The organism is Corallococcus sp. AB030, from assembly GCF_003668965.1.
Taxonomy (GTDB): domain Bacteria; phylum Myxococcota; class Myxococcia; order Myxococcales; family Myxococcaceae; genus Corallococcus; species Corallococcus exiguus.
The window spans coordinates 1-57,671 of sequence record NZ_RAWQ01000015.1 but is presented as its reverse complement, the minus strand read 5'-3'; the positions used below and the strand labels follow the sequence as shown (position 1 = coordinate 57,671).

Below are 57,671 nucleotides of genomic sequence, written 5' to 3'. Positions count from 1 at the left end.
CGGGCTCCCTCGCACGCCTGCACCGTCGGTGAAGCCCTCCCCTTCACGCACGACGGCCCGGGCCGCGCACACTCGCGGACCCGGGCCGTCATTCACCGCCTTGGACCTCCGCGGGGACTACAGCAGCGGGCAGAGCAGCCCGTTGCCGGTGCCCGCCGGGCAACCCTCGCCCTGGCAGTAGTTGGGCCCCAGGCCCACGGAGAGGATGCCCAGGGGGCTGGGCACCTTCACCTTGCAGGTGCCGATGGTCGCGTTGCCGGACGCGTCCGCCACCGAGTACACCATCGTGTAGACGCGGCCGTTGCCCAGCAGGCTGGACTCCGCGCGCAGCTGCGCGGACTTGCGGTCCGCGCTCAGCTTGATGTCCTGGCACTTGAAGAGGGCCAGGCTGAACAGCGCGTCCTCGGACTCATCCGACTCCACGCGGATGATGGAGGCCGACTGCTGCAGGTCCAGCGTCCCGCCGCAGGTGTCCGCCGCCGGCTGCGCGCAGTCCGCCAGCGTCACCGTCTTGTAGTCCGCGCCCGGGGTGCGGGCCAGCACCAGGTTCTTGCTCGCCCCGGCCACCGGCGCCGTCGCGTCCACCACCGTCACCGTCGCGCTGCACGTGGCCGAGTCCATCCCGTCCGACACCGTGAGCGTCACCGGCGTCGTCCCCACCGGGTACTGGCCCGCCGGGCTGGCCGTGATGCTCAGCGGCTGCGGGAAGCCATCCGGATCATACGAGCCATTGTCGATGGACGCCGCCGCCGAGCACGACGCGTTGGCCGACACCGTCACGTTCTTGCAGAGCGCCACCGGCGCCTGGTTCACCAGACAGCCGCCGCCCGCCGCCAGCGTCAGCGTCGCCGTGTTGTTCTCCTCGCTGTCCTCCGGGAAGAAGTTGAACGCGTCCGCGACCACGAACAGCTTCTGTGCGCCCTCCGGGATCTGCACCGCCGTCTCGAACGCGTAGCGCTCCTTGCCCACCAGCCAGGGCACGTTCACCGTCGCCAGCAGCGTGCCGCCCTCGGCCGGGTCCCCCGCGTAGATGCCCGCCACCGACGGGTCGATGCCCGTCGGAGCCTCGTTGACGATGAAGCCCGTCACCGTCGCCACCTGGCCGTCGTCACACGTCACCCCCAGCCCGGACACCGCCAGGTCGATGCCCGTGTGCAGCGCGGCCTTGGACTGGCCCGGTGCCACGCCCTCCTCCAGGGTTTCGGTACCACAGCCACTCAGCATCAGCAGGGAGGCGAAGAACGACAGAGGACGGCGCAAGGACATGACTCTCTCCAATGAGAAGGGCGGTGCCGGGATGGGGGGAGCGGGCCTGATGCCAGACAATGACAGCCAGGCCCGCGCCCTATTCTCTGCCATAAACGGAATTTTCTAGCAATACGGGCAATCTTGTACCCGGGTCCAGGTATACATAGACACCACGTTGAAGCCCCAATGACCCCGCTGTCTGTCTTTGCGAGGAGTCGAGAAACGGCGCACTCCGTGTCTGGGTTTGGACGACCTGACGGGTTGCCGGTCCCTCGGGGCACAGGAGGGCAGGCGGCCGTCGCAGTGGACAGCGCCCGCCCTGATGGGGTTGGTTGGGCCCCCCCCCGCTGTTGAGGGGAACCAAGCCCATGGCCTCCATCACTCCGCGTTACGCCCACCCGTTCCTCCCCGTCACCCGCGCCGACATGCAGGCCCGGGGGTGGGAGCAGTGCGACATCATCATCGTGAGCGGCGACGCCTACGTGGACCACCCGGCCTTCGGGCCGGTGCTCATCGCGCGCTTCCTGGAGGGGCGGGGGTTCAAGGTGGGCATCATCCCCCAGCCGGACTGGCACTCGGCGGAGCCCTTCAAGGCGCTGGGGGCGCCCCGGCTCTTCTTCGGGGTGGCGGCGGGCAACCTGGACTCGATGCTCAACCGGCTGACGGCCCAGAAGAAGAACCGCTCGGAGGACCAGTACAGCCCGGGCGGGCGCACCAACTGCCGGCCGGACCGGGCCTCCATCGTCTACGCGCAGCGCTGCCGGGAGGCCTTCCCGGACGTGCCCGTCGTGCTGGGCGGCATCGAGGCCAGCCTGCGGCGCATCGCGCACTTCGACTACTGGAGCGAGAAGGTGCGCCGCTCCATCCTCTTCGACGCCAAGGCGGACCTGCTGGTGTTCGGCATGGGCGAGCGGCCCATCTGGGAGATCGCCGACCGGCTCAACCGGGGCGAGCGCATCGAGGACCTGAAGGACATCCGGGGCACCGCGCACCTCATCAACGACGCGGCGATGAAGGCCCTGGAGGCGGACCCGGCGAAGCGCGCGGCGGACCACGACAAGGTGGTGGTGCTGCCCTCGTACGAAGAGGTGGTGGCGGACACGCGCGCCTTCGCGGTGATGAGCCGGGACTTCCAGATGGAGACCAACCCCGGCAACGCGCGCGCCATCGCGCAGCGCCACGGCAACCGCGCCATCTACATGAACCCGCCCGCCCGGCCGCTGGAGGACGGCGCCGGACAGAAGCCCGGGGACACGGCCACGGTGGCCATGGACGAGCTGTATGACCTGAAGCTCAACCGCGTGCCGCACCCCATGTACAAGGAGCCCATCCCCGCCTACGAGACGGTGAAGCACTCGGTGGTGCTGATGCGCGGGTGCTTTGGCGGCTGCACCTTCTGCTCCATCACGGAGCACGAGGGGCGCGTCATCCAGAGCCGCTCCGCGCAGAGCGTGCTGCGCGAGGTGCGCGAGGTGCGGCGCATGGGGGACTTCCGGGGGACGATTACCGACCTGGGTGGGCCCACGGCGAACATGTACAAGCTCAAGTGCAAGAGCGAGGACATCGAGAGCCGCTGCCGCAAGCTGTCCTGCGTGCACCCGGGCGTGTGCGAGAACCTCCAGACGGACCACGGGCCGCTCATCTCGCTGATGAAGCAGGTGCGCGAGGAGCCGGGAATCAAGCACGTCTTCATCGCGAGCGGCGTGCGGTACGACCTGGCGGAGCGCTCGCCGGAGTACGTGAAGGAGCTGGCGGCGCACCACGTGGGCGGCCAGCTGTCCGTGGCGCCGGAGCACGTGTCGCCGCGCGTGCTGGAGAAGATGAAGAAGCCCGGCATCGAGAGCTTCGAGCGCTTCCAGAACATGTTCGCGTGCGCCAGCGAGGACGCGGGCAAGGAGCAGTACGACATCGCCTACTTCATCAGCGGCCACCCCGGCTCCACGCTGGAGGACATGGTGATGCTGGCGCAGTGGCTGAAGGAGAAGGGCAAGCGGCCCCGCCAGGTGCAGGACTTCATCCCCACGCCCATGTCGGTGGCCACGGCCATGTATTACACGGGCCTGGACCCGCTGAAGATGGAGCCCGTGTACACGGCCAAGGGCCTGCGCGAGAAGCGGCTGCAGAAGGCGCTCTTGCTCTACTGGAACCCGGAGCACTGGCCGCTGGCGCGCGAGGCGCTGAAGCTGGCCGGGCGCGAGGACCTGATTGGACGGGGCCCCAAGGCGCTGGTGCCGCCGGAGTCCGCCGCGGAGGCCTCGCGCCTGCGGCGTGCCTCGGAGAACGCGGAAGCCGGGGAGGGCCTGGCGACGAACGCGTGGCCCCGGCCGGCGCAGCCACGTCCGTCCGGGCCTCGGGGTGGGGGCCGCACGCCGCGTCCGGGCCCACGCGGGCGGTAGCGGGCCCCCTGACTTTCGTTCCGGGGGGAGGCTCGGGTATAGGTGCGCCGCCTTTTACGAGCGGCCACACCGCCGGAGCCCGACACCATGCCCAGGACTTCCCAGGAGCAGTCGCAGGAGCGTCACGCGTTCCTGCTCGACCTCTTCCGCAACCAGCCCGACCTGAGCCGCCAGGACGCCCTGGAGAGCTTCAAGGACCGCTTCGGCGCGACCATCAACCTGCGCACCTTCAACGAGCTGCGCGAACAGGCGAAGAAGGAGCTGTCCTCGCAGCCCGCCGCTCCGGTCGCCGCCCCCAAGGAGGAGCAGGACGTGGAAGTGCAGGACGAGCGGGCCGAGGTGACGGCGGAGGACGCGGGGACGCTGCTGAAGGCCGCGGCGACGCCGGAGCTGCACGCGGGTGCGGTGCCGGCGAAGAAGCCGAAGGCGAAGGGCCCGGGCGCGCGCAACGTGTTCGTGGACGCGTCCGCGGAGCAGCTCCAGTTCCTGGAGCGCATCGTGCAGCAGCTCCAGGAGGCCGGTGCCGCCAACCTGCGCATCGACCACGCCACCGACCGGTGGATGGTGCTGGTGGTGGATTCCAAGTAGTGGGTTGCACCTAGACGAACAGTCAAAGCCAGACATAGGGCCCGCCTCTCCTCCACGGAGAGTGCGGGCCCTGCTGCTTCAGGGGCGGCACAAAGATATACCCAAAACAGTAATTCATGACTAGTTTGACATAGCCCTGAAAGCCAATTATCCCTTTTGTCTGTGGATGCGCTCCCGCATTCACAGACTCAAGGGAAACCGATGACCCGTTCGATTCCTGCGCTGGCCTTGATGGTGAGTGGGTTGCTGTTCGGCTGTGGTGGGATGCCCGAGGAGGGCGATTCGCAGGCTCCTTCGGAGGGCAATGTCTCCCAGAGCACGGTGACGACCATCACCGGCACTGGCGTGAGAGTGGTGTACAACTCCGTCAGCGACTCCTTCACGGTCTATGACACCCTGGCGGATGGCCACTCTGCAGTGGCGCGCATCTACAACGGCAATACCGGGTCCACGACGTACTGCTGGAATTCCAATGGTGCGGGGACCTCCGCGGTCTGCAACCGAGATTACCCGAACAATCCTCTGCTCAGGATCTCGGCATGTACGGGCGAAGCTGGGCCCGGCACGCTCGTCGCGTGCACCAGCGCCGTACCGGTCGACGCGTTCGCGCCCGAAAAGAAGTAACTGCGCGTTCAGGCCCGCGGGCCGTCCAGGGGCAGTGACACCGTGAAGGTGGCGCCGCCCCCTGGCGTCTCGGACAGTCCGACGCTGCCGCCGTGGGCCTCCACCACCTGGCGGGCGATCCACAAGCCCAGGCCCAGGCCTCCGAAGTTGCGCACGGACACCGCGCGCTCGAAGCGCTGCCAGATGCGCTCCCGGTCCTCGGGGCACACGCCCATGCCGTGGTCCACCACCGTCAGGCGCGCGGACGGGCCCACCTGCTCCAGGTGCACTTCCACCGGCTTGCCCGGTCCGTACTTCAACGCGTTGGACAGCAGGCCCTGTACCACCTGCTCCAGACGCGCCCGGTCGAACCGGCCTCGCACCGGGCCCGCGATTCGCAAGGTCACTTCGCAGCCCTCGCGGCACAGTTCCTCCCGCGCCAGGGCCACCTCTTCCTTCACGAGCGCGGCGAGGTCCATGTCTTCCACCTTCAGGTGCACCGGCCCCGAGGACAGCAAAGACATATCGAGCAGCGTCTCCACCACCGTCGCCAGACGATGCACCTGCCGCCGCGTGAACAGGAGCCGCTCGCCCAACCGGGCGTGCGCGTCCGGCCCCAGGCCCCGCTCGATGAGATCCAACTGGAGCCGGAAGCCCGCCAGCGGCGTCTTCAATTCGTGGCTCACCACCGACAGGAATTCGTCCCGCGCGCGGACCGCGTCCTGCAACACCGCCTCGCGCGACGACAGCTCCGCCACCTCCCTGCGCACCCGAGCCATCTCCAGCTGGGTGCGCACCCGCGCCGCCAGCTCGCGCGCGGAGAAGGGCTTCACCAGGTAGTCATCCGCGCCCGCCTCCAGGCCCTCCACCGAGGCCTCCTCGCCCGCGCGCGCCGACAAGAGGACGAACGGAATGGCCCGCAGCCGGGGATCCGCGCGCAGCTCGCGCAGCAGGCCGAAGCCGCCCAGGCGCGGCATCATCACGTCGCTCAACACCAGGTCGGGCGGGCGCGCGCGGATGGCCTGGAGCGCGGCGTAGCCGTCCTCCGCTGTCTCCACCGTCACCGACGCGTCCAAAAGCCCCGTGATGTATTTGCGCAGGTCCGCGTTGTCGTCCACCACCAGCACCCTCGCGGACATGGGTGGCAGCAGCGGAGTGGCCCTCACTCCTTCCGAAGTTCGCGCCCCATCCTCCGGGCCCGTCGGCGCCAGCCATCCGCGGATCTCCTCGACGTAGGCGGACGCGCTCCGCTCGACGGAGTGCGCGGGACCTCTTCCCTCGGGGACGAGCTGCTCGCGCGGCAGGTGACTGTTACCCAGGGGCACCGCGACACAGAAGGTCGTGCCCTGCCCCAGTGTGCTCGTCACGTCCACGGTGCCTCCGTGCAGCTTCGTCAGCTCCTGCACCAGGCTCAGGCCAATGCCGCTGCCCTCGTGGCTGCGCGAACGGGCGTTCTCCACGCGGTGGAAGCGCTCGAAGATGTGCGGCAGCTCCGCCTCCGGGATGCCGCTGCCGGTGTCCCGGACCGTCAGCCGCGCCTGGCCGTCCTCCATGTGCAGCCGGACGTGGACGCCTCCCTCGAACGTGAACTTCATCGCGTTGGAGAGCAGGTTGAAGACAATCTTCTCCCACATCTCGCGGTCCACCCAGACGGGCTCTGTCAGCGGCGGCAGGTCGAGCGTGAGGGTGAGCTGGGCTCGCTTCGCGATGGACTCGAACTGGCTCACCAGCTCCGCGGTGAAGGCGGACAGGTCCGTGGGCTGGAAGGCCGCGCGCACGCGTCCGGCCTCCGCTCGGGTGAAGTCGAGCAGCGTGTTGACCAGCTTGAGCAGCCGGGTGGCATTGCGCTGCACCATGGACAGCCGCTCCGCCAGACGCGGGGCCAGCGGCTCCGTCGGATCCGACAGCGCGTCCTCCACGGGCCCGAGCATCAGCGTCAGGGGCGTGCGGAACTCGTGGCTCACGTTGCTGAAGAAGGCCGTCTTGGCCCGGTCCAGCGCCGCGAGCCGCTCCATCCGCTCCACGGCCTCCTGCCGCGAACGCGCGCTGGAGGCGGCCGTGGCCAGCGACCCCGCCACCAGCTCGAGGAAGCCCCGGTACTCCCCCTCGGGGTTCAGGAAGGGGCTCAGGCCCACCACCAGGAAGCCCAGGTCCCGGTCCCCTTCCGCGTGCGGCAGCGGCAGCACCAGGGCGGGCCGGGGCGGCTCCGCGACCTCCGACGGCAGCGGTGCGCCAAGCCACCCATTCACGTCGCCCACCCGCCAGGCCTGGCGCGTGCCCGCCACCGGAGCCAGGAGCCCGCCCGCGGGCCCTCCAGCCTCCGGCGCGCGCAGGTCGAAGTGCGCGGGCACCGCCGCGCTCCGGGCACCCATGCCGGTGGAGCCCACGAGCGAGGCCCGTGCCCCGTCCGCGTCCGTGACGTAGAGCCACGTGAAGGGCAGGTCGGCGGGGTTCTCCCCCAGGGCGTCCAGGCCGGCCCGGCACGCCTCCTCCACGGAGCTCGCGCCGCCTGTGCGCTGGGTGAGGAGGTGCAGCGTGCGCAAACGCCGCTGCCCCAGGACCTGCCCCGTCGTCTCCAGGGCCGGCGTGTAGAAGCCCACCACCTTGCCGTCGTCATCCAGCACAGGGGTGTAGGACCAGGTGAAGTAGGCCTCCTCGGCGAAACCACCCCGTTGGATGGGCAGCGACTGGCTCTCAGCCCAGTTCGCCTGCCGGGTGCGCTCCAGCTCGTCGAACATGCTGCCAAGCGGGTGCCACAGCTCCGGGAAGACCTCGCGCAGCGGCCCCAGTGCATGGTCCGGATGCTTGGCGCCCATGATGGGAATGCCCGCGTCGTTGTAGAGCTGCACGCGCTCCGGCCCCCAGTAGATGAACATGGGGAAGCGCGTCGTCAGGCACATGCTCACCAGGGTGCGCAGCGTCGGCGGCCATGACGCGATGGGCCCCAGCGGCGTCCCGGACCAGTCCCGCTCCAGGATGAGCTGGCCCATCACGCTGCCGCCGCGCAACGACTCCAGCCATCCTTCGGGACGCGGCGCGGCCCCTGCGGCTCCGGCCGTCTGCGGCGCGCTCTGTTCGTTCGTCGGACGGCTCAGGGGAGGCTCGAGGAGTGCGGGACGCGTGGACGAGGGGACCTGATGTGGACGTAGCCAGCCGGTCTCCCCACTTCAACGCCGGAGTCCGCCAGACGGCCCTTTCCGTCGCCTACCAGGCAGGGCCTCTCAGCCGAGGGGCCTCGAACCTGCCCACCCCTTCTCCATGGGGGCAGGCGGGCCGCCGCCGGTGGGCTCCCCGGACGCAGTGTCCGGGAGCAGGGGCCCCGCCGTTTTCAGACGGGCAATCCCCGCGCGGTCTGGGTGAGATGGCGGGATGACGCGAATTCCCTTCGGCCTCGTCCTCGCGCTGTCCCTGGGTTGCGCCAGCAGGCAGCAGCCGTCCCCTCCTCCCGCGCGGGAGTGGGCCACGACGCTGTACCGGGACCACCCGCTGGTGGGACGCATCTGGGACGTGGCGGGAGGCCGCTTCGTGGACGAGAGCGCCCTGCGCGCGGCCGTGGTGCCCGCGCGCTTCGTGCTCCTGGGAGAACGGCATGACCACCCGGATCATCACCGGCTCCAGGCGGAGCTGGTGCGCGCGAGGACGGACTCTGGTCAGCGTCCCGCGCTCGCCTTCGAGATGCTGGACGTCACGCAGCAGCCCGCCGTGGACGCGGCGCTGAAGGCCTGGCCGGAGGACGTGGAGGGACTGGCGAAGGCGGTGGGCTGGGAGCGCAGCGGCTGGCCCGCCTTCAGCCTCTACGCGCCGGTGTTCGCAGTGGGCCTCCAGGCGCACCTGCCCATCGTCGCCGCCAACCTGCCCCGCGCACAGGTGCGGGAGCTGGTGATGAAGGGGCCAGAGGCGCTTCCGTCCGACCTGCGCTCGCGCCTGGGGCTGGAGGCGCCCGTGCCCGAAGCGGAGGCGAAGGCAGTGCGTGAGGAGTTGGACCGCTCGCACTGCGGACAGCTTCCCCAGGAGATGCTGGAGCCCATGGCGCTGGCACAGCGGGCGCGCGACGCGATGATGGCGGACCGGCTGCTGGAGACCGTGCCCGCGGACGGCGCGGTCCTCATCACCGGCAACGGCCACGTCCGGAACGACCGGGGCGTCCCCGCTCACCTGAAGCGCCGCGTGAAGGACGTCACCGTGCTGAGCGTGGCGCTGCTGGAGGTGTCACCGGAGGCGCTGAACCCCCAGGACTACGCGGCTGTCGTTGGCGCCACCACCCTGCCCTACGACTACGTGTGGTTCACGCCAGCCATGCCGGAGGACGACCCGTGCAAGGCGTTGCGGGAGCGCAACAAGAAGCCCTAGCACCGCGAGTGTCAGACCCCGATGGTACGTGAAATGGCGGCACCCGATGCCGCCACTGCAATTGATTCGTTTCACATTCGTACCCATCGAGACCGGAGACACTCCAGGAGTGAAACTCCTGAAGGGTGATTCCATCCCATACGCAACGGATTTCACGACAACAACAGTCGCGCCGCAATGTCGAATTAAACTGTCAATTCAAGACACCCTCACGTAATCAATAGCGCATCCGGGTTCCCCGGATCGGCTGTCTCCCCCCCTGACAGCCTGAACCACCATCCAAGAGAATGACAATGACGACTCGAAGCCTCGGGTTTCGTGCGTGGCGTTGGAGCGCGGTGCTTTCTTTGGCGCTGACGGGCTGTGCCGTGGAGCCTCAGCCGCAGGAGCAAGCCCCCGCCCAGGAAGAGCAGGCGAAGGTCCTGGAAGCGCAGGCGCATGAGCTCACCCCACCCGCGGGGTGTAGCGAGATCACCATGGGCGCGCTGTCGAACGGCGTCCAGCTGACGCCGGTGATGTACGGCGGACAGCCGACCTATCAGGGCACGTTCAACGGCCTGGGAGACCCGGCGCTGAAGGACACGGCGTTCGTCCGGCTGGACGTGAACACGGCGACGGGCGTGCATGACCTGGCGGCCGGCGGCGCCAACACCTTCACCTGCGAGCAGTGCGTCTGGGGCTACCAGGACGCGGGCACGACGGGCCAGAAGCTGTTCGTGGCGGACACCGGCGCCCTGCTGCTGGCGCTCAAGGTGTCGCCGCAGCAGTCGGTGGGCGTGCTCTACAACGTGACACTGCGCGAGTCGGTGAACGCGGCGCCGCTCAGCGCGCCCTACAAGGGCAGCGCGGTGGTCCCGGGTGGCGAGTGCAAGTGGATCCGCTTCGCGACCTGGAACACCCTGCGTCCCATGGGCTGCGACCCGCGCGAGGGCTCGTGGACGGCGAACGTGCCGGGTCACACCTGCGTGGCGGACAACTACTTCGCGGATGACGGCACGCTGGAGAAGTCGCAGGGCACGGGCACGCAGGGCGCGGCCTGCACCCGCACGCCCGCGGCGGACGCCAACCACCCGGCGACGACGGACTGCGCGCAGGGCTTCGCGTGCTCCGACCTGTTCACGGATGACCGGCAGTGCCTGAAGACGTGCGACCCGATGGCGGCGGTCCCCGGCTGCCCCACGGGGACGGTCTGCGGCGTCTACGGCACGTGCATCGAGCAGTCGGTCCTGGAGCCCCTCGGCTTCGACTTCGACCCCGCCCTGATTGGTGAGACGTGCACCAAGACCTATGCCGAGTTCTGCGGCACGGAAGGGGCGCGCGGCGCGTGCGTCAGCCTGAACGGCCAGACGAAGTGCCAGCCCTACACCCGCGCCCGGTCGGAGTGCGGTCCGGGCGAGGAGCTGGGCTTCATCAACTACCCGCTGTCCGGTGGCGGCTACGACCGCACCACCGGCTGGTGCTACCACGACGGTCTGTAGTCCCGGCGTGGGGGGAGCCCGGCCGTGGAGGCCATGGCCGGGCTCCCTGAAGTGACAGTGTCTCCAGGGACGGCACTCCGGGTGGAGGCGGTCCGGTATGCTGACGCACATGCTCTGTCTTGCCTGTACGGAACCGCGTGCGCCGGACTCCGGGCCTCTGTGCCCGGAGTGCGGTGCCGCCCTCGTGCCCGCCGCCGGGCGGCACCTGGATGACTTCGTGCTGGCGCGGATGCGACGGCGCATCGAGCACTGGCGCTTCGACGGGTTGGTGGATCCAGCCACGGCGGACCGGCTGGAGGCCTCGCTCGCGGCGACTGTTGAAGCGGTCGCGAGTGTTCCGGAGGTGCCCGCGCTCGAGGCCGTGGTGGTTCCGGTTCCGGTGGAACCGGCGCTCGACTCCGCGGCGCGCGTGGAGGCCTGGGCGGATGACGTGGCCGGTTCGCTGCGTCGCGCGGGCGGGTGGCGTCCGGGGTGGTTGGCCTCGCTCGCAAGCTCGCTGGATGAGACGGCGCGGGCGGAGCGGGAGCAGGCGGCGCGGCGGCGGGTGGTGACGCAAGATGACGGCGAGTCCTCCAGCGAGGAGGACATGGGTTCGGCGTTGGGGTCCGGCCAGGCGTTGTTCGGCCGGGGGCACCTGGACTCACTGGGCGGCAGCGGGCTGGAGGCGGTCATCGCGCTCGACGAGGGCGACAACCCTCCCCGCCTCAACGAGTACATCTGGTGGTTCCTCGGCGCGGTGCTCGTGCTGGGCGGCTCGCTCATGGGCGTCCGCGAGGCGTGGCGGGCGCTGGGTGGAGTGCCCCGGCAGCTCATCGTTACGGGCGCGCTGCTGGGCTACCACGCGGCCTTCATCGGGCTGGGTGCGTTCCTGGCGCGGCGCTCTCGGTCCGCGGGGCGCGTGCTCGCGGGCATCGGGCTCGCACTGCTGCCGGTGGTGTTCATCGCGCTGTCGGCCCTGGTGGCGCTGACTCCCGCGGTGGGCGTTCCCGCCGCGTTCGGTGTCGCGGCCGTCGCGCTCCTTCCGCTGCGGGCAGCGGGACGGCTGTGGCGCGGGGCTTCCGCCACGTCCTTCGCGGTGGCGCTGTTCCCGTCGCTCCTGGCGGGGCTCCCGCTGATGGGTTGGGGCGACGCGCCCTGGCTGCGTACGCTGTGCGCATGCGCGGGCGTGGTGGCGCTGGGGGCCTCGGTGTGGCGGGCACGGGCGGGCACGGCTTCGTTCGCTGGGGTGGGCGCCGCGCTGTACGGCGCGCTCTGGCTGGCGGTCTTCTGCGTGGCGAGCGGCCCCTCCGGGTTCGATGCGCTGGAGCCGGGGGCGCCCCTGTTCGCGGGGCTCGTGCTGTGGGCGGTGGCGCTGGGCGCGGTGGTGGCGGCGGGAGCGTCCTCGGAAGCCGTCCGGGCGGCCCATCCCCGCGCGGCCCCGGTGTCCGAAACGCTGGCGCACGCGGTGGTGGCCAGCGGCGCGCTCGCGGGGGCGCTCGGCGCCTTCTCGGTCTTCCCGGGCGAGGACACCTGGGTGGATACGGCATCCGTCTGCGCGCCCGTGCTGGCCGCGCTCGTCTTCTTCCTGTTGGAGTTCCGCCGGCGGGCCCTGGTGCATCCGGCCGTCATGGCGGCGCTGCTCGCGGGGGCGTTGGTCGCGCGCGTGCAGGCACCGGACGTTCCGGCGTGGTGGTGCTTCGGCGTCGCGGCGGTGGCGGCCGGGTTGATTCTCCTGGCGCGCGTGACGTTCTCCGCTGTCGTGCGCAACCGGATGCTCGCGTGGGGTGTCGTCGTCTCGCTGGCGACGATGCCCGCGTTCTCCGTGCTGGCGTGGATGCAGGGGACGAACGCGCCCTGGCCCCAGGCGTACACGGGTGCGGTCATCGCGTTCGCGGCCCACTTCGCGGGGCGGTGGCGGTGGCGGGGCCTCCACTACCTGGGCGGTGTCGCGTTGCTCTTCGGGGCGCGCTCGGCCGTGGACGGGACTCCGTGGCTCGCATCCAGCGCGGCGGACCTGGGCGTCTTCGCGCTCGCGGCGGTGCTCTATGGCCTGGCTGGGCTCGCGCAGTCCGCGTGGATGGAGCGTCAGGGTCTGCGGGACGCGTTCCGGCCCCTGGAGGACCTGTCTCTTGTCATCGCCGCGCTCGGGGCGGCTCGGGCGCTGGGGGTCGCGCCCGTGTTGCCGGATGCGCTCTCGGGTGTCGCGGTGCCCTTCTCGACGGTGCTTGCCTGCGTGCCCTCGGCGGTGGCCACGGGGGTGCTGCTGCTTCGCGTCCGGCGCGATGGCAGCCGGCTCGTCGGCTTCCTGGCGGCCATGGGGCTCGCGCTCACGGTGTCGCAGGGCCTGGGCACGGTCTCCGACTTCACCTCGGCGCGGGCCGCGCTCGTGGCGGCGGGCCTGGGCTTCGGCTTCGCGCTGTTCGCGATGCTTCGCGGCCAGGGTCTCGACAAGATGAAGGGCCGGCGGCTGCTGGACGTCTTCCCGCTGCCTTTCGGTGCGCGGGGACGGCCGCTGTTCACGGATGGCTTCGCGGGCGCGGCGCTCGTGCAGGCGGTGCTCGCGGTCATCACGCTCGTCAACTGGATCGCCCTGCCGGACAGCGCCGAGCGTCCGGTGGCCCTGCTCGCGGGCGTACTGCTCACGGCTGGCGCGCTCCTGGCGTTCGTGTCGCGTGGCTTCGTGGCGTTCCAGCTGCGGGGCTCGGTGGTGACGCTCGCCCTGAGCGGCGGGTTCATCGCGCTCACCGGGGCCGTCAATCGCGCGGGCCGGCCGCTTCCGCCCGACGTGAGCGCGTGGCGCCTGCCGCTCATCGGCATCGCGCTGTGGTTCCTGGCGCTGGGCTTGCGGCGCGTGGGGCCGTGGGTGGCCCAGCGTCTGGAGAGACCCAAGCACGGGCCGCTGTACCACGCGGTGCCGCACCTGGGCGTGGCCGTGCTGGCCGTGCTGCTCCTGAAGTCCGCGCTCGTCGTGGGACTGCCGGCTCCGTCACGCGCGCTGGGCCTGGTGCCGCCGCTCCTGGTGCTGGGGCCGGCGCTGCTCACGGTCCTGCTCGCGGCCTCATTCCGCTCGCGGGTCCTGGCGCATTGGGGGCTCCTGCTGGGGATTCCCGGCGCCGCGCTCTGGGCCGCGCAACTGTCGCTGCTTGGAAGTCCGCTGGTGGCCCTGCTGCCTCCCGACGGGCAGTGGATCCGCGCCACGGCGGTGGACAGCGTCAGCCCGTCACTGGACTGGCTGCACCCGGCGGCCTGGATGCCTCCGGGCAGCAGCGAGTTCCTCCTGTGGCAGCAGGCGTTCGCCGGCATCGCAGCGGCCGGGCTCGTCTACGCGGTGTTCGCGGTCGCGGTGGCCCGGATGGACGCGGCCCGTGCGTTCTTCCGGCGGCTGCTGTCCCTGCGCACCGATGACACCTCGGGGCCCTTCCTCGATGCCCTGAGCCGGGAAACGCTCACCGCCGTGGTGCTCGTGGCGGTGGCGGCCTTCTTCCAGCCCGGCGTGCTGTCGGCGGACCTCGTCCTCGCTACCGGTGCAGTGCTGTTCGTGGGCGGCGCGCGGGCACGTGGGCGCGGCGTGGTGGGCCTGGGACTCCTGCTGCTCGTCCATGCATTGGCCCACCTGATGCCGCACCTCGAACCGTGGCCGGGCCCCACGCTGGCGCTGCTGGGGCTCGGGGTGGTGGTCGTCGCACCCTGGATCGCGAAGCGGCGGGGCCACGACGGGGGCCGCACGCGGCTGCGTGCCCATCTGGCCGTGATGCCCTACTTCATCGCGGCCACGGTGTATGCGCTGGCCGTCGAAGGGCACACTTCATCGACGATGGCGGTTCCCCTCCTCGTGTTGGAGATGATCTCGGGGCTCGCGGGCCAATGGATGATGTCCTTCGCCTTCCCCCTGACGCTGGGGCTCCTGTCGGCGGCGCTGCTCGTGGCGGCCTTCCAGTGGCGCGGGGCGCTCGCCGGGTTCATCGCGGGGCTCGGGACGATGGTCGTCGGAGGCGCCGTCGTCTCGATGGGGATGGTGTTCCTCGCGTGGAGCCCCGACCCGGAGAGACCGACGTACCTGGAGCTCTTCACCAAGGCCGGCGACACGCTGGCGCTGGCCGCCGCGGGGAGCGCGCTGGCCCTCCACGTCGCTCGACGCGTGACGTCCCGCCGCCGGAGCGACGTCGCGGGAGGCATGGGCTGGGGCCGCGACCTGTGGCTGATGGCGAGCGCGGCGCTGCTCGCGGCCGTCGCCGTGGGAGGCCAGGCCTCCGAGGACGTGCTGCCCGTGGCGCTGGCGGCCATCGGGTTGGCCGTGGGCGTGTCCCTGCACGCCGCGTGGCGCGAGCACACGGGCCGCCATGTCTACTTCGTGCAAATGGCGGTGGTGGGCGTCTACGCGCTGGTGCGTGGGCTGTACGCGCAGGGACTCCGCCCCGAGCATGACGCCCTCTTCGCGCTGTCGCTGGGCTTCGTCCTCGTGGGCGTGACGGTGCTGGCGCGCAGGGCGGGCGTGCGTCCCGTGGAGCAGGCGACGCGGCGGTTCGCGGCACTGCTACCCATCGCGGTGGCGCTCATCCTCCCCCGCGACGCGACGGGCGATGCGGCCCTGTTCGCGGGAGGCTCCGGCCTGCTGTACGCGGCGCTGGGCGCGGTGGAGCGCAGCCGGATGTTCGGTGCATTCGCCGCGGCGGCCTGCAACCTGGCGCTGCTCATCGCCGCGCTCGCGTTCGGGCTGGAGGGGCTGGAGATCTACCTGGCGCCGCTCGGGCTGCTGCTCCTGATGATGGGACAGCTCTTCACGTCCAGCCTCCCGCACGCGGCTCGCAACGCGGTGCGCATCCTGGGCGGACTGCTGCTCTATGTGCCCGCGGCGGCGAAGCTGACGGCCAGCATGGGCCAGTCCGAGGATGGCACGTATGCGATTGTCTTCGGCGCTGTCTGTCTTCTGGGGGTGGCCGTGGGCATGGCCCTGCGCATCCGCGCCTACCTGGCGCTGGGGACGCTGTTCCTGCTCCTGGACGTGGTGGCCAACCTGCTCGACGCGGGCTTGCGGGACCACCGCATCGGCTTCCTGGTGATGACGCTCACGGGCCTCACCATCGTCACCGGGCGCGTGATGGCGACCTTGAAGCGCCAGGAGTGGGACCTGCTGCTGCGGCGCGTGCGGGTCCAGCTGCGGGGCTGGGACTGACAGCGCCGTGCGGGGGGCGGACGGATTCCGTGCATCGATTTATGACCCGGGGTCTCATCGGAAGCGATGAACGCGCCCTTCCGAACCCTGCCGGTGTGCCTGTTCCTGCTCCTGTCCGCGCAAGGACAGGCCGCGCCGCCCGCTGCCGCCCCGAAGCCCGGGCCCGCCCGGTCCGTGAGCGGCCCGACCGACGCCGAGCGTTACGCGCGCCGGTGCCAATCCCAGACGGCCCAGCGCATCGCCCGGCCCCAGGGCACGATGCTGTGGGGAACCAAGCGCGGCTGGGATCCGGAGAAGCAGACAGAGGAGCGCACCAGCGTGCTCGTCTCCGTGGCGCTGGACGCGCCCCGGCAGGCGGAGGACGGGGTGACGGGCCTGCGCTTCGAAAATGGCCGGCTGTGGGCGGTCCCCCCACCGGAGACCCGGGCGACGGTGAGCGACGTGGTGGGCACCGTGCTCCAGGGCACCGCCAGCGACGGCAAGCCCGTGGAGGTGGCCATCTGCGGCGCGGAGCCCGCGGCGGACGACCCCACCCGCGTCTTCTACCGCATCGAAGCGTGGAACCCCGTGGCGCGCGAATGGGAGAACCCCTGCGTCGCGCTGGACCGCTCTCCCGCGCCTCGGGCGCTGGCGGTGGGCGGCGTGTGGGACGCGAGCGGCGCCCACGCCGACGCGGCGGACCGGGTCACCTTCGCGTGTGAGAACGGCGCCATCTCCAAGTGCATCCTCTGGGGCTACGCGCCCTGGGCCTCACGGGATGGGAAGTCGCTGGCCGGCCTCCACCAGGCGTGCACGCGGCTGGCCCGCGCGGACTACTGCGGCAACGGCCGGAGCCACACGCGCCAGGACACCACCATCGACATCTACGACCGGATGGGCGTGCTGGAGCGCGCGACGGAAGTCACGAGGGAGTGGGACCCGGCGAAGGGGTCCTTCGAAGCAGCCTGGGCTCCCGACGGCGCCACCTGCCTCTCCCGCACCCGCGACGGCCGCGCGCTGGACGTCATCCTCCAGGAGTGCCCCGGCCGGTTCCAGGCGGACACGGCGGACGCACGCGATGAGGGAGAGGTGTGCACGGTTCGCCGCGGCGACGTGAAGCCCGGGGCCACGCTGCTGCGCAACCTGTCCTATGGCCCTCCGAAGGCGGAGCCCGCGCGCGTGCAGTAGCTCAGCCTTCCGACGAGGGCTCGCGCTTCTCGTCGAGGAGCTGGCTGAGGGTCAGGTCCAGCTGGCTGTCCACGAAGGCGATGAAGCTCTGGAAGTCCTCCGTGGAGAGGCCCAGCTGTTCCTGCAGGCGGCGCCGGGTCTCCGTGTAGACCTGCTGCTGCACCCGCTTCAGCCAGCGGGAGATGGTGGACTGGTTGACGCGAAAGAGCGGCGCCATTTCATACGTGGAGAGCCGGTCGGCGAAGTGGAGGCGGAGCAGATGGCGGTCCTCGGCCGACAGCGTGGCAGCGGCTTCCCGCACGGCCTGACGGAAGGCCGCGTGGTGGCGGCGCTTCATCACGTCCAGCTCCGGATCCAGACCCTGCGCGGGCAGCGCCTTGAACAGCTCCTCCGCGTCGTCCCCCGTGGAAGGCTTCTCCTGCCCACGCAGCTTGTTGGTGATGCGGCTGGCGATGACGACCACCCAGCTCAAGAGGCCGCCACGCCCTGTGTAGTCCGCGATGGCGGGCGCGTGGCCCGCGTTGGCCACCAGGAGCTTCACGCCCACGCGCTGGCGGACCTCGTCGATCATCGAGTCGGGTTGGCGGAGGCTCCGCAGCCGCTCCGGCAGCCGGGCCAGGTAGTGGCGTTCGAAGGCCTCCAGCGCCACGGAGTGGCCCTGGAGGCACGCGCACGCCAGGTACAGCTCCGGCAGGGACAGGGCGGAGACGAGCGGCGCGACGGGCGCGGTGGGGCTGGCCGGAGGGAGCCGCTCCGCGACATGGGTCACGAAGCGCTCGGCGGGCAGCGGAATGCCGGGCCAGCGGGCCTGCGCGTCCTCCCAGGCGTGCGTCAGCAGGGCGTCGAGTTCCGCGAGCGCTTCCGGCGAGGGGGCCACGAAGCGCGTCTTCGTGTGCGAGAGGAAGGTCGTGGCCAGTGCGGACACCTGGGACATGGCAACGCCATACCATGCCGCGCCCCGACCCGCCCCCCACGCGCGTCTCCCGCACGGTGCGGGATGTCGTGTCCGCGTGTGTCATTGAACCCCGCGCGCCACGTGGCTAGCGTGAAGGTCCCCACTCCGTGAACGCGCCCCCTTCCAGCTGTCTGACCGACGACATCCTGGTCCAGCTCCTGGAGGATCAGCTGACGGACGAAGCGCTGGCGCAGGTGCACCGCCACGCCGCGGGGTGCAACGAGTGCCGGAGCATGCTGGCCACGCTCACGCCCGGCATCCAGCGCTCGTCCGTGGAGGACCTGGAGCCCTCGGACGAGAGGGAGACGGACCGGCTGCCGCCGCCGGAGCCGGAGCCCTGGACGCCGCCGCCGTCGTTCGATGCGTTCCGCCTGGAGCGCCCGCTGGGCCGGGGCGGGATGGGCATCGTCTACCTGGCGCACGACACGTCGCTGGACCGGCGCGTGGCGGTGAAGTTCATGGCGGCGACGCAGCCGGATGAACGCTTCCGCGACCTGTTCACCACGGAGGCCCGGGCGCTCGCGCGGTTGCAACACACGAACATCGTCAGCGTGTTCAGCGTGGGCGCGGTGGACGGCCATCCGTACATCGTCTCCGAGTACGTCGTCGGCGAGACGCTCGCGGAGCTGCCCCTGCCGGTGCCGTGGCGCCGGGTGCTGTCCCTGGGCGTGGGCCTGGCGCGGGGGTTGGCTGCGGCGCACCGCCAGGGCGTCCTGCACCGCGACCTCAAGCCCTCCAACGCGCTCGTCACGCGCGAGGGCGAGGTGAAGCTGCTCGACTTCGGCCTCGCCGAGCGCGTGGAGGTGGGCGCGGAGCTGGCCTCCGGCTCTCCGCTGCTCGTGGGCACCCTGCCCTACCTGGCGCCGGAGGTGCTCACCGGAGGCCCGGCCTCCGCCCGCAGCGACCTGTATGCGCTGGGCCTCATCCTCCATGAGCTGTGCACGGGTCAGGTGCCCCGCCGCGCCTCGCGAAGGCCCGAGGACACCCCGACCCGCGCCGCGCTGGGCACGGAGGTGGACCCCGACTTCGCCGCCCTCATCCAGCGCTGTCTCGCGGTGGATCCGCTGGAGCGCTTCGGTTCGGCGGAGGCGCTGAGCGAATCCCTGGAGCAGTTGGAGCGCTCCATCGCGCCCGCGCCGCTGGCGGCCGGCAATCCCTATCGAGGGCTCGCGCCGTTCGCGGCCGAGCACCGGGCGCTCTTCTTCGGACGCGAGGGCGACATCCGCGCCGTGCTGGAGCGCCTGCGCACGCGGCCGCTGGTGCTCGTCGCTGGCGACTCCGGGACGGGCAAGTCCTCGCTGTGCCGCGCGGGCGTGCTGCCCCGGGTGGCGGCCGGAGACCTGGGCGACGGGCGCGAGCCGCACGTCGTCACGCTGTGGCCCGGCCACCGCCCGCTCGAAGCGCTGGCGGCGGCGCTCGCGCCGGTGTTGGGGCGAAGGGAGGCGGAGCTCGTCACCGCCCTCACGGACACGCCGGCCTGGCTGGGACAGGCGCTGCGCGAGACGCATGGACGCGGGCGGGGGCTGCTGCTCTTCGTCGACCAGTTGGAGGAGCTGCTCACCCTCGCCGACCCCGGCCAGGCGGCGCACTTCGCCCGACTCCTGGGAGAGCTGGCCCTGCCGTCGCCCGGAGTGCATGTGCTGCTGGCGGTGCGGGGCGACTTCCTCACGCGCCTGTGCGCGCTCCCGGGTCTGGGGGAAGAGGCGGAGCGGGCCCTCTACATCCTCCGGCCCCTGTCGCCGGAGGGCGTGCGCGAGGCCATCATCGGCCCGGCCCGTGCGCGAGGCGTGGCCTTCGAGTCGCCGGAGCTGGTGCGGACGCTCGTCGACTCCACGGCGCATGGCGTGGGCAGCCTCCCGCTGCTCCAGTTCGCGCTCGCCGAGCTGTGGGAGCGCCGCGACGCCGCCCGGGGCCGCATCACGCGCTCGGCGCTGGAGGCGATGGGCGGCGTGGCCGGAGCGCTGTCCCGGCATGCGGACGGCGTGCTCGCGCGCATGAGCTCCGCGGAGCATGCGGCGGCGAGGCGGCTGTTGCTCCAACTGGTGACGGCGGAGGGCACGCGCATCGAGCGCAGCGCGGAGGACCTCGCGGACGCCTCGGATGACATCTCCCGCGCGGCGCTGCGTGTGCTCGTCGAAGGCCGGCTGTTGCACACGCGCACGGTGAGCGACCTGCCGCGCTGGGAGATTGCCCACGAGTCGCTCATCGCGAGCTGGGGCACGCTGCGCGACTGGCTGGACGACGACATCGGGCACCGCGTGCTGCGCAAGCGCGTGGAGGCGGCCAGCGCGGAGTGGGACCGCCTGCGCCGCTCCAGCGAGGCCCTCTGGGGTCAGCGCCAGTTGGATGAGGTGCGGGTGCTGGAGCCCGTCACCCTGGGCGCCCGGGAGCAGGCCTTCCTCCGGGCATCCCACCGGGCCGTGCGCCGCGCGCGCTGGGGACGGGGCCTCACCGCGCTCGTGCTCGCGCTCGCCGTCCTCGCGTCCTACGTCGGCCTCCGGCTCCAGGCGTACCTGGAGGACTCGCGCTTCATCGCCGCGGAGCTGGGCACCGCGAAGGAAGCGCTGGCCTCGGGCCGCACCCTCGCCGCGAGGGCGCTCGCGAACCGCGTGGAGTCGCTGGCCATGTTCGACGGCCGGCCCCCCTCCTCGCTGGGCCCGGAGACCGCGACGGATGCCACGGGCCTGCGCAGCGCCGCGGAGAAGCGCTGGACGGAGACGCTCGCCCTGCGCGACCAGGCGGAGGCCGCCTTCACCCGCGCCAGCCGGAGCCTGGAGCGAGGCCTGGACCGCGACCGCCACCATCTCGACACGCGCCGGCTCATCGCGCAGGTCCTGGCCGAGCGCGTCCTCCTCGCGGAAGCGTTCCACCAGCGCCACGAGCGCGACGCGTGGCTCCAGCGCTTGGAGCAGGAGGTGGACTCAGCGAAGGAGGGCGAGGCCTCCCTGCGGCGGTTCCGCGAGCCCGCGGAGCTGACGTTCGAAAGCACTCCACCGGGGGCCCGCGTGTCCATCACGCGCGTCCTCCGGCGCGACGGGCCGTTCCGCCGCGAAGCCGTTCCGGGCACCGGAGGCTCGCGCTTCGTCCTCCCGGAAGGTTCCTACCTGCTCCACGTCACGCAGCCGGGACGGGTGCCCATGGACGTCCCGGTGTTCCTCGGACACGGCGAGCGTGAAGCGTTGCGCCTCACTCTCCCCACCCAGGTGCCCGAAGGCTACGTCTACATCCCGCCGGGCTGCTTCCTCCTGGGCAGCGCCGAGCCGGAGGTGGTGCGCCGCTTCACCTTCAGCCCGCCCATGCATCGCTACTGCCTCACCGGCGGCTATCTGGTGGGCCGCGACGAGGTGACGTTCGGAGACTGGCTGACCTACCTGGAAGACCTGCCGCCGGACGCGCCCGCGAGGCGGATCCTCGAACAGCCGCACTTCGGCGACGGAGGCACCATCACGCTGCGGTGGCGTCAGGGCACGGGCTGGGTCTTCACCTTCCACCGCACCCGCGAGGAGTTCCGCACCGCGAAGGAAGGCGAGCCCCTGCTCTACGCGGAGCGCACGCGGCACGCGAGCGTCGACTGGAAGCAGCTGCCGCTGTCCGGCGTCTCCGCGCAGGACCTGGAGGGCTACTTCTACTGGCTCCACCGGACGAAGCGGCTGCCGGGAGCGCGCCTGTGCGGCCAGCACGAATGGGAGTACGCGGCCCGGGGCGCGGACGGCCGCCGCTATCCGCACGGCGACCAGCTCCAGCCTGACGACGCCAACATCGACGCGACATATGACCGGCGGCCGTTGGCCTTTGGCCCGGACGCGGTGGGAACGCATCCCGCGTCGGTGAGCCCGTTCGGCCTGCGGGACATGGCGGGCAACGCCTACGAGTTCACGCGCTCCGTGACGCCGGAGTTCGGCAGCGTCGTGCTCCGGGGAGGCTCCTGGTATTACGACTCGTTCGTCGCGGCGAGCGCCGACCTGTCCCCCGGTGACGCGACCGCGCGGGACGTCCGCATCGGCGTGCGCGTCTGTGCTTCGTTCGACCCGCGCTGAAAGAGCGGCTCAGCCAATCACATACACGCGGTTCTGGATGCCGTCCTCGGTGACATGGCGGTCCAGGCGCATCCCCAGCCGCTCCGCCACGCGGACGGACGCGGTGTTCTCCGGGTGGATGATGGCCACCAGGGGAACCCGCGGCAGGTGACGGGCCGCCAGCGCCAGCGCGACGCGAGACACCTCCGTGGCGTACCCGGAGCCCCAGGTCTCGGGCGTGAAGCGGTAGGCCAGGTTGAGCACGCGCTGGCCCTCCAGCTCCTTGTGGCGCAGGCCGCCCAGGCCCACGATGACGCCGGGCGCTTCGAGCCGCTCCACCAGCCAGTACCCCACGCCGTCGCGCGCCCAGTCCTCCAGCCAGATGCCCAGGATCCGCCGCGCGTCGTCCAGCGTCTGCATGTAGCCGCGGCGGCTGAACCGGTTCGTTGTTGGATCCGAGTGGAGGGTGAAGACCGCGTCCAGGTCGTTTTCGCGAACAGCGCGGAGCAGCAGCCGGTCGGTGGTCGTGCGTTCGAAGTGCTGAAACATGCCGGACAGCTTACGTGAACCAATCCCAGTCGATGCCGTCCGGAAGCGGAGACGGCGCCCCGCGGCGCCGGGCGGAGATCTCCTCGCGCCAGGCAGCCCGCCCGCCCGGGAGCGGCCAGGCGCGCGAGACGGTTCCCCTGGGGTCGGGGGTGAAGTTGAGCAGCAGCATGCGGTTGACGCGGTCGACGGTCTCCGGCGTCGCGCCCGCGCGCAGCTGGAACTCCGCGCTGAACAGGGCGCCCTCTTCGCGGACAGTGCTCGCGGTATTCCGCGGGGTGACGAAGGGCCACAGCCCCAGCAGCGGTGGCTCCACGCCTTCGAGCAGCGCCGCGTGCAGCCGGTCATGGCCATCCAGCACCAGCCACTTCGCCAGGATGTCCACGTAGAGCAGCAGCACGGGCGGCGACGTCCCGTCCCGTGCGCGCTTGCGCCAGCTCTTCACGCGTCCATCCTCCGCTGAAGAGGGCGCGCGCAGTCCGAGCACGACCCCCGGAGTGTGTTCGGTCCGCGCGTCCCACCAGTCCTCATTCCAGGCGTGGAGGAACCGAGTCACGGCGGACAGTGAGTGCGGCGGCATCGGCGGCTGACCGAAGCCCCATTCCATGGGGGAGACAGGATGCCGCTCCGACTTCTCCGCGGCGATGGCGCGCACGGGGCGCAGACACCAGGATCCGGCGTGGAGCACCGACAGTGGGGACTCCACGAGCGCACGCGCCACCCGCCACGCCCAGGCCTCCCACCAGGGCCCGGTGCCTGGCGCGGCCTCCACGGCCCGGACCTCGGGCGCGGACAGGGCTGGCATGACCTGGGGAACAGGGGCCGTTCCCCGGAGGAACGCAGCGCGGTCCCAGTAGGAATCGATGCGGGCCCAGAGCAGCGTCTGTCCCGCGCCGCGCAACCGGATGCGGTAGTCGGGAGCCGCCTCCAGGTGCACGGAGGGCCGCCGCGCCCAGCGGCCCGTGGCGGGGACGTGCAGCAGCAGACCGGGGCCAGGGGTTTCCAGTCCCCAGCTCCGGGTGTCATCGGCGACGATGGAGACTCCCGCGTTCATGCGCCGCGCTCCTTCAGATGCCCGGCTCACACGGGCTGCTGGAGCGTAACCGACCGCACGCCAGGCATGCGGCCGTGCACGAACGCCTGCCTCCCCCTGCCGTCCCGCGCGGGCCGCCTCCATCTTGGAGGCAGGAGGTGATTCGCGATGGCGGACAAGATTCTCGAGAAGCAGCACGAGCACGAACGCGAGCAGGAGCGCGAGCGGCTGCGCGAGCAGGAGCAGAAGGACCTGGCGGTGGAGTCGCATCGCGGCGCCCGTCCCCTGGAGGGCTACGCGGGAGGCCACACCACGTGGACCGGCGACCAGGACGATGAGGCCGCGGCCCGCGTGCACGCAGGTGACGCCGAGGCCTCCCAGGAGGCCAGTGAGCGGCAGGCCCGCCTGGAGCCGCCCGAGCCCGACGCCGAGGACGACGTCGGCCTCCGCCGCGAATAGCCGCCCTCCGCGGGCTTCCACACCCCAGCGCGCCGCGGACCGCCAGGGTCAGGGCGCGCAGTAACGCACGGACTGGAGGGTATGGGTTTCTGCCGGCGTGTTGGTGGCGGTCATCAGGAGCGCCCCCATCCAGTGTCCGGGGAGTTCCTGCATCAGCACCCATTGCGAGAAGCGGTGCAGGGGCATGGGGCCAGGTCCCGGGCTCCAGTCCGCCGCGATGCCGTTCGGTCCCAGGGCCCAGAACCGGCCTTCCCAGTTGAAGAGAGAATCGTCCGTCTTCTCAGGCGACACAGAGTGCACGGCGAGCCAGGCCATCTGGAGCCCGCGTGAAGTCATGGTGGCACCGAACCACGGCGTGTCGCCCTCGCTCGCGGTGGCGAGCGTTGCCGGAACGCCTCCGGTGAAGAGGGACCGGACCTGCTTGAGCTGATGAGGACGGGCCGACGTCTCACGATAGAGCAGCAGTGGCTCACCAGGGGTGCCGCCTGCCCCCGGAGCCGAGCTCAGCAACGTGGCCGTGGGCGAATTCCCCACGTCGAGCGCTCGCTCCCCGCTCATGGCCGCCAGCTCCGAGTTGTAATGCCAGAGCCGGATGCGTGACTGGGATTCCGGACCGTGGTCCTCCACCACCATCACCAGGAACCCTCCATCCCCGAGCGCCAGCGCGGCCGGAGTGGAGAGAAGGACGTGTTCCTGTGTCCTGAAGAGGATCCAGGGTCCGCTCAACCGCTTTCCGTCCGCATCCACGACCAGCCCCTGCGTCTCCCTGTAATCCTCCGTCACCACGTTCCACACCACCGCGAGCCGCTGCCCGTCCAGGGACACGGCCACCCCCGCGTGGACCGGGAACTGGGGGTATTCGAGAATGACGACGCCTCCCGGGGGGCCGACGGGATTGCCCTGCTCGTCGAGCTGAACGAGGCGTCCTTGCGAGACGGCGGACGGGCTCATGTACCGGCCCACATAGACAAGCGCCGGTCCGCGCGAGGTCCGAACCAGGCGGACCGACGTGACCGGATCAACGCCGGGCGCCACGGGCACCTGCGTCGTGGCCTGCAGCGCCAGGGATTCATCGAGACGACGAATCTGGACCGTGTCCTGTCCCGCCACGGACACCACGAGGGAGCCCCCTGCCACGGGCAGGCTGTCCACGAGGCCTCCGGTCGGGGGCGTCCCCAGGGGAGCGACCTCCGCCCAGGTGGCCGGATCCGCCACGCCGTCACAGTCGTTGTCCAGACCGTCGCAGCGCGTCTCCGCCGCCTCGTAGTCCGCGCCGTAGGAGCGCGCCGTGCACACGGGCTCATAGGCGCCGTCCACCATCGCCCGCTTCGCCCCCGCGCACACGCCATGGGTCTTCTCACAGGGCAGGGCTTCCGCCACGCCACTGTCCACCGTCCCCGCGTCGTCCGTGACGCCTGCGTCGACGGTGACGCCGGCATCCACTTCCGTGCCGGCATCCGGTGGCGTCGTGGACGAATCACAGCCCGCGAGCAGCAGGGCCATCACCAACGACACGGGTCCCAACGACATCATTCGCGAATGCATGGTCCCTCGCATCAAGGCGCGCAGTAGCGCAGCGAACGCAGGGTGTAGGTCCGGGGAGTGTCCGTGGCGGTCATCGTGAGCGCCCCCAGCTGATGCCCCGCCAGCTCATGCAGCCTCACCCATGACGAGGTGCCGTTCATGGGCATGGACTCAGTGCCGGGAGTCCAATCCTTCACGACGCCGGTCGCGCTCCGCCCCCAGAGCCGCCCTTCGACACCGAAGGCGGCATCCCCGCCGGGGTTGGAAACGAAGAGCATGGAGAGCCACGCCAGCTGGAGTCCCCGAGAGGTCATCGTCGCGCCGAACAGGGCGGTCTGGCTCTGCTTCGTCGCGGTCAGGCTCTCCGCCATGCCCTGGTTGAAGAGGGACCGCGCCTGGAAGAACTGGGGAGTGAGTCCATTCGGCTCCCGGTAGAGCAGCGTCGGCTCGCCCGCGCCGCCCTCTTCCAGGGGAGCCGCCAGCATCAGCCTGGGAGCAGCCGCGTACTTCACGGTGAGGATGCGCTCGTCCCCCACGGACAGGAGCTCGCGGTCGTAACGCTGCAGCCAGACGCGCGTGTCATCGAACGAGCCCGCCTTGTTCTCGTTCGCCTTCACCAGGAACCCGCCATCCCCCAGGGCCAGCACCTCCGCCGCGGAGAGATCCAGCGAGTCCGACCGGTGCAGCACACGGGGAGCCGCCAGGACCTGGCCGGCGGGGTCCACGGTCATGCCCTGCACCTCGCGGGCACCGGCGAGTTCCCACGTCCAGATCACCGCGAGCCGCTCGCCATCCAGGGAGGGGGCCACGTGTCCATTCGCCCAGGTGTAGGGCCCTTCGAAGAGGACGACGCTCTCTCCGACGGGAGCGCCCAGCTCATCCAACTGCACGAGGCTCCCCCGGGTGAAGTAGCTCGGCTCTGAGTACACGACGATGGAGAAGAGCGCCGGCCCGCGAGCGGTCCGCAACAGCTGGGTCCTCGACACGCGAATGGGCGCGGGCGACAGCGGCAGGGTCGCCGAGCCCTTCAGGGTCAGGGAGGCATCGAGCCGGAGCATCTCGATGGCCGACTGGCCGTTGGAGGAGACGAACAGGAAGCCTCCTTCCACGGGCAGGCTGTCCGCCCACCGGTCATCAGGAGCCCACTGCAACGGCGCGACATCCGCCCACGTCGTTGGATCCGTCACACCGTCGCAGTCGTTGTCCAGGCCGTCGCAGCGCATCTCCGACGCCTCGTAGTCCGCGCCATAGGAGCGCGCCGTGCACACGGGCTCATAGGCCCCGTCCACCCACGCGCGCTTCGCTCCCGCGCACACGCCCTGGGTCTTCTCGCAGGGCGCGCCTTCCGGGACGCCGCTGTCCACCGTTCCCGCGTCCGCGACGCCCGCGTCGCCGGTGGTGCCCGCATCCGTCCCGGCATCCACCTGCGTGCCGGCATCCTGCTCGGGGCCCGACGGGCTCGTGGAGGATCCACAGCCCGAAACCAGCAGGGCCACCATCAACGACAGGCTTCCCCACAACCCGCCCCACGACGTCATCCGCGATTGCATGTTCCCCTCTTCGTGCTGCCCTGATCCGACAGGTCCCAGTGCCCAAACGGTATCACGCACCCCCGCGCAGCACCGTGAGCCCCCGCAGGAAGTCCTCCGGCAGCGGCGACTCCACCTGGATGAGCTGGCCCGTCGCGGAGGACGGCACTTCCAGCCGCCACGCGTGCAGGGCCTGCCGCCCCACCGCGAGCGCCGCCGGATGCTTGCGCGCCTCCTCCGTGCCGTAGAGCGAATCTCCCAGGACCGGGAACCCGGCCTCCGACAGCTGCACGCGGATCTGATGCGTGCGCCCCGTGTCCAGGTCGATGTCCAGGAGCGCTCCCTCCCGGAACCGCTCGCGCACCGTGAACGTCAGTGCTGCCCGGCGAGCGGAGGGCACACGGGTCGTGAAGCGGCGCGGATCCTTCGGGTCCCTCGCGTACGGTCCTTCCAGGTGCCCCGTGTCCGGCGGACGGCCCAGCACCAGCGTCTGGTAGCGCTTGTCCACGCGCTTCTCCTGGAACGCCTTCAGGAGCGCAGCCACCGCGTCATCCGTCCGGGCCAATGCCAGACATCCGCTCGTCTCGCGATCCAACCGGTGCACCACGCCCGGCTGGACCACGCCCTCCACGTCGAACGGCGGGCACCGCGCCGCGAGCAGCCCCACCACCGACGCCGCCCGCCCTTCCGGCTCCACCACCAGCCCCGGCGGTTTGGCCACGATGACGAGCGCCGCGTCGTCGTACAGCACCGGCAGCTCCGGGCCTTCCAATGAGGCATGAGGCGACGGCCGGGGCTCCGGCGTCTCCAGGGTGAGCTCCTCGCCGCCCCACAGCTTGCGCGTGGCCTGCGCCTTCTTGCCCCGGATGCGCACGCGCCCTGCGTCCAGCATCGCTCGGGCCCGCTCCGGCGTGAGGCCCGGGACGTGCTTCGTCAAGAACCGGTCGAGCCGCTCGCCGGCAATCTCCCGGGGAACCACGAGAACCTTGAGCCGCGTCATGTCTTTCCCCGTCTCCCAAGGCAGCCAGGGAGTCAACCACCGTGTAGGCGTGCGCCCACCGAGCATGCGTCAGGGACGCGCAGTAGAACGAGTGTCTCCGTGGCCACCTCCCTGTTCTCACCTTCGGGCTCCGCCCGAGCCCTGTCTCATCGCGACTTCACCCTTCTCTGGCTGGGCACGCTCGTGTCCAACATCGGCACGTGGATGGAGTCCGTGGCCCTGGGGGTCTACGTCACGCAGGTGACGGGCCAGGCCGCATGGACGGGCGGAGTCGCCGCGCTGACGCACCTGCCTTCGTTGGTGCTCGCGCCGCTGGGGGGTGCGCTCGCGGACCGCTTCGACCGGCGCACCTTCATGGCCGTGTGCGTGTGCATGCAGGCGCTGCTGGCCGCGCTGCTCACGGTGCTGGCCGGCACGGACAACCTGTCGGTGCCGTGGGTGGCGGTCCTCTCGCTGCTCAACGGCGCGTTCAGCACGCTGGTCATCCCGTGCGCCACGGCGCTCACCGTGGCGGTGGTGCCCTCGGAGGACCTGCACAACGCGCTCAGCCTGGACTCGGCGCAGTTCAACCTGGGCCGCATCATCGGGCCCGTGCTGGCCGCGCTCGTGCTGACGAAGGTGGGCATCGAGGGGGCGCTGTTCGTCAACACGCTGTCCTTCCTCGCCGTGCTGCTGGCGCTCGCGGGGATGCGCGGCACGTCGAGCACCCTGCCCTCCAAGGTGGAGGCGCTGTGGGACGGCATCATGCGCGGCGTGCGGCTGGCGTGGACGGATCCGGGCATCGCGCTCGCGCTGGGCTCCGGGGCGTTGGTGGGTTTGCTCATCTCCCCCTTCGTGGGCCTGGTGCCGGTGTTCGCGTTGAAGGTGCTGGGTGGGGATGCGACCACCACGTCCATGCTGCTCACGGCGCAGGGGACGGGCGCGGTCATCGCGGCGTTCGGCTCCGGAGCCCTCGTCGCGAGGATGGGGCGGCAGGCCTTCCTGGAGGCGGCGCTGCTGCTCGTGGGGCTGTGCTCCGCCGCGTACTGGCTGTCACCGTCGCTGCCAGTGGCCCTGGTGACGCTGTTCATCCTGGGCGCGGTGTACCTGGTCGCCTTCACGGGCCTGAAGACGGTGTGCCAGGCACGCACGCCGCCGGAGCTGCAGGCGCGCGTGAGCAGCCTGTTCCTGCTCCTGGTGAACGCGGGCTACATCCTGGGCGTCTGGGGACAGGGCGCGCTGTCGGACCGGGTGGGCGTGCGGCCCATCACCGCGGGCTGTGCCCTGCTCTTCTTCGGCATCGTGGTGGGGATGCGGACCCTGCGTGCCCGGGGTCTGGCCGCGCTGGGCACCTGAGCCTTCAGCCTCCCGAGGTCCCCTTCACCGGCAGGAGCGCCAGCACGCGAGCGAGCACCGCGACGCCCTCCTCGTACTCCGGCAGGTCGATGTGCTCGTTGGGCGTGTGGTCCAACGCCGCGTCGCCGGGGCCATACGCCACCGTGGGCACGGCCCACGTGGAGGCCACGGTGTTCCAGTCGGACGTGCCCGTCTTCAGGCGCAGCGTGGGCTTCACGCCGCGCTCGCGGATGGCCTGTTTGAAGACGCGGGAGAGCGCGTCGTTGCCATTGGTGGACACGGCGTTCTTCCGAGCCACGGTGCGCACCGTCACGGTGGGCACGGTGGCCAGCGCCGCGAGCAGTGCCTCGGTGTCCGTGGACGGGCCGGTGCGGATGCTCACGGCGGCCGTGGCCCATTCCTCCGTCTCCGTGGCGCCGGTGTGGAAGGCGTTGAGGGAGGGAAGGTTCTGCTCGAAGAGGGACGGGCGCTCGCGGTTCCAGTCGTCACACAGGCGCTTGAGTGCGTTCCACGCGTCGATGACGTGCTCGGCTGCGGCGCGGTAGTCGCGGCTCGCGGTGTGGCGGCGGCTGGCGCGGTGCTCCAGGTCCAGGCGCAGCAGTCCCTTGTAGCCGATGGTCACCGCGTGCGCGCCGCTGGGCTCGCCGTTGATGACGAAGTCCGGGGCGTACTGGTCGCGCACATGAAGGGCGCCTCGAGTGATGGCGACCTCCTCCTCCACGCAGCCCAGGAGCAGGAACTGCTTGCCGGCGCGCTCCGAGTCGTCCAGCAGCTCCACGGCTTCAATGAACGCGCACAGCGGGCCCTTCGCGTCCACCGCGCCCCGGCCGTAGAGCTTCTGTCCCTCCAGCCGCACGGGCACTTCTCCGGGCACGGTGTCGATGTGGCCCAGGAACGCGATGACGGTGTCCCCGTCCCCGTAGCGAGCGACGGCGTTGCCCACGGCGTCGGTGTGCGCCCGCCAACCGCGCGTGCCCAGCCGCTCCACCAGCGCTCCAGCGAAGGAGGCCTCCTGGTGGCTGGGGCTGTACTGCTCCACCATCCACCGCAACAAGTCGACGCCTGGCTCACGCGCCCGCATCCGCCCTGCCTCCATCGCGAAGGGTGAACTTCGTGCCGCCCGCCTCCTCCAGCGCGGAGAACACCGGCCGTGCCACGCGCGACGCGCTCACGTACGCGGAAGGGACTCCGCCCTGCAGCGCCCGGCGCACGGCCTCCAGCTTGTAGCGCATGCGCCCGCCCGCCAGCGGCATGCAGCCCTCCACGTCGTCGCTGGAGCGCACCAGCGAAGCGGGGTCCTTTGGATCCGCGAGCAGCCCCGGCACGTTGGAGAGGATGACCAGGGCCTTCGCGCCCAGCGCCGCCGAGATGGATGACGCCACGTGGTCCGCGTCCACGTTCACGAGCACGCCGTCCTCCGTCACCGCGGGAGGACACACGACGGGCACATAGCCGCCATCCAGCAGCGTGCCCAGGAGCGCCGCGTTCACCGAGGACACCTCACCGGCCAGATGTTCGCGGTCGATGCGCATCCGCCCGTCGGCGTCCTGCAACTTGAGCGGAGGCCGGCGACGCGCGGTGAGCACGCGGCCGTCCGCACCGCACAGGCCCAGCGCGGTGACGCCCTTCGCGAGCAGCGCCAGCACCACGGCCTTGTTGACCTCGCCCACCCACGCCATGGTGAGCGCGCGCAGCGTGGGCGCGTAGGTGAGGCGCACGACGTTGCCGTTCGCGGTGGTGGCCTCCGGGCGCGCCATGCCCAGCGAGCCCAGGAGCCGCTCACCCGCCTCCGAGCCTCCGTTGACGACGACGACGCGTTCACCCTGGCGGACGAGCTCTACGATGTCCGAGCAGACGTTCTCCAGGTCCACGCCCGCCGCGCCGCCAATCTTCACGACGACGGGACGGCGGGGCGAGGCGTCGGGGGTGGCGCTCATCCGATGACGCTCGCGCCACCGTCCACGAGTTGCACGGTGCCGGTGATGAAGGAAGCGCGCACACTGGCAAGGAACACGGCAGCCGCGGCGAACTCCTCCGGGAGCCCCACGCGCTTGAGCGGAATGTGCGCGCCCATGGCACGAAGGCCCGCCTCCACGTCACCCGCATTACCCGCGGTGCGCTCCACCGGAGGCGTGCGCATGTAGCCCGGCGCCAGCACGTTGACGGTGATGCCGGCGTCACCCAACTCCTGCACCAGCGCGGCGGAGAAGCCGACGATGCCCATGCGAGCGAAGCCGGACAGCGCGAAGCGGGCCACCGGCCGGTGCACCGTCTCCGAGGTGATGAACAGCAGGCGTCCCCATCCGGCCTTCTTCAGGTGCGGGAGCGCCGCGAGCGCCAGGGAGATGGGCGGAAGCAGCACCGCGTCCGAAGCGCTCCGGTACGCATCCACGCCGAAGGTGGAGGCCGCACCCGGAGGAGGACCGCCACTGTTGGTGACGACGACGTGCAGCGCGCCCAGCTTCGCCACCACATCATCCACCCAGCGGCGCACGTCCGCGTCGTCCTTCACGTCCACGCGAGTCGCCAGCACCCGGCCGCCCCGGGCCACGGACTTGAGCCGAGCCTCCGCCTGGGCCAGACGGTCCGTGTCCCGAGCACCGATGGCGACATGCGCGCCCTCCTTCGCCAGTTCCTCCGCGACAGCGAGCCCCAGGCCGCTGGAGCCACCAGCGACGAGCGCGACCTTGTTGGCGAGTCCCAGTTCCATCCGCGTCCCTCCAGAAGTTGGCGCACGGCCGCCGCCAAACGAGCACACCCCACGTCACTGAACCGCACCTGCGCGGGTCGAGCCATTCCAGCCCGGCCCCGCACGACATCCGCTCCACCGACCGCACCACGATCCGGCCCCGCCGAACCCCGCCCGGCACACGTCATCTCCGACCAGGCCCCGCGCCGACGACTGACCCGTCGCGGCAGGCCCAGACACTATCCCTGCCACTTCGAGCCGGACGGAGCCAGGTTGAGGGAGCCCTCTCCCCACCCCTGCCCGGCCGTCCCTCGTGAGCCCGCCCGCGCCGACGTACGGCCCGCAAGCCTCCCGGACGGCCCTGCGCTCCTCCCGCCCGGCTCAGCCCAAACCTGTCCAACTGTCCGACAAGAGTCCGCGGCCCGGCAGGAGCGGGCAGCCCCTCCAGCGACGGCGTTCCAAAACCTGTCCGACTGTCCGACAAGAGTCCGCGGCCCGGCAGGAGCGGGCAGCCCCTCCAGCGACGGCGTTCCAAAACCTGTCCGACTGTCCGACAAGAGTCCGCGGCCCAGATGAACCAGCAGCCTCCCGGCTGCGGTGCGCCAAAACCGGTCCGACTGTCCGACAGGTTTCGGCGGCCCAGATGAACCAGCAGCCTCCCAGCCGCGGTGCGCCAAAATCGGTCCGACTGTCCGACAAGAGTCCGCGGCCCAGATGAACCAGCAGCCTCCCGGCCGCGGTGCGCCAAAACCGGTCCGACTGTCCGACAGGTTTCGGCGGCCCAGATGAACCAGCAGCCTCCAGCCACGGTTCTCCAAGACCTGTCCGACTGTCCGACAGGTTTCCTCGGCTCGGGCGGGACGAGGTCCCGGGCCCCGGTTCTTCAAAACCTGTCCGACTGTCCGACAGGTTTCCTCAACTCGGGCGGGACGAGGTCCCGGGCCCCGGTTCTTCAGAACCTGTCCGACTGTCCGACAGCTTTCCGCTGCCCGGATGGTGCGGCCGACCCCAGCCACGGGCCCCCGAGCCTGTCCGACTGTCCGACAGGTTTCCTCGGCTCGGGCGGGACGAGGTCCCGGGCCCCGGCTCTTCAAAACCTGTCCGACTGTCCGACAGGTTTCCGGAGCCTGGCTGGCCCGAAGGCTCCCCACCACGGACCTCCGAACCTGTCCGACTGTCGGACAGGTTTTTTCGGTACGCCTCCGACGGGGGGCTGGCCGGACTCTCGCCTTCGCATCCGCAAGGACAGGGGTCATGTCCGGAGGCTCAGGAACGGGGCTCCGCGCCCGCACCCGGCGCGGCCCCTCCGATGGGAGCTCGCCGTGCGCCTCTGAAGTACCCGTACTTCGCCATCAGCGGCCACGCGAGCGCCACGGTGAGCGCCTTCGCTCCGGAGGCCAGTTCCCCCTTCCACGCGTCGTCCTCGCCGCGCAGGAGCGTGGGACCACTGCGGAAGCGGTCCGGGTTGCCGGTAACGGTGTGGTTCTTCCCCAGCATTACCGTGCGACCCTTCACCGGGTTCTGCGTGCGTGGCACGCCCGCCAGGTCCAGCACCGTGTCCACGGCGCGGTCCGGCGCGGCGATGAAGTCCTCGTAGCGCAGGAAGAGCGACTGCGCGGGGAACCTCCGCGTCACCTCCTCCGACGCGGCGTTGAAGCCCAGCCAGTACGCAGTGCTGCGCGCGGCGGACATGGGGACGACGTACTGCTTCGTCTTCGTCCACGAGTGCGTCACCGCGCGCGGATCACGCACCAGGTGCAGATACAGCGGCCGGATGCCCTCCACGCGCGGCAACAGCGCCGCCTCGGACGGGAACTTCCCGCTGTCCACCAGCACCGAGCTCCCCGTCGCCCTCGCGATGGTGCGGTACGTCCGCGCGAGGAAGTCCGCGTGCGATTGGAGCGCGTGCGAATCCCCCGCCTCGTCCAGCACCCGCAACGTGTGCCGCGTGCGCACGGCGGCCTGCTGCCTGAGCACCACCTCCGCCGCATGCGCGCGCGGCGTCAGGCCCGCCGGCACGTCGGAGGTCAACACCGTGTTCCAGATGCCGCACTCCAACAGCTGCTGGCCGCAGCCGCACAACGTGTTGGAGCCGTTCCCGTACGCGTTCTTCCAGAGGAAGCTCAGCTCCCCCACGTGGAAGAAGCCCGGCACCTCGTTGAGGACGTTGCCCAGGATGGTGCTGCCGCTGCGGCACCAGCCGGTGATGTAGAGGACCGTGAGCTGCGCGCCCTCGCCCTTCGCGCTCGCGGAGGCCATCAGGTCAGCGACGCCACGAAGAAGTGGGTGGGCAGGTGCACCGCGAGCGTCGTGTAGACCTCGCCGTAGGCGGCCAGTCCCTCGCGCGGGAAGATGCCCGGCGGCGGCTCCGCGAACCGGATGACCGAGCGCTGGCTGTCATACAGCGTCGCCGCGGCGGTGAAGTCCCCGACAATGATGGTGCCCGGGTTCACCATGCGCGTGCGGCACAGGCGGATGCCCATGGCGGCCAGGTCCGACAGGAGCGTCTGCTGGCCCACCAGGTGCTCGTAGAAGTCCAACGAGTTGATGACGATGCCGTCCGCGGACCCGCCCATCTGCTCCACCTGCGCGCAGGCGTTGAGCAGCGAGGCCACCGCGTTCTTCTTCGCCGGCAGCCGCACGATGCCCGGCGTGTGCAGCAGGCCCCGCACGCCGTCCCCGCCCTTGCCGATACACAGCGCCTGGTTCTCCGCCGTGTTCAGCCGCACCAGCAGCCGGAAGTCGATGAACTGCGCCAGCGACTGGGAATCCTCCAGCAGGTTGCGCGGCACTTGAATCCACGCGCGCGTGGGCTTGAGCGCCTGCGTGTCCTGGTGGAACTCGAAGCCTGCCTCCGGGCGCAGGTCCACGTCCTGCACCGGTCCGGTGGGCTTCGTCTGGGGGTGCGTCTCGTACCAGAAGGGGACAGGGTCGCGCTCCGCCTTGGCCGTCTTGAACATGCCGCGCACCGCGATGCGCGGACGGCGCTTGAAGCCGGGGAACGCGTCCACGATGGACGTGTCGTAGTCCACGTGCGCCTTCGCGCCGTGCTTCTGGACCGCGGCCGCGAACACCTCGCCAGGGGATTTCGTGCTCAAGCTCATGGGGTGCGGCTCCTCGGAATGAAAAGCGGTCTAGAGCGGATGCAGGCCCCGGAAGCCCAGCCCTTCCGTCTCCGGGCGGCCCAGCATCAGGTTCAGCGCATGCACCGCCGTACCGGCGGCGCCCTTCACCAAATTGTCGATGGCCGCGTTCACCACGATGCGGCCCCGCTCCGCGTCCACGTCCACCGACAAGTCACAGTGGTTCGTGCCCAGGAGCGGCCCGGGCTCCGGGAACGGCGACAGGGACGCACTGGGCCGCAGCAGCCGCACGAAGGGCTTCTCGCGGTAGCGCGTGGCGATGGCGCGCACCACCTCCGACTCCTCCACCGGTCGCGCCGCGAACGCGTGCACCGTCGCGAGGATGCCGCGCACTCCCGGCACCGCCGTGGCGCTGAAGTGGATGGTGGGCTGCTGTCCGGTGACGCGCGCCACCACGCCCTCCAACTCGCCCGTGTGCCGGTGGCCCACCGGCTTGTAGCAGCGCAGCGCGTTCGCCCGCTCCGGGTGGTGCGAGGAGCGGTCTGGCGTGGAGCCGCCTCCAGACGAACCCGTCTTCGCGTCCACCACCAGCACGTCCGGACGCACGAGCCCCGCGTGCAGCAGCGGCAGCAGTGCCAGGAGTCCCGCGTGAGCCATGCAGCCGGGCACCGCGACGTGGCGCGCATTCGTCAGCGCCTCGCCCATCCACTCCGGAAGCCCGTAGACGAACGCGGGCACGTCATCCGGGCGCGGGTGCTTGCCGTACCAGCGCGCGTGCCCCGCGGCGTCCAGGCGGAAGTCCGCGCTCAGGTCCACCACCCGCTCCGCCAGCCGCGACACCTTCGGCCAGCGCTGGAGCAGCTCGCCTTGCGGCATGCAGCTCACCAGCACGTCGCATGGCTCCAGCGCGTCATGCGGCGTGTAGCGCAGCGTCCCCACCCCGCGCAGGTGCGGATGCGGGAAGTCCAGGCGCTTGCCGGCGAACTGGCCGGAGGTGGCCTGCACCACCTCCACGGCCGGGTGCGCGAGCAACAGGCGCAGCACCTCGCCGCCGGTGTAGCCCGCGGCTCCCAGCACCGCCACGCGCACGCTCATCGCCGGGCTCCTCCGGCTCCGGACGCGACGTACTCCGCGATGAGGTCCGGCAGCGGGACGCCCGTCTCGTCGATGCTGCGCGCGAACTCCACGCAGTGGTTGATTTCGTTGACGTAGATGTCGCCGCCGCGCGTCTCCAGCAGGTCCACCGCCACCATGTCCCCGCCCACCGCCTCCGCCGCGGCCTCCGCCAGCTTCGCGTGCACCACCGGCACCTCGTAGCGCTCCGGCACGGCGCCTCGCGCGGTGTTGGTGATCCAATGCTCTGAGCGCCGCCTGAGGCCCCCCACCGCGCGGCCGATGACGTAGACGCGCAGGTCGTAGCCCGGCTTGTCCACGTACTCCTGCACCAGCGCCACGTGGTCCTGCGCGCCGCCGGTGCCGAAGCGCGTGGACAGCACGCCTTCCGCCGCGGAGCGCGAATCCAACCGGGCCACCATCCGGCCCCAGCTGCCCAGCACGGGCTTGGTCACCACCGGGTAGCCCTTCTTCTCAATCGCCTCCAGGCACGCGTCCTCGTCGAAGGCCACGAAGGACCACGGCATGGGCACGCCCTTCGCGGCCAGCGCGGCGCTGGTGAGCGCCTTGTCCCCACACAGTGAGATGGTCCTCGCGCTGTTGAGCACGCGCAGCCCCTTCATCTCCAGGAACGTGGCCAGGTAGCGCGCACGCGTGAAGGACATGCTGCGCATCAACACGGTGTCGGCCTCGGTGACGCGCTGCCGATCCATGGACAGCACCATCCCGGAGTCCTGCACCAGGTTGACGGCGCAGTCGCGCCTGCGCAGCGCCTCGAGGAGGAGCTTCTCCTCGGTGCGCACGCGCGTATAGACGAGGTCGACCTTGCGCATGGCGCGGGGCTACTCCCCCCAGTCTTCCTCGACCTCGGGAGCTTCCTCGAGCCGCAGCGGGTTGACGCCCACCACCTCCAGCTCGGCGGAACAGCCGCCACAGGAGAGCACCTCGCCCACCATCCGGTTGCCGCCCGGCACCGGCTGCGCGCACAGCGGGCACTGCTCCGGCGGCACGGACTGCGTCATCGGGTTCGGGTTCTGGACCTGCATGTCAGTCCCTCCTCGTTGCGGATTCCACGGCAAACACCGGGGTTCTTGGGAGCACTCCCAGGATGCGCTCGGCCACCTGCCCGCCCTCCAGCCCATGCCCCTTGAGCAGGGCCTCGTGCGAACCGGCGCGCGAGTCGTACCGGTCCTGCAAGCCCACGCGCAGCACGCGCCGCTGCAGGTCCAGCGAGCACACCGTTTCGCACACCGCGCTGCCCAGTCCGCCCAGCACGTTGTGCTCCTCCACGGTCACCAGGAGCCGCGTGCGCGCCGCCGTCTCGCGCACCGCCTCCTCGTCCAGCGGCTTCAGCGTGTGCACGTTGAGCACGCGCGCGGAGACACCTTGTGCATCCAGGAGCTTCGCGGCATCCAGCGCCACGGACACGCCCACCTCACCGTGCGCGAGCAACCCCACGTCGTCGCCCTCGCGCAGGAGCGCTGCGCGGCCCAGTTCGAACGGCGGGCGCGGGATGTCCAGCCGGGTGACGCGGTTGCGGCCCAGCCGCAGATACACCGGTCCGTCGTGCTGGAGCATCGCGCGCGTGGCGTGCACCGTCTCCAGGCCGTCCGCGGGCGACACCACGGTGAGGTTGGGCATCGCGCGCAGCACGGCCAGGTCTTCGATGGCGTGGTGCGTGGGGCCAAAGAAGGCGCCCGCCACGCCGCCGTAGTCGCACACCAGCTTCACGTTGGCGCGCGCATAGGCCAGGTTCAGCCGCACCTGCTCGCACGCGCGCATCACGCCGAACGCCGCGAAGCTGTGCGCGATGACCGTGTGTCCGCCGTGCGCCAGGCCACACGCCATGTCCAGCATGGTGGCCTCGCAGATGCCCAGGTTGAAGTAGCGCTGGGGGTGGCGCGCCTCGAACGGATCGCCTCCGCCGCCCAGGTCCGCCTCCAGGAAGACGACGCGCGCGTCCTCCTCCGCGAAGCGCGCCGCCGCGTGCCGGAACACCAGCCGGCTGGACAACTCCGGGTGCGCGGCGAGCCACGCCTCCGGCGCCCAGGCCAGGTCCACCGTCGACTCGAGCGACGCGCTCACTGGCCGTCCTCCCCCAGCGACGCGAGCGCCCGGCGCAGGTGCTCCGGCGAGAACACCGCGTAGTGCGGCCCCTTGCCCTTGAGCATCGGCACGCCCGCGCCCTTGCGCGTCCGCGCGACGATGGCGCGCGGACGTCCGCCCACGACGGGCGCCTCCAGCGCGGCCACCAAGGCGGGCAGGTCGTGCCCGTCCACCTCCAGCGACTGGAAGCCGAACGCGTCCAGCCTCTGCACCAACGCCTCCTGCGACAGGATGGCTTCGGTGGGGCCGTCGTTCTGTCCGCCGTTGCGGTCGATGATCAGCGTGAGGCCGGTGAGCTTGCGGTGCGACGCCACCTGGAGCGCTTCCCAGTTGGAGCCCTCGCCCATCTCTCCGTCGCCGCAGACGACGAAGGTGCGGTTGGGTTCCCCGCGCAGCACATGCCCGAGCGTCAGCCCCACACCCAACCCCAGCCCATGGCCCAGGCTGCCGGTGGCGAACTCCACGCCCGGCACCGCCGCGTTCACGTGGCCGGTGAAGATGCTGCCGTCCGCGTTGTACTCGCGCACCAGCGTCTCCACGTCCACGAAGCCGAACTCCGCCAGCGCCGCGTAGAGCCCCGCCGCAGCGTGCCCCTTGGACAGGATGAGGTGGTCGCGCTCCGGTGACTTCGGCGCGCGCGGATCCACGCGCATCACCCGGCCCAGCAGCGCCACCAGAATCTCCACCATCGACAGCGAGCCGCCCAGGTGACAGCCCGACGGCGTCGCCGCCAGCCGCACGATGGTCCGCCGGATCCGCAGGGCCCGCCGGGGCAGCAACGCCAGCCCCGCATCCGACGCGGCGCCCGCAACCCCGTCACTGGTGCGGGCAGGCGCCACCGGGCCACCGGAGGCCGTGGGTTCATCTGGCGTCCGCGCGTCGCGCGACAGCCCGGGGGTCGTTGGATTCGCCGAGAAAGTCATGCCCGTAGCGTCGCTGTTACAGCCCCGGAATCCGGCTGTTGTGAGACACCCTAGGAAATCGCATCATGCGCCGTCAACGCGGATTTTCTCAAGATATAGACCTACAAGAAAAAACCGTCTTGCCCGGTAATCTCGCGGTGTTACACGCGCGGAAGGCCCGGCATTCCCCGGTTTCGCGTCACTCGGAGGAGACCTTCGCATGGGGCAGCGTTTCCATAACGCAGCGGCATTGGAGAAGGGTTCGGAGTACCGCCGAAAGGGTTGGTGGCGTGACACCACGGTGGTTGACGATCTGCGTCGCTGCGTCCAGGCGCACCCGGACAAGACCGCGATCATCGCCGCACGGTACTTTTCCAAGGACATCACGCGGCTGACGTACGCGGAGCTGGCGCGATACATGGACCGGTTCGCGCTGGGCCTGCGCGAGCTGGGCGTGGGGCGCGAGGACATCGTCGCGGTGCAGCTGCCCAACGGGTGGCACTTCACGGCGCTGGCGCTGGCGTGCGCGCGGCTGGGAGCGGTCATCGCTCCCATTCCGCCGGACTACCGGCGGCGCGAGGTGGAGTTCATCCTGGGGCGCACGGAGGCCTCCGTGTACGTGGGGCCCACGTCGTGGACGGGGCACTCACACCGGGACATGGCGCGCGACATCGCGGGGGTGCTGCCGTCGCTGCGCCACCGGGTGCTGCTGGGCAGCAACACCGACCTCCAAGCGGGCGAGCGGGACTTCGAGCGCCACTTCATCGAGCGCGAGTGGGAGAAGGAAGCGTCTCTGGAGGGAGTGGCCCCGGCGGCCGCGGACGACGTGTGCAACATCCTCTATACGTCCGGCACCACGGGTGAGCCGAAGGGCGTGGTGCACTCGCACAACACGAACTACGGCATCACGCGCGCGCTGTGCGACACGCTGGGCATCGACGGAACGGACGTGGTGGCGCTGCCGTCGCTGCTGACGGCGTCCACGGGGTTCACGTATTCGTACCTGATGCCCATGCTCCTGGGGGCCACGGCAATCTACATGGACGTGGGCGACCCGGAGCTGACGCTCAAGCTCTTCGAGGAGCACGGCGTCACGTTCACGTACGGCATTCCCACGTACCTGATGAACCTCATCGCGTTGCAGCGAAAGCGCCAGCGGAACACCTCCTCGCTGCGGCAGCTGGCCACGGGCTCCATCCCGGTGCCGCCGCACCTCATCGCGGCGGTGCGCGAGGTGTTCGGTGTGCGGCTGCACACGCTGTGGGGCATGACGGAGAACGGCGCGGTCACCATCACCCGGCATGAAGATGCGCCGGACTGGCCCAGCCAGAGCGACGGGCGCGCGGTGGCGTGGATGGAGACGAAGATCGTCCCGGCGCTCGCGGAGGACGGCACTCCGTATCCGGATGGGACGGGGCGGCTGATGGTGCGAGGCGCCAGCCAGTGCCTCACCTACTTCAAGCGCGACGACGTGTACGCCGCGGCGACGGACGCGGAGGGCTGGTTCGACACGGGCGACCTGGCGCGCGACGACGGGCGCGGCGGCATCCGCATCGTGGGGCGGCTGAAGGACGTCATCTTCCGGTACGGGTACAAGATCCCCGTGGTGGAGGTGGAGTCCGCGCTGTACTCGCACCCGAAGGTGAAGGAGGTCGCGGTCGTCGCGCACTCAGACGACAAGATTGGCGGCGAACGGGTGTGCGCCGTCGTCGTGGTGCGCGAGGGAGAGGCCCCGCCCACGCTCAACGAGCTGCGCGACCATCTCAAGCAGCAGGGCATGTCCAACCAGTACTGGCCGGACCGCCTGGACCTCATCGACGAGATGCCCAAGACGGCCACCGGCAAGGTGCGCAAGTATCTGCTGCGCGACAGGCTGAAGCCCGCGTGAGCGGGCGGGAGGAACGGCCATGAACCCGAGCCCTGAAGAAGCCACCAGTCCCACGGACACGGAAGCGAAGCTCGCGGCGTGGTGGAAGGAGTTGCTGGGCGTGGAGGTCGTGCGCCCGGAGGACCACTTCCTGGAGATTGGCGGCAACTCCCTGATGGCCACGGTCCTGTCCAACCGCATCGAGAGCGAATTGGGCGTGGAGGTGTCCATGGCGGAGCTGTTCAACACGCTCCGGGCCGTGGCCACGCTGTGCGACGAACTGCGCCAGGAGCAGTCCGCTTGAGCCGAGCCGCCCCCTGAAGGCGGCCCCTTCCCCGCTTTCCCCCCCGAGCGAGACATGACGACCGAGCACCCCGGCTCCCCTTCCGCCTCCGCGCCGAAGTCCCCGGCGAGGCCCCGTCGTCGAGCACCGCCCGTGGTGCCCGTCCCGCGTGACGCCTTGCTGCCGCTCTCCTTCGGGCAGCAGCGGATGTGGTTCATCGAGCAGCTCACGCCCGGGGGCATCTCCTACAACGTCCCGTACTTCGCGCGGCTCACCGGAGCGTTGGACGTCCCCGCGCTGGAGCGAGCACTGGCCGTGCTGGTGGAGCGGCACGAAGCGCTGCGCACCACCTTCGCCATCGTGGACGGTCAGCCGGTGCAGCGGATCGCGCCATCGCTGTCCCTGCCGCTGCACGTGGAGTCGCTGGAGGCGATACCCGCGTCCGAACGGGAGCAGGTCCTGCGACAAGCCGCGGAGACGGAGGCGCGCGTGCCCTTCGACCTGGGCGCGGGACCGCTGGTGCGTGTGCGGCTCTTGCGGCTGGGAGAAGCGGAGCACGTGCTGCTCCTGATGCTGCATCACATCTGCTGCGACGGCTGGTCGCTCACGGTGATGGAGCGGGAGCTTCAAGCGCTCTACGTGGCCTATCGCGCCGGCACGACGCCCGTGCTGCCCACGCTGCCGGTGCAGTACGCGGACCATGCGGTGTGGCAGCGGCAGTGGCTCCAGGGCGAGCACCTCCAGCAGCAACTGGAATGGTGGCGAGGTGAGTTGTCGGGAGCGCCCGCCGCGTTGGAGCTGCCCACGGACCGGCCCCGCCCCGCCGCGCAGTCCACGCGGGGCGCGGTGTACCGCCATGCGCTCCCTCCGGCATTGGGCAAGGCGCTGGAAGCGCTGTGCCGCAAGCAGGGCGTCACGTTGTTCATGGCGCTATTGGGTGGGATGAATCTGCTGCTCTCGCGGCTGAGCGGCCAGGACGACATCGTCATCGGCTCCCCCATCTCCGGACGCACGCGCCAGGAGGTGGAACCGCTCATCGGCTTCTTCATCAACACCCTGCCCCTGCGCGTGCGGGGTGAAGGTGCGCTCGGCTTCGGAGAACTGCTGCACCGCGTGCGCAAGACGTGCCTGGACGCGTACGCGCATCAGGAAGTGCCCTTCGAGCAGTTGGTGGACGCGCTCCAACCCGAGCGCGACCTGAGCCGCCCGCCCCTGTTCCAGGTGTTCTTCACGCTCCAGCACTCGGCCGTGCCCGCGCTGGAGCTGGAGGGGCTGCGCACCTCCGAGCTGGACTTCGAACCGGGCGTGTCGCGAATGGACCTCACCGTCTTCCTGCGCGAAACGCCGGAAGGGCTGGTGGGGCTCTGGGAGTACAGCACCGACCTCTTCGACGCCGCGACGGTGGCGCGCTTCGCGGAGCACTACACGCGCCTGCTGGAGGCCGCGGTCGCGGAGCCGGAGCGTCCCGTGGCCACGCTTCCGCTGCTCACCTCGATGGAGCGGCAGCGCCTGCTCGACCAGGGGACGGGAGCCGCCGTCCCCTACCCTCGCGATGCGTCCCTGCCCTCGCTCTTCGCGGAGCAGGCCGCGCGGACGCCCGGCGCCGTGGCCGTGGAAGCGGGAGGCCACCGGCTCACGTATGCGGAAGTGGAAGCACGGGCCAATCAGCTCGCGCACCACCTGCGTGGGCAGGGCGTGCGGCTGGGAACACCGGTGGGCCTGTGCGCGGGCCGGTCGCTGGAGATGGTCGTGGCGACGCTCGCCATCCTCAAGGCGGGAGGCGCCTACGTACCGCTGGATCCAGGCTATCCCCCCGAGCGCCTGGACTTCATGGCGCGCGACGCCCGCATCACCGTGCTCCTGTTGGAGCAGGGACGCGAGTCCTCGCTGAAGGGTTTGGCCTCACGGGTCGTGGTGCTCGACCCGTCCTGGCGGACCTTCGAGGCTCAACCGAAGGCAGCGCCCGAGGTGCACGTCCCCGCCGATGCGCTCGCGTACGTCATGTACACGTCCGGGAGCACCGGGCAGCCCAAGGGCGTGGGCGTTCCCCACCGGGCCGTGACGCGGCTGGTGAAGGGCGTGTCCTACGTCCGGTTCCGCGCCGAAGACGTCGTCCTCCAGCTGGCCACCACGTCGTTCGACGCCGCGACGCTGGAGCTGTGGGGAGCGCTGCTCAGCGGCGCGAAGCTGTTCCTCTATCCACCGGTGACGCCGTCTCTGGAGGAACTGGAAGCGACGCTGGAGCGAGAACGCATCAGCGTGCTGTTCCTCACCACGGCGTTCTTCGAGCAGATGGCGCTGAACCGGCCCGCGGCGCTCGCTCGCGTGGGGCAGGTGCTCGCGGGCGGCGACGTGCTGTCCCCGCTGGCCGCGCGCAAGCTGTTGGACGCGGGCCGAGCGGTCATCAACGGCTACGGCCCCACGGAGAACACCACGTTCTCCGCCACGTATCAGGTGAAGCGAGACATGGACGCGCGGATGCCCGTGCCCATTGGCCGCCCCTTGGAGAACTCCCAGGCGCTGGTGCTGGACGCGCGCCTGGAGCCGGTGCCGCCCGGAGTCGTGGGCGACCTGTACGTGGGAGGCGACGGTCTCGCGTGGGGCTACATGGACCGGCCGGAGCTCACCGCGGACCGCTTCGTGCCCCATCCGTGCAGCGACGTCCCCGGTGCCCGGCTGTACCGCACGGGCGACCGTGCACGGTGGCTGCCTTCCGGCGAGCTGGCCTTCATGGGGCGCGCGGACACGCAGGTGAAGCTGCGCGGCTTCCGCATCGAACTGGGGGAGATTGAAACCGCCCTGCGCCACCTGCCTGGCGTGGAGGACGCCGTGGCGGAGGTGCGCGAGTACGCGCCCGGCGACAAGCGACTGGTGGCCTATGTGACCGGCGCGAGCGTGGACGTGAGCACGCTGCGTTCGCGCCTGTCCGCCCAGCTGCCGGCGCCGCTGGTCCCGTCCGCCTTCGTGAAGCTGGACCGGCTGCCGCTGACGCCCGTGGGCAAGGTGGACCGAAGGGCGCTCGCCACGCCCGTGGGCGACACGCTCACGGAGGACGGCTACGTGGCGCCAGTCACCCCGACGGAGACGGCGGTGGCGGAGGTCTGGGCCGCGCTCCTGGGCCGAACGCGCGTGGGCACGCAGGACTCCTTCTTCGAACTGGGTGGGCACTCGCTGCTCGCGACCCAGGTCACCTCCCGGTTGAGGGAGACGTTCCAGGTGGACCTGTCCGTGCGAGCGCTGTTCGAGGCGCCCACGGTCACCAGCCTCGCGGCGCGCATCGATGCGCTGCGAATGGAGAGCAGCCGGATCCAGTCCCTCCCGCTGGTGCCCGGTCCCAGGGACGGCTGGCTGCCGCAGTCGTTCGCGCAGCAGCGGCTGTGGTTCATCTCGCAGCTCGACACGCTGGGGTACTCGTACAACGTGCCCATGGTCACCCGGCTGCGGGGCGCGCTGGACGCGAACGCACTGGAACGGAGCCTCGCGGAGATCATCCGGCGGCACGCGGTCCTGCGCACCACGTTCGACGAGGTGGATGGTCAGCCGGTGCAGCGCGTCGGGCCGGCATGGAACTTCACGTTGGTGAGGACGGACGTGGAGGCCGCGAAGCTCCCGGGGCAGCTGGCCACGGAGGCCCAGCGCCCGTTCGACCTGCGGCGCGGCCCACTGATGAGAGGGCTGCTCCTGCGCGTCGCGGATGACGATCATGTGTTGATGCTCGTCATCCACCACATCGTCTTCGACGGGTGGTCCATCGACGTGCTCCAGCGCGAATTGAACGCGCTCTACCCCGCGGACGGCCAGGGCATGTTGCCGCCCCTGTCCCTCCAGTACGTGGATTACGCGCGGTGGCAGCGTGAGTCGTTCCAGGGGGAGGAACTGGAGGACCAGCTCGCCTGGTGGCGGGAGGCGCTGGCGGGAGCACCGCCCGTGCTGGACCTGCCCACCGACAAGCCACGTCCGCCCGTGCAGACCTTCCAGGGCGCGAACTTCGAGGTGCTGCTGCCCCAGCCCCTCCATGGCTCGCTCCAGCTGCTGGGACAACGCGAAGGCGCCACGCTGTTCATGACGTTGCTGGCGGGGTTCCAGGCCCTGCTCGCGCGCTACAGCGGCCAGGATGACGTTGTCGTCGGCTCACCCATCTCCGGCCGCAATCGCCGTGAGGTGGAGGGACTCATCGGCTTCTTCGTCAACACGCTCGCCCTGCGCGCGGATGTCTCTGGCACGCGCTCCTTCCGGCAACTGCTGCGCGGTGTGCGGGAGAGCTGCCTGGGTGCCTTCGCGCATCAGGACCTGCCGTTCGAACAGCTCGTGGACGCGCTCAAGCCGCCGCGCGACCTGAGCCGGACGCCCCTGGTGCAGACGATGTTCGTCCTGCAGCGGGCCGCGACGCCGTTGTCCCTGCCCGGCCTCGCGGTGGAGGACTTCCCGTTCCAGTCGGGCGTCTCCCGCTTCGACCTCATGCTGTTCATGCGGCAGACGCCGCTCGGTCTCGTCGCCTACTGGGAGTACAACACCGCCCTCTTCGAGGAGGCGACCCTCGCCCGGATGGCCGGGCATTACGTGCGGTTGCTCGAAGGCGTTACCGCGAACCCCGAGCTGCCCTTGGCGGACCTGTCGCTCCTGTCGCAGGAGGAGCGCGAGCAACTCCTGGTCGCATGGAACAGCCGCGAGGAACGGATTCCCGAGTCGGGGCTGATCCACGTCTGGGTGGGGGCGCAGGTCGCGCGGACACCGGATGCCATCGCGGTGACGAACGGCGCGGAGTCGCTGACCTACGCGCAACTGGATGCGCGCGCCAATCAACTCGCCCATCATCTCATCGCCCTGGGCGTCACGCCGGGCAGCTCCGTCGGGCTGTGCCTGGAGCGATCCAGTCTCGACATGCCTGTCGCCGTCCTCGCCACCCTCAAGGCTGGCGCGGCCTACGTCCCGCTGGATCCGAGCTACCCAGCCGAGCGCCTGGCCCTGATGGTGGAGGACACACGCGCTCCGGTCGTCCTCGCGCATGAGGGCTTCGTGCGGGCCCTTCCACCGGACACCTCCGCGCGCATCGTGACGATGGAGACCGTCTCGCTGGCCTCCCGCTCCACCGCGTCTCCGAACGTGAGGCTGTCACCTGAAGCGGTCTGCTACGTCGTCTTCACCTCGGGCAGCACCGGCAGGCCCAAGGGCATCGCCATGTCCCACCGGGGCATCGGCAACATGCTCGCGTGGCAGACCCGCCGCGCCGTCCGCGCGGAAGCCACCACGCTCCAGTTCGCTTCGCTCAACTTCGACGTCTCCTTCCAGGAGATCTTCGGCACGTGGTGCATCGGCGGCCGCCTGCTGCTCAGCTCCGCCGAACTGCGTCGCGATCCACCCGCGCTGCTGCGCTACCTCACCCAGCACCGCGTGGAACGCCTCTTCCTCCCCTTCGTCGCGCTCCAGTCGCTGAGCGAAGCAGCGCGCACCGCGACGGAGCTGCCCCCGCTCAACGAGGTCATCACCGCGGGCGAACAACTCCAGGTGACGCCCGCTCTCGTCTCCCTCTTCGAGCGGCTGCCCGGCTGCGTCCTCGAAAACCAGTACGGTCCTTCGGAGACCCATGCGGTCTCCGCGTGGCGTGCGTCGGGTGTCCCGAGCACGTGGCCCGCCCTGCCTCCGGTGGGAACACCGCTGCCTTCGGTCCAGGCCTACGTGTTGGATCCGCGCCGCGAGCCCTGCCCAGTCGGGGTCCCGGGCGAGCTGTATGTGGGCGGTGAAGGACTCGCGCACGGCTACCACGGCCGGCCGGACCTCACCGCGGAGCGCTTCATCCCCTCTCTGTTCGGACCCACGCCGGGCGCACGCCTCTACCGCACGGGTGACAAGGCCCGCTGGCTCGCGGACGGGCAACTGGAGTTCCTCGGCCGCCTGGATGGGCAGGTGAAGCTGCGTGGCTTCCGCGTCGAACTGGGCGAAGTGGAAGCAGCCCTGCGCGTCCTGCCCGACGTGCGGGACGTGGTCGTCGTGGTGCGCGAGGACACACCGGGCCACAAGCGGCTGGTGGCCTACGTGGTCCAACCGGAAGCATCCTTCTCACCGGAGGCGCTGAGGCAGTCGCTGGCGCGACGGCTGCCGGAGCACATGGTGCCTTCGGCCCTGGTGCGAATGGACGCGCTACCGCTGGGCCCGAGCGGCAAGGTGAACCGCAACGGCCTGCCCGCCCCCAAGGAAGAAGCCGCGGACGACTCTGGGTTCCTGGCCCCGATGACGGCGGTGGAGAAGGTGATCGCGGACATCTGGGCGTCCCTGCTCGTGGTGCCGCGCGTGGGCCTGCAGGATCACTTCTTCGAGCTGGGTGGGCACTCGCTGCTCGCCACGCAGGTGGTCTCCCGGCTGCGGGAGGCCTTCCAGGTGGACCTGTCCCTGCGAGTCCTCTTCGAGGCGCCCACCGTCGCGCAGCTCGCCGCGCGGTTGGAGGAGCATCTTCACGGCGCCAACCGGAAGGCCGTCCCGCCGCTGGTGCCCCAGCTTCGTGGCGAGCTCGTTCCGCAGTCGTTCTCCCAGCAGCGGCTGTGGTTCGTCTCGCAGCTGGACACCAGCGCGCACGCCTACAACCTGCCCCTGGTCACCCGGCTGCGGGGACGGCTGGACACGCACGCGCTGGAGGACGCGCTCAACGTCCTCATCCGGCGTCACGAAGTCCTGCGCACCACGTTCGACGAAGTGGACGGCCAGCCAGTGCAACGCATCGGCCCCGCGTGGAAGCTCACCCTGAAGCAGGTGGACGTGGATCCGCACATTCCGCTCCAGCGCCAGGTGGAGGCCGAAGCACATGTACCGTTCGACCTGCGGCGAGGCCCCCTGATCCGAGCCACGCTGCTACGGATCGCGGACGAGGATCAGGTCCTCATCCTCAACTTCCATCACAGCGTCTTCGACGGCTGGTCCATTGCCTTGCTCCAGCGGGAGCTGGATGCGCTCTACCTCGCCCGGCTCCAGGGCACGGAGGCCCAGCTCCCGCCCATTTCCATCCAGTACGCGGACTACGCGCTGTGGCAGCGCGCGTGGTTGCAGGGCGACGTGCTGGAAGAGCAGTTGGCGTGGTGGCGCGAGCAGCTCGCGGGGGCACCGCCCGTGCTGGACCTGCCCACCGACAAACCGCGTCCGCCCGTGCAGACCTTCCAGGGCGCGTACATCGAAGTCCCCCTGCCACCCGCGCTGACCAGCGCCCTCTTCGCCATGGGCCAGCGCGAGGGCACCACGCTGTTCATGACGCTGCTGGCGGGATTCCAGGCCCTGCTCGCGCGCTACAGCGGACAGGACGACGTCGTCGTCGGCTCGCCCATCTCCGGCCGCAACCGCCGTGAGGTGGAAGGGCTCCTCGGCCTCTTCGTCAACACGCTCGCCCTGCGCGCGGATGTCGCTGGGACGCGCTCCTTCCGCCACCTGTTGCGCGGCGTGCGCGAGAGCTGCCTGGGCGCCTTCGCGCATCAGGACCTGCCGTTCGAACAAATCGTGGAGGCGCTCAAGCCGCCACGCGACTTGAGCCGCGCGCCGCTGATCCAGGCCCTCTTCGTCCTGCAACAGGCGGCCGTCCCCTTCTCGTTGCCCGGCCTCCAAGCAGAGGACGTTCCGTTCCAGACGGGCGTCTCCCGCTTCGACCTCATGCTCTTCGTCCGCGAGTCGGAGCAGGGGCTGACCGCCTTCTGGGAGTACAACACCGCCCTCTTCGAGGAGGCGACCCTCACCCGGATGGCCGGGCACTACGTGCGCATGCTCCAAGGAGCGGTCCGCCATCCCGAGCAGCCCCTGTCGGCCCTGCCGCTCCTCTCCGAAGAGGAACGGCAGCAGGTCGTCGTGACATGGAACGCCGCGAAGGACCTCTCTTTCGAGCCGGGCCTCATGCACCGCTGGGTGGAGGCGCAGGTCGCTCGGACACCGGAAGCAGTCGCGGTGACGAACGGCGCCGAGTCGCTGACCTACAGGCAACTGGATGCACGAGCCAATCAGCTCGCGCACCACCTCATCGCCCTGGGCGTCACGCCGGGAAGCTCCGTCGGGCTGTGCCTGGAGCGCTCCAGCCTCGACATGCCCGTCGCCGTCCTCGCCACCCTCAAGGCCGGTGCAGCCTACGTCCCGCTGGATCCGAACTATCCGGCCGAGCGACTGGCCCTGATGGTGGAGGACACACGCGCTCCGGTCGTCCTCGCGCATGAAGGCTTCGTGCGGGCGCTGCCACCAAGCACCTCCGCGCGCATCGTGACGATGGAGACCGTCTCACTGGCCTCCCGCTCCACCGCGTCTCCGAACGTGAGGCTGTCTCCAGAAGCGGTCTGCTACGTCGTCTTCACCTCGGGCAGCACCGGCAGGCCCAAGGGCATCGCCATGTCCCATCGAGGCATCGGCAACATGCTCGCCTGGCAGATCCGCCGCGCCGTCCGCAGGGAAGCCTCCACTCTCCAGTTCGCTTCGCTCAACTTCGATGTCTCCTTCCAGGAGATCTTCGGCACGTGGTGCATCGGCGGCCGACTGCTGCTCAGCTCCGCCGAACTGCGCCGTGACCCACCGGCACTGCTGCGCTTCCTCACCCAGCACCGCGTGGAGCGCCTCTTCCTCCCCTTCGTCGCGCTTCAATCCCTGAGCGAAGCAGCACGCACTACGGCGGAGCTGCCCCCGCTCAACGAGGTCATCACCGCGGGCGAACAACTCCAGGTGACGCCCGCCCTCGTCTCCTTCTTCGAACGGCTGCCCGGCTGCGTCCTCGAAAACCAATACGGCCCTTCGGAGACGCACGCCGCCAGCGCATGGCGGGCTTCAGGATCTCCGAGCACCTGGCCCGCGCTTCCTTCGGTGGGGACGCCGCTGACCAACGTCCAGACCTACGTCCTGGATGCCCGCGGGAATCCGAGCCCCGTCGGCGTCCCAGGAGAGGTGTTCATCGGAGGCGAAGGGCTCGCGCACGGCTATCACAACCGGCCAGACCTCACCGCGGAGCGCTTCGTGCCCTCACCGTTCAGCGCCACGCCGGGCGCCCGCCTCTACCGCACGGGAGACAAGGCGCGCTGGCTCGCGGATGGACAACTGGAGTTCCTCGGCCGCCTGGACGGCCAGGTGAAGCTGCGTGGCTTCCGCGTCGAGTTGGGCGAAGTCGAGTCAGCCCTGCGCGCCCTGCCTGATGTGCAGGACGTGGTCGTCGTGTTGCGCGAGGACACCCCGGGCTTCAAGCGACTGGTGGCCTACGTGGTGCAACCGGAGACGGCCTTCTCCGCGGAGGCGCTGAGGCAGGCACTGGCGCGACGGCTGCCGGAGTACATGGTGCCTTCGGCGCTGGTGCGCATGGACGCGCTGCCCCTGACGCCCAGTGGCAAGGTGAACCGCAACGGACTCCCCGTTCCGACGGAAGAGGCCATCCCCGGGACCGTCTACGTGGCCCCGGTCTCCGCGGTGGAGAAGCTCATCGCGGACATCTGGGCACCGCTGCTGGGTGTGCCGCGCGTGGGCACGCAGGACCACTTCTTCGAGCTGGGCGGCCACTCGCTGCTCGCGACCCAGGTGGCCTCCCGTCTGCGTGAGTCCCTTCAAATGGAGCTGCCCGTACGCGTGCTCTTCGAAGCCCCGACGCTCGCGGAGCTGGCCGCGCGAATCGAAGCCCTGCGCCAGGAAGCCCATCCCCTCCAGGCACCGCCCCTGGTGCGCACGGAGGCCGGAAACTCCGCGCCCCAGTCCTTCCCGCAGCAGCGGCTGTGGTTCATCGACGCGCTCGCACCGGGCGGGTTCGCCTTCAACGTCCCGCTGTTCATCCGGTGCAAGGGACCGCTCGACGTGGCCGCGCTGGAGCGGTCACTCGCGGCGCTCATCGACCGTCACGAGTCCCTGCGCACGGTGTTCGCGGAGGAGAACGGCCAGCCCGTTCAGCGCGTCCTGACCTCGGTTCCCTTCGCGCTCGCCTTCGAGCGGCTGGAGGACGTGCCGCCCCAGCAGCGCGACACCGTCCTGCGCCAGCGGGCCGAGGAGCGGATGCGCCACGTCTTCGACCTGCGCACGGGTCCCCTGCTGACGGCGACGCTGCTGCGGCTGGATGCGGAAGACCACGCGCTCTTCCTGCTCATGCATCACATCATCACGGACGGCTGGTCCACGGACGTGATGGGGCGCGAGCTGGGCGTCCTCTACGACGCCTTCACCCGGAACCTGACGCCGCGCCTGCCACCGCTGCCCATCCGATACACGGACTACGCCCGCTGGCAGCGCGCGACGTTGCAGGGCGAAGGGCTCGACGCGCAGCTCGCGTGGTGGAAGCGGCAGTTGAACGGGGCGCCCCACGCGCTTGAGCTGCCCACCGACCGACCGCGTCCGCCCGTGCAGGCCCAGGCGGGCGCGGCCCACATGGTGCGGATCCCCGCCGCGGTGGATGCCGCCGTGCGCGAACTGTGTCACCAGCAGGGCGTCACGTCCTTCATGGCGCTGCTCGCGGGCTTCCACGCCCTGCTGTCGCGCTACAGCGGGCAGGACGACGTGGTGGTCGGCTCGCCCATCTCCGGCCGCAACCACCGCGAGGTGGAGGGGCTCATCGGCTTCTTCGTCAACGCCCTGCCCCTGCGCGTGAAGGTCTCCGGCGCCGAGTCCTTCCAGGTCCTCCTCGCCCGTGTGCGCGAGACGTGCCTGGGTGCGTACGCGCACCAGGAGGTGCCCTTCGAGCAACTGGTGGACGCGCTCCAGACGCCGCGAGACCTGAGCCGCACGCCCGTGTTCCAGGCCGTGTTCGCCCTCTTCAAGGACTTCCCCGGCTTCCCCCTGCGAGGACTGGAGACAGCGCCGGTGCCCTTTGATCCAGGGCTCGCGAAGCACGACCTCACGCTGTTCATGCGCGAATCCGCCACCGGGTTGCTGACGCACTGGGAATACAACACCGCGCTCTTCGATGCGGCGACGGTGGAGCGCATGGCCGGGCACTACCTGCGCTTGCTGGAGCAGGTGACACGACACCCGGAGCGGTCGCTCGCGTCGCTGTCGCTGATGACGGAGGCGGAGCGCCAGCAGGTCCTCATCGAGTGGAACGACACCGCGCTCGATGTCCCCGCGGACCTCCGTGTGCCCTCGCGCATCGCGGAGCAGGCGCGGCTGAGGCCGGAGGCGCTCGCGCTGGCGGGCGACGGGCAGCAACTGACGTTCGGGGAGTTGGAGACCCGGTCGAACCAGCTCGCGAACCTGCTGCGCTCACAGGGTGTGAAGCCGGAGACCGTGGTCGCCCTGTGCGTGGACCGCACGCCCGGCTACGTGTGGGGCGCACTGGGCGTCCTCAAGTCGGGCGGGGCCTACCTGCCCATGGACCTGACGTGGCCGGAAGCCTGGTGGCGGCACGTGCTCACGGACAGTGGCGCGCGCATCGTCGTCACCCAGCAGGCCTTCGCCTCCCGCTTCGAGGGAGGCGGCGTGCGCGTGCTCTGCCTGGACACGGAGCCCGCGCTGGAGACGCAGCCGGTCACCGCGCCCGGCGTGACACTGCACGCGGAGGCGATGGCCTACGTCATCTACACGTCGGGCAGCACCGGCCGGCCCAAGGGCGTCGCGGTGACACACGGCACGCTGGCGAACCTCGTCGCGGGGCTCGGCACGGCGGCGGGGATTGAACCGGGAGACCGGGCCACGCTGCTGACGGGGCTCGCGTTCGACGCGACCGTCTTCGAGACCTGGCCGTCACTCACGCATGGCGCCAGCCTCCATCTCCCCTCGGACGAGGTGCGTGCGGAACCCGCCCGGCTGGTGCGGTGGCTCGCGGCGGAGGGAATCACGCTCACCACGCTGCCCACGCCCATGGCGGAGGCCGCGCTGGAGCAGCCATGGCCCGCGGACATGCCGCTGCGCCGGGTGCATGTGGCCGGCGACGTGCTGCACCGCCGTCCGGGGCCCTCCGTTCCGGGCCAGTGGCTCAACTGCTACGGCCCCACGGAGAACACCGTCATCGCGACCTCCGGCGTCGTGAAGCCCGAAGCGGCCGAAGGACTGCTGCCTCCCATCGGCAGCCCGGAGCCCAACGTGCGCGTGTACGTGCTGGATGGCGCGGGACAGCCCGTGCCGGTGGGCCTGTGGGGCGAGCTGTTCCTGGGAGGTGCCCAGGTAGCGCGCGGCTATCTGGGTCAGCCCGCGCTCACGGCGGAGCGCTTCGGACCGGATCAATTCTCCCGCGAACCCGGCGCGCGCCTGTACCGCACGGGCGACGTGGTGCGGTGGCTCGCGGACGGGACGCTGGAGTTCCGGGGCCGCGCGGACTCGCAGGTGAAGCTGCGGGGCTTCCGCATCGAACTGGGCGAGGTGGAGGCCGCGCTGCTCTCGCAGCCCTCGGTGAAGGAAGCGGTAGCGCAGGTGCGCGAGGACGTGCCGGGACAACGGCGGTTGGTCGCGTACCTGGTGCTCCGCGAAGGGGCCGCGTTCACGGTGGACGCGCTTCGTTCCTCGCTGCGGCGATCGCTCGCGGAGCACGCGGTTCCGTCGGCGTTCGTGGTGCTGGAGCGGCTGCCGCTCACCGCGAACGGCAAGCTGGACCGCAAGGCACTGCCCGCACCAGACGTGCACCGGCCCGAACTGAGCGAGGACTATCGCGTCCCCGAAGCCGGCCTGGAGCAGACGCTGGCCGCGCTCTGGGCCGAAGTGCTGGGGCTGGAGCGCGTGGGCGCGAGCGACAACTTCTTCGACCTGGGCGGCAACTCACTGCTGCTCCAGTCCGTGCACGCGAAGCTGGAGGCGCTGGTGGGCCGCAAGGTTCCGCTGATCACCCTCTTCCAGTACCCCACGGTGCGCGCGCTCGCAGGACACCTGTCACCGCCGAAGGACACGCCACCTGCGGCGGCTCCCTCGTCCGCGCAGGACCCGGGCGCGCAGCGGCGGGACAACCTGCGGCGCATGGCCCAGCGGCGCGGACGTCCAGGCTCCAGCTGAGCGCCTCGTTCACGGAAGGAGCGCCGCGAGCTTCGCGCCCAGCCCTTCAGCGTTCTCGCCCGTGAGCATCGACTGGTGGTCGCCGGGCACGGTCTCCACCCGGAGCACCGCGCCCGAGTCCAGCCATTCGAGTTCCACGTGCTTCGGCATGTGCTCGATGACGGTCGCCGCGCGGAAGAACTGGAGGGTGCCGCCCTCGAAGCGGGGCATGGGGTAGTCGCGCAGGGCCGTCATGTTCGCCTCCCAGACGCGCACGTAGCGCCGCTGCTGCTCCGGATCCGCGAGGACCTGCTCCTGCGCGAAGCCCACTCCGCCCGTCCGGGCCCGAGCGATGTCCCCGGGGCCCGGTGTGTCGAGCATCGCGCACAGCGGCACCGCGTGGCCTTCCGCCGTCAGCCGGCGGGCCATCTCGTAGACCACCGCGCCGCCGAACGACGCTCCCACCAGCAGGTACGGCCCCACGGGCTGCAACGCGCGCAGGCCCTCCAGGTAGGCCGTCGCCATCTCGTCGACGGACGTGTGCAGCGGTCCGTCCGGATCCAGGCCCCGGGACTCGAAGGCGTAGGCGGTCCGGCTTGCGTCGATGGCGCGCGCCAGGTCGCGGTAGAACACCGCCTGGCCTCCGGCCGCGTGCACGAAGAAGAGCGGCGGACCGCGAGTGCCCTGCTGGAGCAACGCGACCCCGGGTGGCAGGGACCGGCCCTCCTCGCGTCCGCCCAGCTTCCGCGCCAACAGCTCCACCGTGGGCGCGGTCAGCATCTCCTTCAGCGCGAGCCGCTTGCCGAAGCGTTCGGAGATCATCGCGAGCAGCCGGAGCGCGACCAGCGAGTCGCCGCCCAGCGCGAAGAAGTCGTCGTGGATGCCCACGTCATCCAGGCGGAACAGCGTCTGGAAGCACTCGACCAGGGACTGCTCCGTGGCGTCACGGGGCGCCACGCGCTCACCGCGACGGGGAGCCTGCACCTTCGACTTCGAGGGTCCGGTTGCCTTCGCCTTGGCAGCCATGGCGTTGCGTGCGACGGGGATCGGCGCGGCGTCGTCCAGGCTGTAGTGCTCGCGGTCGAAGCTGTAGGTCGGAAGGTCCACGCGACGGCGCCTCTCGCCATCCCGGATGCGTTCCCAGTCCACGTCCACGCCCGCGGCCCACGCTTCGCCCAGAGCCGCCAGGGCGCTCCCAGGCGCGTCGCCCTTCGTCGGCAGGGTGGCCAGCACGGGCTGCGTCTTGCGCGCCGGATGTTGCCTCGTGAGCGCGGTGAGCGTCGTGCCCGGACCCACCTCAATCAGTGCACGGTCCCCGGACTCCAACAGGCAGCCCAGCGCATCGGAGAAGCGGACCGTATGCCGCAGGTGCCGGACCCAATAGTCAGGTGACATCGCCTCACGCTCCTGGAGCCAACGGCCGGTGAGGCTGGACACGACGGGCAGTGATGGCGCGCGGAGCTTCACGCGGGCCACTTCCCGAGCGAAGCCTTCCAGGTACGGCTCCATCATGGAGGAGTGCGCGGCGCGCGCGTAGCGCACCCGCTTGTGCTCGATGCCCCGCGCCGTCAGCGCCTGCTCCGCCGCCTCCAACTCCGGCAGCGGTCCAGAGAGGACACAGGTCTCCTGTCCGTTGATGGCCGCTACCGACACGGCCGGCCCCACGAGCTCCGAGACCAGCTCCACGGACGCGAGCACGGACAGCATCCCGCCCGGTGGCATCGCCTCCATCAAGCGTCCGCGAGCGACGACGAGGCCCAGCGCCTCCTCCAGCGTGAACACACCCGCGAGGCACGCGGCCACGTATTCACCGAGCGAGTGCCCCAGCAACGCGTCCGGCTTCACGCCCCACGACAGCCACAACTGAGCGAGCGCCCAGTCGCAGACGAACAACGCGGGCTGGGACCACAGCGGCCGGTCCAGCTCACGGGCCGCCGCGTCGAAGCGCTCGGGGCCCGCGAAGAGGATGTCGCGGAGGTCCGCGCCCATGGGACCGCGAAGCCACTCCGCGCACGTGTCGATGGCAGCGCGGAACGCCGGCTCGCGAAGGAACGCCTCGCCCATGTTCACTCGCTGCGCACCGCCGCCCGGGAACAGGAAGGCCACGCCGCGAGACTCGCCCTCGTCGAACACGGTGCGGCTCCGAGGAGGCGCATCCTTACCGGCAGAGGACCGCCCCTCCAGCAGCGCCGCCGCGTCCTCGCCCGGACGGACCACGACGAAGCGGCGCCACGGGAAGCGCGCACGCCCCACCTGCAACGTATGAGCGACGTCCGCGAGCCAGGCGCCCGAAGCAGGGGGCGCGGACCGCGCGGGTGATGCGGCGCCGTTGTCCACTCCCGCCTGCCGTTTCACCGCGACCCCTTCCGCATGCGAAGTCGCTTCCGCGCGCGAGGCCGCCGCAACGGGAGCCGCATGCTCACGCAAGCGCTCCGCGAGCGCCGCGGTCATCCGCTCCAGCGCGCCCTCCGTCTTCGCGGACAAGAGCAGCACCTCTTCACCGCGCCGGGGCGCATCCGACTCCGGAAGAGCCGGCGCCTCCTGCAACACCACGTGCGCGTTCGTGCCTCCAATCCCCAGCGCCGTCACCCCCGCGCGCAGCGGCAACGGGCCCTCCCAAGCACGCGTGCTCCCCACCACCTGGAAGGGACTGCCCTCCAGCTCCAACATCGGATGCGGCTTCGTGAAGTGCAGCGTCGGAGGCAGCGTGCGGTGCTCCATCGACAGCACCGTCTTGATCACCCCCGCCACGCCCGCCGCCGCGTCCAGGTGCCCGAAGTTGCTCTTCACCGCGCCCAGGCCACACGCGCCCGGAGGAGCCCCCTGGAACACCTGCTTGAGCGCCGCGACCTCAATCGGATCCCCCAACGCCGTCGCCGTCCCGTGCGCTTCCACATAGGACACGTCCGACGGCGCCACCCCCGCCACCGACAGCGCCTCGCGGATGACCGCCGCCTGCCCCTGCACCGAAGGCGCCGCGAACCCCGTCTTCGCGCCCCCGTCGTTGTTCAACGCCGTGCCCAGCACGATGGCGCGGATGCTGTCCCGGTCCGCCACCGCGTCCGCCAGCCGCTTGAGCACCAGCATCCCCACGCCATTGCCCACCGTCGTCCCCGCCGCGTTCACGTCGAACGGCCGGCAGCGCCCATCCGGCGCCAGGATGCCGCCCTCAAGTTTGCGATGCGCCCCCAGCTGCGGCGTGCGGATGGACACACCTCCCGCGAGCGCCAGGTCGCACTCGCCCGCGAGCAGCGACTGACAGGCCAGGTGCAACGCCACCAACGACGTGGAACACGCCGTCTGCACCGTCATCGCCGGCCCCGTCAGGTCCAGCTCGTACGACACCCGCGTGGCGAGGAAGTCCCCGGAG

At 70.8% G+C, this 57,671-nt stretch carries 32 protein-coding genes; 13 read left to right on the top strand and 19 right to left on the bottom strand.

The features are described from left to right. Window positions 1–117: 117 nt before the first annotated feature. Window positions 118–1,266 (bottom strand): hypothetical protein, encoded by a 1,149-nt coding sequence (locus D7Y15_RS06060; protein WP_120578774.1) that lies wholly within the window; start codon window positions 1,264–1,266, stop codon window positions 118–120. A gap of 350 nt (window positions 1,267–1,616) precedes the next feature. On the opposite strand from D7Y15_RS06060, the gene D7Y15_RS06055 reads away from it, so the two are divergent. The 3 genes from D7Y15_RS06055 (at window position 1,617) to D7Y15_RS06045 (ending at window position 4,856) form a co-directional block, all read left to right on the top strand. After that, window positions 1,617–3,644: a YgiQ family radical SAM protein gene (locus tag D7Y15_RS06055; protein WP_121751961.1), complete on the top strand. Its 2,028-nt coding sequence runs from the start codon at window positions 1,617–1,619 to the stop codon at window positions 3,642–3,644. A gap of 87 nt (window positions 3,645–3,731) precedes the next feature. Beyond that, entirely contained in the window at window positions 3,732–4,232 is a 501-nt protein-coding gene (locus D7Y15_RS06050; RefSeq protein ID WP_120577814.1) for a hypothetical protein, read from the top strand. Window positions 4,233–4,433: 201 nt separating this feature from the next. Next, window positions 4,434–4,856 (top strand): hypothetical protein, encoded by a 423-nt coding sequence (locus tag D7Y15_RS06045; protein WP_148712703.1) that lies wholly within the window; start codon window positions 4,434–4,436, stop codon window positions 4,854–4,856. An 8-nt stretch (window positions 4,857–4,864) separates the two neighbouring features. On the opposite strand, the gene D7Y15_RS06040 is transcribed toward D7Y15_RS06045, so the two are convergent. Next, on the bottom strand, window positions 4,865–7,843 hold the full coding sequence (locus D7Y15_RS06040; protein WP_199745887.1) for an ATP-binding protein: 2,979 nt from the start codon (window positions 7,841–7,843) through the stop codon (window positions 4,865–4,867). 361 nt (window positions 7,844–8,204) lie between these two features. Here D7Y15_RS06040 and D7Y15_RS06035 point away from each other — a divergent pair, with 361 nt between their 5' ends. The 4 genes from D7Y15_RS06035 (at window position 8,205) to D7Y15_RS06020 (ending at window position 16,982) form a co-directional block, all read left to right on the top strand. Then, window positions 8,205–9,185: a ChaN family lipoprotein gene (locus D7Y15_RS06035; RefSeq protein WP_121751958.1), complete on the top strand. Its 981-nt coding sequence runs from the start codon at window positions 8,205–8,207 to the stop codon at window positions 9,183–9,185. A gap of 293 nt (window positions 9,186–9,478) precedes the next feature. Beyond that, window positions 9,479–10,663 carry a hypothetical protein gene (locus D7Y15_RS06030; RefSeq protein ID WP_217275907.1) on the top strand — a complete coding sequence of 395 codons (1,185 nt, stop codon included), beginning with the start codon at window positions 9,479–9,481 and terminating at the stop codon, window positions 10,661–10,663. Between the two features lie 184 nt (window positions 10,664–10,847). Continuing rightward, on the top strand, window positions 10,848–15,815 hold the full coding sequence (locus D7Y15_RS06025; protein WP_233604838.1) for a hypothetical protein: 4,968 nt from the start codon (window positions 10,848–10,850) through the stop codon (window positions 15,813–15,815). 66 nt (window positions 15,816–15,881) lie between these two features. Beyond that, window positions 15,882–16,982 (top strand): ADYC domain-containing protein, encoded by a 1,101-nt coding sequence (locus tag D7Y15_RS06020; protein WP_121751955.1) that lies wholly within the window; start codon window positions 15,882–15,884, stop codon window positions 16,980–16,982. Between the two features lies 1 nt (window position 16,983). Here D7Y15_RS06020 and D7Y15_RS06015 read toward each other — a convergent pair whose 3' ends face one another. Next, window positions 16,984–17,916 carry a sigma-70 family RNA polymerase sigma factor gene (locus D7Y15_RS06015; RefSeq protein ID WP_120577820.1) on the bottom strand — a complete coding sequence of 311 codons (933 nt, stop codon included), beginning with the start codon at window positions 17,914–17,916 and terminating at the stop codon, window positions 16,984–16,986. A gap of 128 nt (window positions 17,917–18,044) precedes the next feature. Between D7Y15_RS06015 and D7Y15_RS46535 the strand changes: the two genes are divergently transcribed. After that, entirely contained in the window at window positions 18,045–21,974 is a 3,930-nt protein-coding gene (locus tag D7Y15_RS46535; RefSeq protein ID WP_121751954.1) for a bifunctional serine/threonine-protein kinase/formylglycine-generating enzyme family protein, read from the top strand. A 9-nt stretch (window positions 21,975–21,983) separates the two neighbouring features. Here the strand turns inward: D7Y15_RS46535 and D7Y15_RS06005 are convergent, their stop codons facing one another. Continuing rightward, window positions 21,984–22,502, bottom strand: coding sequence for a GNAT family N-acetyltransferase (locus D7Y15_RS06005; RefSeq protein WP_121751953.1), 519 nt, complete (start codon window positions 22,500–22,502; stop codon window positions 21,984–21,986). Window positions 22,503–22,512: 10 nt separating this feature from the next. Continuing rightward, on the bottom strand, window positions 22,513–23,553 hold the full coding sequence (locus D7Y15_RS06000) for a hypothetical protein (RefSeq protein ID WP_121751952.1): 1,041 nt from the start codon (window positions 23,551–23,553) through the stop codon (window positions 22,513–22,515). A gap of 147 nt (window positions 23,554–23,700) precedes the next feature. On the opposite strand from D7Y15_RS06000, the gene D7Y15_RS05995 reads away from it, so the two are divergent. Continuing rightward, window positions 23,701–23,991 (top strand): hypothetical protein, encoded by a 291-nt coding sequence (locus D7Y15_RS05995; protein ID WP_120577824.1) that lies wholly within the window; start codon window positions 23,701–23,703, stop codon window positions 23,989–23,991. A gap of 48 nt (window positions 23,992–24,039) precedes the next feature. Here the strand turns inward: D7Y15_RS05995 and D7Y15_RS05990 are convergent, their stop codons facing one another. Genes D7Y15_RS05990 through D7Y15_RS05980 form a run of 3 tightly spaced genes read right to left on the bottom strand, consistent with a single transcriptional unit; the run spans window position 24,040 to window position 28,044 of the window. Next, a complete protein-coding gene (locus D7Y15_RS05990; RefSeq protein ID WP_148712702.1) occupies window positions 24,040–25,536 on the bottom strand; it encodes a putative metal-binding motif-containing protein in 1,497 nt (498 codons plus the stop codon). 11 nt (window positions 25,537–25,547) lie between these two features. Further along, window positions 25,548–27,065 carry a putative metal-binding motif-containing protein gene (locus tag D7Y15_RS05985; RefSeq protein WP_148712701.1) on the bottom strand — a complete coding sequence of 506 codons (1,518 nt, stop codon included), beginning with the start codon at window positions 27,063–27,065 and terminating at the stop codon, window positions 25,548–25,550. Window positions 27,066–27,117: 52 nt separating this feature from the next. After that, window positions 27,118–28,044, bottom strand: a complete 927-nt coding sequence (locus D7Y15_RS05980; protein ID WP_120577828.1) for an RluA family pseudouridine synthase — start codon at window positions 28,042–28,044, stop codon at window positions 27,118–27,120. Window positions 28,045–28,143: 99 nt separating this feature from the next. Between D7Y15_RS05980 and D7Y15_RS05975 the strand changes: the two genes are divergently transcribed. Beyond that, on the top strand, window positions 28,144–29,379 hold the full coding sequence (locus D7Y15_RS05975; RefSeq protein ID WP_121751949.1) for an MFS transporter: 1,236 nt from the start codon (window positions 28,144–28,146) through the stop codon (window positions 29,377–29,379). Window positions 29,380–29,383: 4 nt separating this feature from the next. Here the strand turns inward: D7Y15_RS05975 and D7Y15_RS05970 are convergent, their stop codons facing one another. From D7Y15_RS05970 to D7Y15_RS05925, 10 genes are all read right to left on the bottom strand, one after another. Then, window positions 29,384–30,460 carry a M20/M25/M40 family metallo-hydrolase gene (locus D7Y15_RS05970; protein ID WP_120577830.1) on the bottom strand — a complete coding sequence of 359 codons (1,077 nt, stop codon included), beginning with the start codon at window positions 30,458–30,460 and terminating at the stop codon, window positions 29,384–29,386. Then, entirely contained in the window at window positions 30,447–31,316 is an 870-nt protein-coding gene (locus tag D7Y15_RS05965; RefSeq protein ID WP_121751948.1) for a [LysW]-aminoadipate kinase, read from the bottom strand. Before D7Y15_RS05965 ends, D7Y15_RS05970 begins: the two co-directional genes overlap by 14 nt. Next, a complete protein-coding gene (locus D7Y15_RS05960) occupies window positions 31,313–32,089 on the bottom strand; it encodes an SDR family NAD(P)-dependent oxidoreductase (RefSeq protein WP_121751947.1) in 777 nt (258 codons plus the stop codon). Before D7Y15_RS05960 ends, D7Y15_RS05965 begins: the two co-directional genes overlap by 4 nt. 1,245 nt (window positions 32,090–33,334) lie before the next feature. After that, entirely contained in the window at window positions 33,335–34,327 is a 993-nt protein-coding gene (locus tag D7Y15_RS05955) for a sulfotransferase (RefSeq protein WP_120581081.1), read from the bottom strand. Next, on the bottom strand, window positions 34,327–35,172 hold the full coding sequence (locus D7Y15_RS05950; protein WP_121751946.1) for a family 3 encapsulin nanocompartment shell protein: 846 nt from the start codon (window positions 35,170–35,172) through the stop codon (window positions 34,327–34,329). The genes D7Y15_RS05955 and D7Y15_RS05950 overlap by 1 nt, the downstream gene beginning before the upstream one ends. 30 nt (window positions 35,173–35,202) lie before the next feature. Then, window positions 35,203–36,246: an N-acetyl-gamma-glutamyl-phosphate reductase gene (gene argC / locus D7Y15_RS05945; protein WP_120599569.1), complete on the bottom strand. Its 1,044-nt coding sequence runs from the start codon at window positions 36,244–36,246 to the stop codon at window positions 35,203–35,205. After that, the gene (locus D7Y15_RS05940; protein WP_120581078.1) at window positions 36,243–37,097 is read right to left on the bottom strand and encodes a RimK family alpha-L-glutamate ligase; all 855 of its coding nucleotides are present in this window, start codon (window positions 37,095–37,097) and stop codon (window positions 36,243–36,245) included. The genes argC and D7Y15_RS05940 overlap by 4 nt, the downstream gene beginning before the upstream one ends. A gap of 9 nt (window positions 37,098–37,106) precedes the next feature. Next, entirely contained in the window at window positions 37,107–37,310 is a 204-nt protein-coding gene (gene lysW, locus D7Y15_RS45185; protein WP_199733962.1) for a lysine biosynthesis protein LysW, read from the bottom strand. A gap of 1 nt (window position 37,311) precedes the next feature. Next, entirely contained in the window at window positions 37,312–38,349 is a 1,038-nt protein-coding gene (locus tag D7Y15_RS05930; RefSeq protein WP_121751945.1) for a transketolase family protein, read from the bottom strand. Continuing rightward, window positions 38,346–39,293 carry a 1-deoxy-D-xylulose-5-phosphate synthase N-terminal domain-containing protein gene (locus tag D7Y15_RS05925; protein WP_121751944.1) on the bottom strand — a complete coding sequence of 316 codons (948 nt, stop codon included), beginning with the start codon at window positions 39,291–39,293 and terminating at the stop codon, window positions 38,346–38,348. The genes D7Y15_RS05930 and D7Y15_RS05925 overlap by 4 nt, the downstream gene beginning before the upstream one ends. Before the next feature lie 199 nt (window positions 39,294–39,492). Here D7Y15_RS05925 and D7Y15_RS05920 point away from each other — a divergent pair, with 199 nt between their 5' ends. The 3 genes from D7Y15_RS05920 to D7Y15_RS05910 are packed head-to-tail and all read left to right on the top strand — an operon-like array spanning window position 39,493 to window position 54,322. Then, window positions 39,493–41,160 (top strand): AMP-binding protein, encoded by a 1,668-nt coding sequence (locus tag D7Y15_RS05920; RefSeq protein ID WP_120581075.1) that lies wholly within the window; start codon window positions 39,493–39,495, stop codon window positions 41,158–41,160. 19 nt (window positions 41,161–41,179) lie between these two features. Next, the gene (locus D7Y15_RS05915) at window positions 41,180–41,443 is read left to right on the top strand and encodes a phosphopantetheine-binding protein (protein ID WP_120581074.1); all 264 of its coding nucleotides are present in this window, start codon (window positions 41,180–41,182) and stop codon (window positions 41,441–41,443) included. A 54-nt stretch (window positions 41,444–41,497) separates the two neighbouring features. After that, a complete protein-coding gene (locus D7Y15_RS05910; RefSeq protein WP_121751943.1) occupies window positions 41,498–54,322 on the top strand; it encodes a non-ribosomal peptide synthase/polyketide synthase in 12,825 nt (4,274 codons plus the stop codon). Between the two features lie 9 nt (window positions 54,323–54,331). On the opposite strand, the gene D7Y15_RS05905 is transcribed toward D7Y15_RS05910, so the two are convergent. Further along, window positions 54,332–57,671: type I polyketide synthase (locus tag D7Y15_RS05905; protein WP_233604837.1), on the bottom strand; the 3,340-nt coding region annotated here is incomplete at its 5' end.

Coding starts and splice junctions, on each gene's coding strand:
- D7Y15_RS05960 (WP_121751947.1), bottom strand. CDS start 32,089: ATGGAACTGGGACTCGCCAACAAGGTCGCGCTCGTCGCTGGTGGCTCC.
- D7Y15_RS06005 (WP_121751953.1), bottom strand. CDS start 22,502: ATGTTTCAGCACTTCGAACGCACGACCACCGACCGGCTGCTGCTCCGC.
- D7Y15_RS06060 (WP_120578774.1), bottom strand. CDS start 1,266: ATGTCCTTGCGCCGTCCTCTGTCGTTCTTCGCCTCCCTGCTGATGCTG.
- D7Y15_RS05910 (WP_121751943.1), top strand. CDS start 41,498: ATGACGACCGAGCACCCCGGCTCCCCTTCCGCCTCCGCGCCGAAGTCC.
- D7Y15_RS05970 (WP_120577830.1), bottom strand. CDS start 30,460: ATGCGGGCGCGTGAGCCAGGCGTCGACTTGTTGCGGTGGATGGTGGAG.
- D7Y15_RS06030 (WP_217275907.1), top strand. CDS start 9,479: ATGACGACTCGAAGCCTCGGGTTTCGTGCGTGGCGTTGGAGCGCGGTG.
- argC (WP_120599569.1), bottom strand. CDS start 36,246: ATGAGCGTGCGCGTGGCGGTGCTGGGAGCCGCGGGCTACACCGGCGGC.
- D7Y15_RS05955 (WP_120581081.1), bottom strand. CDS start 34,327: ATGGCCTCCGCGAGCGCGAAGGGCGAGGGCGCGCAGCTCACGGTCCTC.
- D7Y15_RS05985 (WP_148712701.1), bottom strand. CDS start 27,065: ATGCAATCGCGGATGACGTCGTGGGGCGGGTTGTGGGGAAGCCTGTCG.
- D7Y15_RS06000 (WP_121751952.1), bottom strand. CDS start 23,553: ATGAACGCGGGAGTCTCCATCGTCGCCGATGACACCCGGAGCTGGGGA.
- D7Y15_RS05920 (WP_120581075.1), top strand. CDS start 39,493: ATGGGGCAGCGTTTCCATAACGCAGCGGCATTGGAGAAGGGTTCGGAG.
- D7Y15_RS05925 (WP_121751944.1), bottom strand. CDS start 39,293: ATGACTTTCTCGGCGAATCCAACGACCCCCGGGCTGTCGCGCGACGCG.
- D7Y15_RS05990 (WP_148712702.1), bottom strand. CDS start 25,536: ATGCATTCGCGAATGATGTCGTTGGGACCCGTGTCGTTGGTGATGGCC.
- D7Y15_RS06055 (WP_121751961.1), top strand. CDS start 1,617: ATGGCCTCCATCACTCCGCGTTACGCCCACCCGTTCCTCCCCGTCACC.
- D7Y15_RS06020 (WP_121751955.1), top strand. CDS start 15,882: ATGAACGCGCCCTTCCGAACCCTGCCGGTGTGCCTGTTCCTGCTCCTG.
- lysW (WP_199733962.1), bottom strand. CDS start 37,310: ATGCAGGTCCAGAACCCGAACCCGATGACGCAGTCCGTGCCGCCGGAG.
- D7Y15_RS06015 (WP_120577820.1), bottom strand. CDS start 17,916: ATGTCCCAGGTGTCCGCACTGGCCACGACCTTCCTCTCGCACACGAAG.
- D7Y15_RS06050 (WP_120577814.1), top strand. CDS start 3,732: ATGCCCAGGACTTCCCAGGAGCAGTCGCAGGAGCGTCACGCGTTCCTG.
- D7Y15_RS05915 (WP_120581074.1), top strand. CDS start 41,180: ATGAACCCGAGCCCTGAAGAAGCCACCAGTCCCACGGACACGGAAGCG.
- D7Y15_RS05965 (WP_121751948.1), bottom strand. CDS start 31,316: ATGAGCGCCACCCCCGACGCCTCGCCCCGCCGTCCCGTCGTCGTGAAG.
- D7Y15_RS05940 (WP_120581078.1), bottom strand. CDS start 37,097: ATGCGCAAGGTCGACCTCGTCTATACGCGCGTGCGCACCGAGGAGAAG.
- D7Y15_RS06045 (WP_148712703.1), top strand. CDS start 4,434: ATGACCCGTTCGATTCCTGCGCTGGCCTTGATGGTGAGTGGGTTGCTG.
- D7Y15_RS05980 (WP_120577828.1), bottom strand. CDS start 28,044: ATGACGCGGCTCAAGGTTCTCGTGGTTCCCCGGGAGATTGCCGGCGAG.
- D7Y15_RS05995 (WP_120577824.1), top strand. CDS start 23,701: ATGGCGGACAAGATTCTCGAGAAGCAGCACGAGCACGAACGCGAGCAG.
- D7Y15_RS06035 (WP_121751958.1), top strand. CDS start 8,205: ATGACGCGAATTCCCTTCGGCCTCGTCCTCGCGCTGTCCCTGGGTTGC.
- D7Y15_RS05950 (WP_121751946.1), bottom strand. CDS start 35,172: ATGAGCTTGAGCACGAAATCCCCTGGCGAGGTGTTCGCGGCCGCGGTC.